Origin of the sequence: Micromonospora sp. NPDC093244 (assembly GCF_040683695.1) — a bacterium.
Classification (GTDB): domain Bacteria; phylum Actinomycetota; class Actinomycetes; order Mycobacteriales; family Micromonosporaceae; genus Micromonospora.
Genome location: NZ_JBFBEO010000001.1, coordinates 2,066,652 through 2,122,776 on the forward strand (window position 1 = coordinate 2,066,652; position 56,125 = coordinate 2,122,776).

The window sequence follows — 56,125 nt, forward strand, 5'->3', positions numbered from 1 at the left end:
ACCAGCGCTCGGCGGCGTCGAACCGCAGCGGCACCGGCCAGCCGGTCGGGTCGGCCCACCGGGCGGCGACGGCGAGCAGGTCACGCTCCGGGCTGTGGTGGATCATGGCGGTCCTCGCGGGGTCGTTCGGTGGGGTGCCCCCGTACTCTAGCCGGCAAAGCCTATAGGTTTAGTAGGTAATTCCGTCTGGTGGGACGGCGTCCGTCGGCCTCAGCGCAGCACCGGAGGGTCCGCCCGGTAGCCGGGCACCGACGGCCACCGGACGGTCAGCACCACCGACGCGCGTTCGGCGTACCACGAGTGGTCCACCCCGCGGCCCCACACCACGTAGTCGCCAGGCTCGGCCAACCGCACCGTCCGGTCCGGCAACTCCACCCGGAAACACCCCTCGACGAGCACGAGCAGAGTGGTACGCCGCTCCCCCGTCGCCCACCGCGACCGGGCCTGCCCCGGCGGGTGCACACCCCACTTCACCTCGACGTCGGTGCTGTGCCGCACCTCCCCGGGCGGCGCGAAGTGCCCCAGCAGCCAGCCGGCGTTCGTGGCGCCGTCGACACCCGCGTTGCCCACGTACACCGTCTCACCCATCGGATCCCTCTCCCCGCGCGCCGGCCGAGCAACGTATCAGGGCGCCAGGGCCTAACCTGGAGCGGTGACCGACGACCTCGACGCCGCGACGCTGGCGTTCGCCCACCGGATGTTCGACCTGGCCCGCTCGGGCTCCACCGAGGAACTGGCCGCGCAGCTCGACGCCGGCCTGCCGGTCAACCTCACCAACGACAAGGGCGACACGCTGCTGATCCTGGCCGCGTACCACTCCCACCCGGACACGGTGGCCGCCCTGCTCAGCCGCGGCGCCGACCACAGCCGGGTCAACGACCGGGGCCAGACGGCCCTGGCCGCCGCCGTCTTCCGCAGCAGCACCGACGCCGTCCGCGCGCTGCTCGCGGCCGGAGCCGACCCGGCGCACGGCAGCCCGTCCGCGGCGGAGACCGCCCAGTTCTTCGACCTGCCGGAGATGACCGAACTGCTGCGCGCCGGCTGACGCCGACCCCGACCGACAGGTATACAGGGTCGGTGGAAGATCCTCTGCCCGAGCAGATGCGCACCGCCGGCACGGCTCTGCTGGCCGCGCTCGATCCGGCGGCCCGCGACCAGGCCGTCCACCAGTTCGACGACGAGCCCGCCCGACGCTGGCTGGAGTACCGGCCCCGACCCCGACCCGGGGTCAGCCTCGCCGAGCTGGACGTCGTCGGGCGCAAGGCCGCACACCGACTGCTCGCCACGGCGCTCAGCCCGTCCGCGTACGCGCAGGCGATGGCGATCATCGCGCTGGAGGAGGTCCTCGACCGCGCCGAGGGATGGCGTCGCGGGCGACACAGCGGCGACTACTGGGTCGCCGTGTTCGGTGATCCGGCGCGCGACGACCGCTGGTCGTGGCGGCTGGAGGGGCACCACCTGTCGGTGACCATGACCGTCGTGGACGACCAGGTCTCCCCCGCGCCGATCTTCTTCGGCGCCAACCCGGCGGCCGTGCGGTACGCCGGCCGCCCGGTCTCCCGCCCACTCGGTGTCGAGGAGGACCTCGCCCGCACCCTGCTCGACGCGCTCGACCCGGCCGGACGATCCGCCGCGATCATCGCCGACGAGGCGCCGGCGGACATCATCAGCGCCACCCGCGCCCACGTCGACACCCCGCTGGAGCCACTCGGCGTGCCGGCCGGCCGGCTGGGACCGACCGGCCGGGCACTGCTGGACCAGGTGGTCGCGCTCTACCTGGACCGGCTACCACCGGAGCTGGCCGTCCGCGAGGCGAGGCGTCTCGACGGGGGCGAGTTGCACTTCGCCTGGGCCGGCCCGACCCGCCCGGGGCAGCGCCACTACTACCGGATCCAGGGCGACGACCTGTTGATCGAGTACGACAACACCACCGAGGACGGCAACCACGCGCACACCGTCCTGCGCCGCCCCGCCAGCGACTTCGGCGCCGACGTCCTGGCGGACCACCACGAGTCCCACCCCCACTGACGACCCTCCGGGCAGGCGGTCAGGGGCGGACGGCGTCGATGAGGAAGCGGGTGGACCGGGCCTCGAACGGGCTCAGCGATCAACTCGTCGGCTTCCCGCTCGGTGCCCACGGCGGTCGGCTTCGCCGGCAGCCCGCGCCGGGGGCAACACATTTGCCGGCGTACGCGCCCCGTCAGGGACGTGGGCGGGCGACCTCGACTGTGGAGCCGGCGAGCGCGTCGAGGCTGCCGGTCTCGGCGCGGCCGGCGTCGAACTGGCGCATGAGCCGGGCGCCCAGGCGTACGCCGACGCCGCCGGCGACGAGCGCGACAAGCTCGGTGAGCAGGATTGCGACCGTCGCGCCGCGCTGCGGCGACTGCGCGCGCACCAGGCAGGTGACCAGGAACAGGCCGGCCATCGCCGCGTTCACCAGGTTGAAGGCGACGGCGGTGCGGCGGGTACGGTCGACAGGCACGTCCCACAGGTCGACCATGCCGGCGACCGCGGTCATCGCGGCGGCGAACAGGGCGGCGACGCCGGTCCAGTAGCCGACCTCGCCCAGGAACGCCGGCCCGCCGATGACATCGCTCAGGTCGAAGACGGTGGCGCTGACGAACAGCCCGAGCGGAAACGTCACGAGCATCGGTTGGATGGGGTGCCCCTGCACCCGCAGCCGGCTCTGCATTCGTCCTCCCCAGGGTCGGCGCAGCTCACCAGTACCAGAGTGCTACCCGTGCCCCGTCTTCACGAAACGACGCCGCCCGAATCGCCGCCGCGCGCCAGAGCGGGCGGTGGTGCCCTCTGTCCGGTACGGCGAGGAGCGGCGCGTCCGGTCAGCTCTCGCGCTGGCGGGAGACCGTCCGCACCAGACGCTCGGCCACCTCGCGCAGCGGGATGTCCAGCGAGGACGCGGCGGTGCGCAGCACGTCCAGGGCCTCGGCCGGCGGGCAGCCCCGCTGCGTCATGATCACGCCGACGGCCTGGCCGACCACGCCGTCGAGCAGCAGCTCGGCGTCGCGCTCGCCGGCCATCTCGGCCTGCCGGCCCCGGTCCCGTACGGCGGCCAGCAGCAGGCCGGCGTGCTCGGCGAGCAGCATCGCGGTCAGTTGGTGTTGCGGGGTGAGCAGGTTCGGTCCGGCGGCGTACAGGTTGATGGCACCGATCACCTGGTCGTCGATGTCCACCGGGGCGGAGATCACCCCGCGCACGCCGAGGTCGCGGGCGCGGGCCGTCCAGGCGGGCCAGCGTGGCTCACCGGCCAGGTCCACGGCGAGGATCATCTCGCGGCGCTGGATCGCGCTCATCGCCGGCGAGTCCGGGCCGTGGCGCAGATCGTCAAGGCCTGCCAGCCGGTCGTCGGAGGCGGCCACACCGGCCGGCTCGCCGGCTCGCAGCGCCGTGAATCCGCACCAGCGCACGCCTGCCACCGCGTCCCGGGTGACCCGGACCAGCGCCAGCAGCGCCTCATCGAAATCGGTCAGCGCGATCAGGCCGGCGGTCAACTCCCGCAGCAGGGCGGCGGTCTCCAGTACGCCCAGGTTGTGCACCACGGGTTCCCGCGTGTCCAGGTTCACTGGTCCGCAGCTCCCGTACGCCTCGGTGCCTGCCCAGCTGGCATCGTCACCTGTGTCATCGTCTGCTCTCTTCCGACTTGACCGACCCGCCCTACTACCCTGCGAAACCCGGGTCGAAACGGCGTAAAACGGGGCTCCTGCCGCACCGGGTGGCGGGCCGGCAGGAGCCCCGCGAAAGCCTCAGCGCGAGGCGCCGCTGAGCCGCCGGCCGATCGACGCGATCAGGCGGTCGAGCTCGGAGCCGAAGGGGTTGTCGTGCACCAGGTACGTCCAGGTGGCGGTCGGGCGCACCAGGGTGCTGTCGTCGGGCTCCCAGTCCTCGTCGAATTCGGTCTCGGTGAACGTGGCGATGGTGCGGGCCTCGATCTCCGGGATCAGGTTGTTGAAGGCCGGCACGGCGGCCCGGTGGAACTCGTCGAGCGGGTCGAGCCGGCCCAGCGCCCGCAGGTGCACGCCCTCGCGGACCTCCGACAGCTCGGACAGGTGCTCGGCCCAGAGCCGGTCCAGGTGGTAGAGGGCAATCGACCGGGCGGCCCGGGCGAGCAGGTCCTCGTCCATCTCGCCGGCCTTCTCGGGCACCTTGTCCAGCAGCATGAGCGCTGCCACGTCACTGGTCAGCAGCCGCTCCCGGCGCTGCGCAAGGGCCTTGCGCTGCTGCTCGATCACCACGCTGTAGCGCCAGGTGTTGCGGTGGATCTCGTGGTTGACGCCCTCGGCGACCCGCTGGGCGTGCTCCACCGCGTAGTCGACCTGCTCGTCGGTGACCAGGCCGTCGGCGTTCATCCGCGGCGACGCGGGCACCGAGTCGGCGGCGTGGCGGACGACCAGGTCGTCCTCCAGGCTCACGAAGAAGACCGAGCCACCGGGGTCGCCCTGCCGGCCGGCCCGGCCGCGCAGCTGGTCGTCGACCCGCCGGCTGTCGTGCCGGCCGCTGCCGATCACGTAGAGCCCACCCAGCTCGGCCACCCGCTCCTGGTCGGCCTGGTCGCTGCCGCCGAGCCGGATGTCCACGCCCCGGCCGGCCATCTGCGTGGAGACGGTCACCGCGCCGTACGCGCCAGCCTCGGCGATGATCGCCGCTTCCTCGTCGTCGTTCTTGGCGTTGAGGACCACGCAGGGCACCCCGGCCGTGTTGAGGCCGGCGGCCAGCGCCTCGGACTCCTTGACGTCGAGCGTGCCGACAAGCACCGGCCGTCCCTTGGCGTGCCAGCGCTGGATCTCGTCGATCAGCGCCTCGTCCTTCTCCGCCCGGGTGGCGTAGATGCGGTCCGGCTCGTCCTCGCGCACGCACGGCGTGTTCGGTGGGATCACCGCCACCTCGAGGCCGAAGAACTCCCGCAGCTGGTCCCCGACCAGCACCGCGGTGGCGGTCATGCCGCACACCTTCGGGTAGAGGGCGATGAACGCCTGCACGGCGATGGTGCCCAGCACCTCGCCCTCGGCGGTGGCGTCCAGGCCCTCCTTGGCCTCGACCGCCGCCTGGAGTCCGTCGGGCCAACGGCGGCGCTGGGCCACCCGACCGCGCATCTCGTCGATCAGCTCGACCGAGCCGTCGCGGACGATGTAGTCCACGTCGCGGTGCAGCAGCGCGTGCGCGTGCAACGCCACGTTGACGGCGGAGAGCTGCGCGACGTGCTCCTCGTCGTACAGGTCGATGCCCAGCTTGGCCTCGACGGCGGCCAGGCCGGCGGAGGTGAACGCCACGCTGCGCCCGTCCTCGGCGACGGTGAAGTGCCGGTCCTTGCGCAGCCCGCGCACCAGCGCGGCGGCGGCGTGCACCGGGTCCTGCTCGCCCGGCACCGCGCCGGCGAGGACCATCGGCACCCGGGCCTCGTCGATCATGATCGAGTCGGCCTCGTCGACGATGGCGGTGGTCAGCGGCGGCTGCACCCGGTCGGCGATGTCGGTGACCAGCTGGTCGCGCAGGTAGTCGAAACCCGCCTCGCTGACCGACACGTAGGTGACGTCGCAGCCGTACGCGTCGCGCCGCTCCTGCGGGCTGGAGGCCTCGTTGACCCAGCCCACGGTCAGGCCGAGCAGGGTGTAGACCGGCTCCATCCACTGGGCGTCGCGGCGGGCCAGGTAGTCGTTGACGGTGAGCACGTGCACCGGCCCGTTTCCGAGCCGAACGTGCCCGTACGCGGCGATCGCGGCGGTCAGGGTCTTACCCTCACCGGTGGCCATCTCGGCGACCTTGCCGGACAGCAGCGCCATCGCGCCGAGCAGCTGCACGTCGTACGGCCGCTGGTCGAGGCCCCGACGGGCGGCCTCGCGGCCGACGGCGCAGATCTCCTCGTAACCGGTGGCGGCGCCGGCGGCCTCGGTCAGCTCGGCGTCGTCGAGCGCGGCGAGGTCGGCCTCGCGCGCCTCGATCGCCGGCAGCATCTTCTCCAGAGGAGCGAGTTCGACGGTCGAGCCCGGGCGCTGGAGGAACCGCCGGAACTTGCTCTTGAACCGTTGCGAGACACCCATGAGCGGCAACGGTACGCGATCCGCGGCGGCTTGCGCGGCCCGGCCGCCGGCATGTCCGCCCCGGGCTGGCGGCTCAGGCGACCAGTAGCTGGTGGGCGGCCAACTCCCGGTAGAGCGGGTCGGTGGCACTCAGCTCGGCGTGGGTGCCCACGGCCACCACCCGGCCGCCGTCGAGGACGACGATCTGGTCGGCGTCGACGACTGTGGCGAGCCGGTGCGCCACGATCAACAACGTCCGGCGGACGGCCACCGCGTCGATGGCGCGGCGCAGGGCGGCCTCGTTGCGCGAGTCGAGGTTGCTCGTCGGTTCGTCGAGCAGCAGCACCGGCGGACCGGCCAGGAGCGCGCGGGCGATGGCCAGGCGCTGCCGTTCGCCACCGGAGAGCAGCACGCCACCCTCGCCGACCTGGACGTCCAGGCCCTGCGGGGTGCGGTCGGCGAGGTGCGCGAGGTTGACCTCGTCGAGGACTGTGCGCAACCGGTCGTCGGAGGCGTCCGGGGTGGTGATCAGGAGGTTCTCGCGCAGCGTGCCGGCGAGTACGGGGGCCTCCTGCTCGACGTAGCCCAGCCGGGCGCGCAGCGCGTCGCGGGGCAGGTCCCGCACGTCGGTGCCGTCCAGGCGGACCGCGCCGGCGCTCACCTCGTAGAAGCGTTCGACAAGGGCCAGCAGTGTCGACTTGCCGGCGCCGGACGGGCCGACCAGGGCGGTCCGGGTGCCGGCCGGCACCGCGAAGCTCACCTCGTGCAGCACCGACGCCCCGCCGGGGTAGCCGAACCCCACCCGGTCGAACTCGATCATCGGGGCGGGTCGGCGCGCGGTCGCCGTGGCGCCCCCGGCCGCCGGCCGGTCCGCCGCGCCCTCCGCCGGCACGGTCAGGATCTCCTCGATCCGCTGCAACGCGCCCAGGCCGGACTGCAACTGGGTGTACGCGCGCAGCACCTGACCCAGCGGCAGGGCCAGGAAGAACAGGTACATGACGAAGGCGACCAGATCGCCGACGGTGATCGCGCCAGCGGCCACCCGGGCGCCGCCGACGCCCAGCACCAGCAGGAAGGCACCCTGCACGGTGACCGAGCCCACCGGCCCGACCACCGCCTGCACCCGGGCCACCCGCAGTCCCGCCGTGTACGCCTCGCGGGCGCTGCCGGTGACCGTCTCGGCCTCCCGTGCCTCGGCGCGGCTGGCCCGGATGGTCCGGGCCGCGGAGATGGCCCGCTCGACCGCGGAGGTCATCTCGCCGATCCGTTCCTGGGCGGCGCGGGCGAGGGCGCGGACCCGGCGGGCGAACGTGAGCGCGAAGCCCAGACCGAGGCCCACCCCGAGCAGGGTGACACCGAACAGCAGCGGGTCGAGCAGCACCATCGCGGTGCCGGCCCCGAGCACCATCACCGCCCCGGTGACCGTCTCGAACAGGCCGGAGGTGACGACCGCCCGCAGCAGCGTGGTGTCGGAGCCCAGCCGGGAGAGCAGGTCGCCGGTGCGCCGGCTGTCGTACTCGGCGATGGGCAGCCGCAGCAGGTGCCCGGCGAGCCGCCGCCGGGTGCCCAGCACGAGCCCCTCGGCGGTGCGTTGCAGCAGGTAGTCGCGCAGCCCGCCGATCGCCGCGCCGAGCAGCACGAGGGCCACCAGCGCCGCGACGAGGTCGGACACCCCGAGACCACCGCTGACCCGGTCGAGCACCGACCGGGTCAGCAGCGGCTGGGCGAGGGACGCCGCCGCGCCGACCAGCGACAACACGCCCACCACGGCGAGGGTGCCGCGGTGGTCCCGCAGGTACGGCAGCAGCGCGGCCAGGCCGGGAGGCCGGCGCTCGGAAGCGGTCATGCCGGGAACGGTAGTCCGCCCGGTCACGCCCGGACGCCAGGTCAGGCGGCCAGTACCACCTGTAGTTCCTGCCGTCGGCGTTCGGCCAGGTCGGTGAGCAGGGTGGCCGCCTCGTCGAACGGCACCACCGCCGAGACCAGGTGCTTGCGGATCCCGTCGCCGTACGCCCGCAGCAGCTCGATCGTCTCGGCGGACAGCCGTTCCCGGTCCCAGGTGGGGGCGAGCCCGCGCGGCACCCGGCCGATCTGGGCGCAGCGCAGCGCCAGCCCGTTGTGGTGGAACTCCTCGCCGAGGCGGACGGCGTCCGCGCCGCCCTGGTAGAAGGCGAGGTCGATGACCGTGCCCTGCGGTCGGAGCAGCCGCAGGGCGAGCTGCAACGCCCACGCCTGCCCCCGGCACTGGAACACCACGTCGGCGCCCCGGTCGCCGGCGGTGTGCGCCCAGCGGGTCTTGAGCACGGCCGCCGGGTCGTCCGCCTCGGGGTCGAGGGTCTCCAGGCCGAGCGCCTCGGCGACCTGCCGGCGCTGTGCGGTGGGGTCGAGCACCACCACGGAGGCGGCGCCGTGCCGCCTCGCGAACAGGGCGGTCAGCAGGGCCACCACACCGGCGCCGACCACCGCGACGCGCCTGCCGCGGACGCCGTCGCCGAGCGAACGCACATCCGTGCCGTGCAGGTCGGCGGCGGCGTGCAGCAGACCGTTGGCGCAGATCGGCCCCATGTGCGCGACGTAGACGCCGAGCAGCGGGTCCAGGTCGTCGGGCAGCGGCACGAACCGTTCGGCTACCGGGTCGGCCAGCCAGCCGGTGCGGTGCCCGTACGTCATCGCGCCGACCGTGCCCACCGCGACGGCCGGGGTCTCGCTCTCCACCACCCGGCCCACCTGCATGTAGCCCAGCCGGTTCACCGGGTACGGGGTGCTCGCCTCGCCCGGCTGGAACAGCCCCAGATCGGCGTTCCAGGTGACGTTCAGGTACGGGTTCGTGCCCTTGACGTAGCTCAACTCGGTGCCTGCGGAGACGCCGCTGAAAAGCGTCTCGACCCGGAAGGTGCCGGGGCGCAGCGGCGCGGCGTCCTGCTCCACCACCTCGACGCGGCCCGGCCCGGTGACCACCACTACCTTGTCACGCATCGACCGTCACCCCGGAGGTGAGCGCCGCGGGGCTGCCGGCGGCGAGCCGCACGGTCGCGCCGGTGCGGGCCGAGTCGGAGACCGCGAGGGCCAGTCGCTGGGTGGCAAGCGCCTCGGCGTACGGGACGCGTACGTCGTCGCCGACACCGCGCACCGCGTCGACGAAGGCGCGGTCGACGGCCACCCGGGCGGCCTCGGGGTCGGCCGGGACATGCCGTTCGCCGTCGGCGTCGCGGATGGTCAGGCCCTCCTCGGTCAGCGACAGCGCCAACCCGTCGGCGAGGATCTCCAGCCCGGCGCGGTGCTTCCAACCGAGCACACAGGCGGCGCTGAGGGTGCCGACCGCGCCGTTGGTGAAGCGCAGCACGGCGGTGGTCACCGAGTCGATGTCCGCGCCGTCGACAGGCGGGGGCGTTCCGTTGCCGTACGCGGTGACCTCGCTCACCTCGCCGACCAGTGCCCTGACCAGGTCCAGCACGTGGGCGGCCTGTTCGACCACCGGGCCGCCGGAGCGGTCGCGCCGCGCCCACCACGCCACCGGTGGGACCTTGTCCAGCCAGGCGCCGCTGACCATCCGCACCGGCCGGTCGGCGAGCAGCTCGCGGGCCTCGTCCAGGACGCTCAGGTAACGCCAGTGGTGGCCGACGGCGGTCAGCAGCCCCCGCCGGTTCACCTCGGTGGCGACGCGTTCGGCGGTGGCCAGGTCGACCGCCACCGGCTTCTCCACGAACATCGGCAGCCCGGCGTCGAGCACCGCCTGCTCGGCCGGGCCGTGCGCGAACGGCGGCACACACACGTACACCGCGTCCGGGCCGGCGGCCAGCAGCTCGGCCACGTCGGCGTAGGCGCGCGTCCCGTGCTCCGCGGCCAACGCGGCCGCGGCGTCGGGCACCACGTCGGTCACCCCGATCAGCTCGACGTCATCGAACCCGCCCAGCACCCGGGCGTGGCGTTGTGCCACTCCCCCGGCGCCGATCAGACCCACCCGGCATGCACGCATTCGACAACCCCTTCGAGAACTTTTCATGAGCGTGTCAGCAGTCCCCTGGGGTGTGCGCAATCAAACGTTCATCCCCCGGGAACGCGTCATCGTCACCTGCGTGATCAAGCTGTTGCCTTGGAAGCGGTTAGCGCGTGGTGGGGAGTGGGAACTACCAAACCCGGTTCTTTCCGCCCACGATTCTTAAGGGGTGCCAGTGCGGGATACGACATCGAGCGTGTCACCGGTGGTGGAGGCGTGGGCCACGTACCGGACCACTTCGGCGGCGGACTGGCCGGCACGCCGCCTGCTGCGCGCCAAGGGCGACAGCCGGGTCAGCGTGGTGCTGCCGGCACGCAACGAGGAGGCCACCGTCGGCGCCATCGTGTCGACCATCCGGGAACACCTGATGGACCGGGTGGCCCTGGTCGACGAGCTGATCGTGGTGGATTCCCGGTCGACCGACCGCACCGCGCAGGTGGCCCGGGCGGCCGGCGCGGAGGTCGTCAGCCAGGACGACATGACCCGGGGTCTGCCCCAGCTCACCGGCAAGGGCGACGCGCTCTGGGCCGGCCTGGCCGCGGCCGAGGGCGACGTGGTCGCGTTCATCGACGCCGACCTGCGCGAGTTCCGGCCGCACTTCGTCAGCGGGCTGCTCGGCCCGCTGCTGACCGACCCGTCCGTCGACTTCGTGAAGGGCTTCTACCACCGGCCCCTGGTCGGTACGGCGACTGTCGAGCAGGACGGCGGCGGCCGGGTGACCGAACTCATGGCCCGACCGCTGCTCAACCTGTTCTGGCCGGAGCTGGCCGGCTTCGTGCAGCCGCTCGCCGGCGAGTACGCCGCCCGGCGGGACGTGCTCTCCCGGGTGCCGTTCGTCTCCGGGTACGGCGTGGAGACGGCGATGCTCATCGACCTGCTGGAGCTGGTCGGTCTGGACGCGTTGGCGCAGGTCGACCTCGGTGAGCGCAAGCACCGTCACCAGGACACGGCGGCGCTCGGGCGGATGTCCGCGCAGATCATGTTGACGGCGTGGTCCCGGTTGCAGCGGCGCGGCTGGGCGAGCCCCGGAATGTCGCCGGAGGCGCTGCTGACCCAGTTCCGTCGGGGCGGCTCGGACGCGCTGCCGAACCTCGACCGGGAGATCGTGGTCAGCGACGTGTCCGTCGAGGAGCGTCCGCCGCTGGCCGAGCTGCGTCACCGGGTTCCCCGCCGACGGGTGGCCGCGGCATGAGTGGCCGGGAGGTCCTCCGATGAGTCTCACCGTCCTGATGAACGCCGGTCCGTGGCTGTCCGTGCCACCCCCCGGCTACGGCGGCATCGAGAACGTGATCGCCACGTTGGTGCCGGAGCTGCGGCGACTCGGCGTACGGGTGGTGCTCGCCTCGGTGGGCAGCAGCACCCTGCCGGTGGACGACCGGATGTCGGTCTTCGACGACGGGCAGTTCGCCGCGTTGCAGCGCCCGTACAACCAGGTCTGCGGGATCGCCCAGGCGCACCTCGCCGGGGTGGTCCGCGAGCTGCACTCCCGCGACGACATCGACCTGGTGCACGACCACGTGGAGGCCGTCGGGCTGGCCACCCTGGCGGCGATGGGCCCGTCCGGGCCGCCGACCCTGCACACCCTGCACTGGGATCTGGCCAAGCACCCGGCGCTGTACGGCAGCCTGGACGGCGGCGACCGGGTCCGGGTCAACGGCGTCTCCGCGTCCCAGCTGGCCCGGGCGCCGCTGGCGTTGCGGGAGCACTCGGTGGGGCACGTTCACCTGTCCACCCCGCTGGCCGTGGACGCCGACCGCCGGCCCCGCCCGGACAAGGGTGAGCATCTGCTGATCCTCGGCCGGATCAACCCGGGCAAGGGGCAGGACGTCGGCGCGCGGCTGGCGCACCGGGTCGGGATCCCGCTGGTGCTGGCCGGTCCGGTCGGCCCGTACCACCGTCCGGCCGACCTGGCGGCGGCGGGCGACGAGGCCCGGCAGAACCCGGACGTGCGGTTCTTCCTCGACGAGGTGGCGCCGCACGTCGACGGTGACCTGGTCCGCTGGATCGGGACGGTGGCCGGTCAGGAGCGCGACGACCTGCTGGCCAGCGCCCGTGCCTCGCTGTTCCCGCTGCGGTGGGAGGAGCCCGGGGGTACGGCGGTGGTCGAGTCGCTGGCCCTGGGCACGCCTGTGGTGGCGACCGCCCGTGGCTGCCTGCCCGAGCTGATCGAGCACGGCCGCACCGGACTGTTGACGGCAGACGAGGACGAGCTGGCCGACCTCGTGCTGGCCGCCGACCTGCTCGACCCCGACGAGTGCCGGCGGGTGGCCGCGCGTCGGTTCACCCCGGAGGTGATGGCGCAGCGTTACGTCGAGCTGTACCAGCGGGTCCGCGAGCTGGCCGGTACGACCCGGCTGCAACCGGTCTGACCTGCCCCGGTGCCGCCGTCGGTTTGCCGGCGGCGGCACCGGGTATGCGCGGCGCCCACGCCCGCGCGCAGCGAGGAGCCGGTGATGGTCGGACCGATGGCGCACTCCCGGGCCCGGGCCAACCCGGCCGAGGGCAAGCCGCCGGTACGCCGCGCGGCCGCGACTGTGGCGGTGGTGTTCCTGCTGGTCGGGGTGCTCGGCTTCGTGCCGGGGATCACCAGCGGCACGGGTGACCTGCGCTTCGCCGGGCACGGCTCGGGTGCGTTCCTGTTCGGCGTCTTCCAGGTGTCGGTGCTGCACAACCTCGTCCACCTGCTGTTCGGGGTGGCCGGCCTGGCGCTGGCGCGGACGGTCGGCGGCGCGCGGACGTTCCTGATCGGCGGCGGCGCCGTCTACCTGGTGCTCTGGCTGTACGGGCTGGCGGTGGATCACGACACCGGCGCGAACGTGCTGCCGGTCAACGACGCCGACGGCTGGCTGCACCTCGGCCTGGGCGTCGGCATGATCGCGCTGGGCCTGCTGACCGGGAGAGCCCGACGGTGACGTGCGCGCGCGATCCGGTTGGTCCGGTTTGACGCCGGGTGGCCTCGGGTAGTTGGCAGATCCCGACCCACAAAGCGAATCGAGGGAGCCCGGATGCCCAGCCGGATCACCTGCGAGGTGCGCGAAACGGCACCGGTGGCGGTCGTCCAGCTCACCGGGGCCCTCGACCTGGGCACCATGCGCTCGGTGCACCAGGCCCTCGACGGGGCGTTGGCCGCCCAGCCGGACGCGCTGGTGATCGATCTCACCGACGTCACCGTGAAAGACCGGCTGGCGCTGTCGGTGTTCGCGGCCACGGCCCGGCGGGCCGAGGAGTGGCCGGCCGTGCCCGTGGTGCTGTGCGCTCCCCCGCCGGCCGCCGCGCGCTGGCTGGCGGAGTCGACGACGTGCCGGGTGGTCCCGGTGTCGCCGGACTGCGCGGAGGCGACCCGGATGGCCGGCGAAGCCAGTTCGCCCCGGCTGCGGGCCCGCCTGGAGCCGGTGGCCGGCGCCTGCCGGCGGGCGCGGGAGTTGGTCGGGGACGCGTGCACCCGGTGGAATCTGCCCGAGGCGGCCGGTCCGGCCGCGCTGGTGCTCAGCGAACTGGTCGGCAACGTGGTCCGCCACGCGGGCACGCCGATGCAGGTGACGCTGACCCTGCGCCGGCCGTACCTGCACGTGGCAGTGGTGGACGGCAGCCGGGCGGCGGCCGAGCCGGCCGGGCTGGACCTGCGCGCCGAGGGTGGCCGGGGCCTGCTGCTGGTGCGGGAGTTGGCGCAGCGGTGGGGCAGCGTGCCGACCGGTCGGGGCAAGGCCGTCTGGGCGCTGGTGCCGGTCGGCTGAACGTTCGCGGTGGTACTGGCGATCTGACCGAAATTACCCCTCTGGCCTGGTTTCATGGTGAGAGGGTCGGGTAGGCACGCCCGTCCCTTTGCCGTCACGACGGGGTGAGCAGCCATGCCCAAGCGGGTAACCACCGAACCCGGTCGCGACCGGGGCCCGGCGATCCTGGCACCGGCACGTTTCGGGGGCTTCCCCGGACCGGTACGGTCGCCGGTCCCCGGCAACTCGTTGATCAAGTTCCTGGCCACGACCGACCACAAGCAGATCGGCATCCTGTACCTGCTGACCTCCTTCGCCTTCTTCCTGGTGGCGGGCCTGGAGGCGATGCTGATCCGGGCGGAGCTGGCCCGCCCCGGCATGCAGTTCCTCTCCTCCGAGCAGTACAACCAGCTCTTCACCTCGCACGGCGCGGTGATGCTGCTGCTGTTCGCCACCCCCGCCGCCTTCGGGTTCGGCAACTTCATCGTGCCGATCCAGATCGGCGCCCCGGACGTGTCGTTCCCCCGGCTCAACGCGCTGGCGTACTGGCTGTACCTGTTCGGCGGCCTCCTGGTGATCGGCGGGTTCCTCACCCCACAGGGGTCCGCCGACTTCGGCTGGACGGCGTACACCCCGCTGAGCAGTGTGGAGAACAGCCCGGGCGTGGGCGCGAACATGTGGGTGGTCGGCCTGGTCGTCTCCGGCCTCGGCACCATTCTCGGCGCGGTCAACCTGATCACCACGATCCTGACCCTGCGCGCGCCCGGGATGACCATGTTCCGGATGCCGATCTTCACCTGGAACATGCTGTTCACCAGCGTGCTGGTGATCCTGGTGTTCCCGCTTCTGGCCGCGGCACTGCTGGCCCTCTCGGCCGACCGGCTGCTCAACGCGCACGTCTTCGACGCGGCCACCGGCGGGCCGATGCTCTGGCAGCACCTGTTCTGGTTCTTCGGCCACCCCGAGGTGTACATCATCGCGTTGCCGTTCTTCGGCATCATCACCGAGATCATCCCGGTCTTCTCCCGCAAGCCGCTGTTCGGCTACACGGGCATGGTGCTGGCCACCGTCGCGATCACCGTGCTGTCGATGACGGTGTGGGCGCACCACATGTTCGCCACCGGTCAGGTGCTGCTGCCGTTCTTCAGCATCCTGAGTTACCTGATCGCGGTGCCCACCGGCGTGAAGTTCTTCAACTGGATCGGCACCATGTGGAAGGGGCAGTTGACCTTCGAGACACCGATGCTCTTCTCCATCGGGTTCCTGGTCACCTTCCTGCTCGGTGGGCTCACCGGGGTGCTGCTGGCCAGCCCGCCGGCGGACTGGCACACCCACGACAGCTACTTCGTCGTGGCGCACTTCCACTACGTGGTCTTCGGAACCGTGGTCTTCGCCCTCTTCGCCGGCTACTACTTCTGGTGGCCGAAGATGACCGGACGGCTGCTCGACGAGCGGCTCGGCAAGGCCCACTTCTGGACCATGTTCATCGGCTTCCACGGCACGTTCCTGGTGCACCACTGGCTGGGCAACGAGGGCATGCCCCGGAGGTACGCCGACTACCTGCCCAGCGACGGCTTCACCACGCTGAACATGATCTCCAGCATCTTCGCCTTCGTCCTCGGCCTGTCCACGCTGTTCTTCATCTACAACGCCTGGAAGTCCTGGCGGTACGGGGCGATGGTGACTGTGGACGACCCGTGGGGCTTCGGCAACTCGCTGGAGTGGGCCACGAGCTGCCCACCGCCGCTGCGCAACTTCGACCGGATGCCCCGGATCCGCTCCGAACGGCCCGCGTTCGACCTCAAGTACGGCCCGCTCGTCTCCGACCTGGGCCGGGACCTGCCGCAGCGCACCACCAAGCCGCCGCAGCAGTTCGCCGAGGAGCTGCACATGGAGCACCACGCGCCGGAGTCGCCGGCCGCCGAGGGCGCGCACGGCGCCCGCGACGCCGCCGAGTACCAGCCGGCACCCCGCTCCGGCGCGCGCCCGGTGGACGTGCCGGAACCCGAGGGGATACGGCGTCCGAGCTTCGAGCAGAGCGACCCGCCCCAGGACGCCGAGGACGCGCCCAAGCCGCACGAGCGGTGGCGGCACCCGCACAGCGACGGCAACCCCGAGGACCGCTGACCGGCGTACGACGCACGAGGGCCGACACCCACGGGGTGTCGGCCCTCTCGTCGTTTGTCGGCGCTGGGTCAGTCCCGGGCCGGTGCCAGGCCGGCGGCGGTGAGCGAACGGCGTACCGCTGGCTGGACCCGGGTGAGCCGCAGCGGCACACCGGTACGCTCCGCGGCGTCCCGTCCGGCCATCAGCGCGGCGATCCCGCCGGCGTCGAAGCCGCCCGCGCCGACCAGGTCGACGACCACCTCGCTGGGCTGACCGGTGACCGCCTCCAGCATGGCCCGGCGCAGCTGGTCCGCGCCGTCGCGGTCGACCTCGCCGCCGACCTCCACCACCACCCGGTCGCCGTTCTGCTTCACCGAGATCCGGGTCTTGCCCGGGTCCGGTTCGGCGGCGCCGTTCTGCCACGGCGGCGGCGCGTCGGCGAGCATCGCCTGACGCAGCCAGGTCAGCGCCCGCGACAGCAGCCGGGACACGTGCATCTGCGAGATGCCGAACCGGGCGGCGATCTCCGCCTGGGTCTGGTTGCCGTAGAAGCGCATGGCCAGGATGCGCCGTTCCCGCCAGGGCAGCCGGTGCAGCAGGCCACTGACCGTCACCCGGTCGTCGACCGATTCCAGCGCGTTGTCGGACTCCCCGACCAGGTCGCCGAACTCGGCGGAACTCTCCCCGCCGACCGGCGCGTTGAGCGACGCCGGGCTGTAGCCGGCCGCCGACTCCAGCGCGGCGAGGATCTCCTCCTCCGGCGTCTCCAGCCGGGCCGACAGCTCGGCCACCGTGGGCGCCCGGGACAGCTCACTCGTCAGCGCGGCGGTGGCCTGACCGACCTCGAGGATCAGGTCGCGCAGCCGCCGGGGCACGTGCACACCCCAGGTGCGGTCCCGGAAGTGCCGCTTGATCTCGCCGACGATGGTGATCGCGGCGTACGCGGTGAAGGAGCCCCGTTCCGGGTCGTACCTGTCGACCGCGTTGACCAGCCCCAGGCGGGCCACCTGCTCCAGATCCTCCAGCGGCTCTCCGCGCCCCCGGTAGCGGCGGGCCAGCCGGCCGGCGAACGGCAGCGCGAAGCGGACCAGGTCGTCCCGTGCCTCCTGCCGACGCTCCGGCGGCAGCCCCTCGATCCGGGCCGCGTACGCCAACGCCGCAGCGTCGAGGTCTTCCAGACCCCGTTCGGTGGGTGGTGGTGTGGTCGTGGTCGTGCTGGTCTGTCCGAACATCCGCGCCTCCCTCAGGAAGGTCCCCCGCCCGGATCGGGAAACCGGTCGTGCGCGTGGTCGAGCCACGCACCGGGCCGGAAAGTGGGTCAGTGACTGGGATGCCAGCGGGCGACAACGCCGTGCACGCAACGCGATGAAGGCGTCGCAGCCAGCGATGTTCCCGCTCCGTAGGTACTCAATCACGGGACCCCGGGTTCGCGAGGATGTTTCGGCGTCCTCCTTCTCAGGAGACCAGCAACCCCTGGTGGCGGCCGCTGTCGCGGAGCGTGGACAGGGCCTCGACGGCCCCCAGAGGGGGCGGCGCGGGCAGGTCGTACGGCTGGGAGCGGAGCACCTCGGTGGCCCGGCGGGTGGGCACCGACGTGACCGGGTAGCCCCGGGCCGAGGTGCGGTCCAACGCCCGACGGCGGCGACCGAACCCGGCGACCGCCAGCCACTGCGGCAGGCCGGCCAGGGCGGGCGAGCGCACGCCTGGCGGCTCGGGCAGCACGTCCACCGAGGTGAACGCCTCGCTGCCGGCCAGCCACCACTCGGCCTCGTCGACGCTGCGCCTGGTGGCGTTCTCGCACCAGTACGGCACCAGCCCCGCCCGCACCACCTGCCACGGATCGAGCAGCCGGCCGCACTCCACCACCAACCGGTCACCGGTCTTGCCGGCGCCCCGCAGCCACCGCCGGTACAGGTCGGCAACCCCCGCGCTGAGCGCCGCCGGACGGGGTACGAGCACCCGGTGCAGCGGGTGCTCGCGGCGGGCCGCCCAGTCCCGCGCGGACAGCTCGAAGCCCGACTCGACGCCGTGCTCGGCGTAACCGGACGGCGCGGACACCTGCGGCGGTTCCCACCGGGTGGCGTCGCCGCCGACGGAGCGCAGCACCTGGCGCAGGGCGTGGCTGTCCGGGTGGAAGTCGACCGGGTCCAGCCCGCTGGCCGGGCAGCCGACCTGGAAGCTGTGCCGGGGCGCGTGCTCCAGCACCGGCCAGGTCCGCACGTCACGGACCAGCACGACCGGGGCGCCCGGGGCGAGCCGGTCGGTCAGGAACTGCCCGTACGCGGCCGGTAGGGCCTGCCATGCGGCGGTCAGCGACACGGTCGCCCCGGTCAGGGATCCCCGGCTGGCCGGGCAGTGCACCTGGCGCAGGTGCAGGTCGGGGTTCGCGGCGAGCAGCCGGGTGGCCAGTGCCGCGCCGTGCTCCAGCGCGTCCGCCGGGCGGTCCACCGCGCCGTCGGACCAGTGCGCGGTCATCTCGAAACCGGCCGGGAGCCACGGAACGCCGAGGGCCACCGCGAGGTGTGCCACCGCGCCGTGCGGCGAGCCGATCAGCACGCCGGGGTAGCGCCGCCGGGGGTACTGGTCGACGAACCAGCGGGCCACGCGGGCGGCGTCCACCTCGTCGACCTGGGTGGCGGTGAGGGCGACCCGCCCCGCGGCCCGGCTGACGGCGGCCCGGCGGACCGGCTCGGGTGTGCCGGGGAACCGCGACATCGGCCCGGGGTGGCCCAGGTCGGCGCAGTCCGTGCCGTTCAGCGCGCGGGCGGTGGCGGCGACCAGCACCCGGGCGGCGCTGCCCACGGCCACGACCCGGTCGCCGGCCAGACCGGCGCCGTCGGCCGTGAGCCCCTTGCGCACCTTGTGCACCGGCCCCACCTTGCCTCGTTCGCTCACCACGCGGCCCGGCTTCCCGTCCCGATGGGGTTCAAACGGGGCATCACCCTCCCGGCGGCACAATCCGCTGGTCGGGGGGGTGCGCCGGTCATCACCGGCGTTCGGTCCCTCGGGTTTCGGGCCGGCCAGGGCGGGCACTTCCGGGGCCATGCGCACCGACGACACCAGCGAGCCCGCCGCCGCCACGATCACCCCGTACGAGGACGGACCGCTTCTGGTCCGCGGCGACTTCGCCCTCGTCACGCCCGACGGCGAGCGGATCGACGCGCGCCGGGGCACGGTTGCGCTGTGCCGCTGCGGCAAGTCGGCGCTCAAGCCGTTCTGCGACGGCACCCACAAGGCGATCAACTTCCGGGCGGGCACCACCCGCGAGGGGTGACAGTGGGTCGTCGCCGCCCGGGTCACACCGCGCAGGGGCGGGGCAGCCCGCACCTGACACGGCGAATCCAGCGTGGTGAGCCCTCCGGGCTCAGACGAGCGCGGTAGGGGCCGGCGGAGCCATCGGGGTCGCCGCCACCAGCGGGACGGTCGGCGGCAGGGTGGGCGGGGTGGATGGCACGGTCGGACGCAGGGAGCTGCGCCCGGCGGCCCAGCTGTCCAGCAGGTGCGCGGCGAACAGCCGGTCCACCGCGAGGCCGGCCGCCGCGCCGAACAGCACGTCCGGCCCCAGGGCCGGTTCGGCGCGGACCAGGCCACCGCACATGTCGTGCGCGGCGATCTGCTCGTGCACCGCGTCGGCCTCGACGTGCTCGTCGTAGAAGCCGGTGGCCACCTCGTCGAAGCCGAGCCGGCGCAACCCGTTGCCGTAGCGGCGGTTGGGCAGCGAAGAGGTCATCTCGAAGGCCGCCAGGTGCCCGAGCACCGCGCCGCGCAGGCGCCGGTGCAGGCCGAACAGCGACATGAGGTTGTTCGTCGCCAACGTCACCGCGGGCACCGCGTCCACGTGGGCGCCGTACCCGGTGTCCAGGTCCAGCCGGTCCAGGGTGCGCCGGAACAGCTCGGAGTGCATCCGGTCCAGCCGGCCGTTGCCGTACTCGTCGGTCTGGATCTCCACGAGGGCGGCCTTGGCCTCGCCACCGAGGCGGGGCAGGGCCCAGCTGTGCGGGTCCGCCTCGCGCAGGTGGTAGACGGAACGGTGCACGACGAACTCGCGGAACTGGGCGAGGTCGGCACGCCGTTGGAGCGTCGCGGCCAGCGACGGCCCGTCGTCGGATGCGACCAGCTCGGCCAGCCCGGCGGCCACTCCGGCGGCCGGCACCCGCGGGGAACCGACCAGCCGGCGCAGCGCCGCCTCGAAGGGCCGTTCGGCGCGGGCACGCAGGCCCAGCAGTGTCGGCTGCCACTCCCAGTCGTCGTCCACGCCCCGCCAGCCCCGGTAGTGCAGCTCGTAGCAGAGGAACAGGGTCAGTTGCAGGTCCTCGTCCGTGAGCGGGTCCTCCGGGTCGAGGTCGGCGCCGAGGCTGGCCGGCAGGTCGTGCGGGGCACGCCGCAGGGCATCGGTCACCGCCGCGGACAGCGGACCGCGCGGCTGCGGTAGTGGTGCGGGACCGTAGCGGCGGTCGGCGGGCTCCGGCATGGGACCTCCAGCGTCGTCGGGCCGCTTCTGATGCCCCTGATCAGGGCCGCTAAACGACATCCTGCGCGGCGACAGTGCGTTCGGTCTGTTCCCGTACCTTCCGGGCCGCCGCCCCGTCGGCGTACAGGCCGCGCAGGTCGGCGAACGCCGGGTCCGGCGGCGCCAGCGACACCGCCGGGTCCACGACCGCCTCCAGTACGCAGGGACGGTCCGCGGCGAGGGCCTCGTCCCAGGCCGCGCCGACCAGTTCGGGCCGGTCCACCCGGACGCCGTGCATACCGAGCAGCCGGGCCCAGCCGGCGTACGGCACGTCGGGTCGACGTCGGGTCTGATCGTTCGACGGCTGCCGCCCGCCGCCCATGCCGTTCTGGTCCCGGTTGTTGAGCACCAGCACCACCAGTCGAGGGTCGCGCCACCGCTGCCAGTGGTGCGACACGGTGATCAGCTCGGCGAGCCCGTTGAGCTGCATGGCGCCGTCGCCGGCAAGTGCGACCACCGGCTGGTCGGGTGCGGCCAGTTTGGCGGCCACCGCGTACGGCAGGGCGCAGCCCATCGAGCCGAGGGTGCCGCACAGTTGCGCGTTGACACCGGGCGGCAGGACGAGGTGCCGGGCGTACCAGTAGAGGACCGAGCCGACGTCGACGGCGACCGAGCCGACTCCCGGCAGCCGGCTGGACAGCTCCTGGAGCACCAGCTGCGGGTTGATCGGTTCGGCTGGCGCGGCGGCCCGCTCGGCGGCGTCGGCCCGCCAGCGGTCCACCGAGTTCTCCACCGTGGCGCGCCACTGCGGGTTGGGCCGGTCGGGCACCCGGGCCAGCAACGCCCGCAGGGTTTCGGCGGCGTCGCCGACGAGCGGCACGTCGGCCGGGTAGCGGGTGCCGATGCGCCGCCCGTCGATGTCGATCTGCACCGTGCGGGCCTGTCCCGGCATCGGGAAGTAGTCGGTCCACGGGTCGTTGGTGCCGACCAGCAGCAGCGTGTCGCAGCCGCCCATCAGTTCGGCAGCGGCCGGGGTGCCGACCTCCCCCAGCACCCCGGCGTGGAAGGGCAGCCGTTCGTCGAGGACCGGCTTGCCCAGCAGCGAGGTGGCCACCCCGGCGCCGAGGCGGTCGGCCAGCTCGACGATCTCCGCGGCCGCGCCCCGTCCGCCCTGGCCCACGAGGATCGCGGTGCGCCGGCCACCGCCGAGCAGCTGCGCGGCGGCCTCCAGGTCCACCTCGTGCGGCAGGACCCGGGCCAGCGGCTCACCTGGCGTCGCCGAGATCACCCCGACGGCGCTGGTGTGCAGGTCGGGCACCAGGGCCTCCTGCAACTGCCGGGGCAGCACCACGCAGGTCGGGCTGCGGGTCGCCGCCGCCGTACGGAATGCCTGGTCCAGCAGCCCCGGCACCTCCTGCGGGCTGCGACCGTAGCGGACGAACTGGTTGCACACGTCCGCGAAGAGCCGACTCAGCCCGATCTCCTGGTGGGCGCCGCCGAGCGGTCCGGAAATGTCCTCGCCGACGATCGCGACCACCGGTTTGCTGTCCAGCTTGGCGTCGTACAGGCCGTTGAGCAGTTGGACCGCGCTCGGCCCCTGGGTGGCCAGGCACACGCCGATGCCGCCGGTGAACTTGGCGTGCCCGGTCGCCATGAACGAGGCGGTCTCCTCGTGCCGGGCCGGGATGAACGCCGGGTCCCCGCCGGTCCGCTCCAACGCCTCCACGAGGGGGGCGATCGCCTCGCCCGGATAGCCGAACACGCGGGGCACCCGCCAGGCCAGCAGCCGCTGCACCACGAGGTCGGCCACGAACCGCTCAGCCATTGCCGCGCCCGGGAGTGCCGGGATCGACGTAGCGCAGGACCGCCCCGACGCCGTCGGCGAGTTCGGGCGCCTCGTCCGGGCCCAGCACGGTCAGCGCCGCGTCGGTGCCGACGAGGGCGCGGACCAGCGCCGCGTCGGCGCGTACCCGCTGCGGGTCGGTCACCGACATGGCGGCCAACTGCCCCGGGTCGACGGCGATCTCGGTGGGTTCCGGACCGATCCACAGCTCACCGTTCGCCGACGGGTCGTCCACGATGAGCATGGTGTCCACCTGGTTGCGTTGCAGCGCCGAGACGACCGCGTCGAGGCCGCCGCCGACGTCCTCCTGCACACCGAACTTGTCGAGCGTGGCGGCGATGCGCTGGTCGGCGACCTCCGCGATGGTCTGCACGGTGAGGTCGTCCAGCAGCGTCTGGTCGGCACCGCCGGCGCGGGAGCCCGCGTCGGTACGCACCATCAGGTCCTGCCAGCGCTCGGGCATCTGCGCGGCGATCACCCCGGTGGCCCGGACGTCGCCGGCCACCACCACGACCTCCGCGCCGACCTTCTCGGCCAGTTCCACGGTCGCCGCGGTGACGTCGCCGGCGTTGTGGTGCCACGCCTCCATGGCGGCCTTCTGGTGGTGCGACTGGGACCAGCCGCCGGGCTGCACCCGCCGCAGCGGGAAGGTCTCCCGGCCGACGACGTGCGCCCGTCGGGGCACCCCGCCCGCGCTGATGGCGACCGCGTCCGCGCCGGTGCGGTCGGCGAGCACCCGGACCCAGGCCACCTGCTCGCCGCGCTGGGCGAGCAGCGGCATCACGTGCGGCAGCGGGCCGTAGTGGGCCAGATCGCGAAGTGGCGGCGCGGACAGGTACTCGGAGAGCACCACCCGGCCGTGACTGGCGAAGACCGCGATTCCGTAGTCCCCGACCATCGGGTCGTGGCCACGGACCACGCGGTCCAACGCGGCGATGCTCGCCTCGTCGGCGCCCTGGTCGGCCAGGCTGCGTTCGAGGGCACGCCAGCGCAGGGCCAGCGCCTCGTGGGCGTCCTCCGTGTCGGCGGAGGCGTCCACGTACACCGAGCACCACGGCCCGGGACGGTCGTAGAGCGGGCGCAGGAAGGACAGCTGCATGCTCGACCCCTTTCCAGCTCGGCCCCCCGCTTACCCTGCTCGCCCGGGATGTCACCTCGCCGCCGTGAGCCCGTGACCAGGTTTCATTCACGTCGTTCAACCGAGGACATCGATACGATGAGTGAACGGACGCGGACTCTCGGTGGTGGAAATGGACAGCGGACTCGATACCCGACGCATCGTGCACCCGACGGAGCGGATCGTCACCGGACGGTTGATCCGCCTGCTGGACGGCTACACCCGGGAGATACGCGTCGGGCAACCGGTGCTGGTGGCAGTACTCGCCGCGGCGGCGATCGCCAGGCTGCCCGCCCTGCTGCTGCGCACGCTGTTCTCCTTCGGCGGGGGCGGCACCCGGCGACGGTGGAAGGAGCTGAAGCAGGGTCCGGAATACCTGGTCACCCCCGTACGGCTGCGCAACACCGCAGGTCAGCTGTGCGAGGTGGAGCTGCACGGCCACCTGCCGCAGAGCGCGCTGCACCCGGCGGACCACGTGCAGCTCACCCTGCGCCCGCAACGCGACCCGGATCTGCCGCCGCGCATCGAGCGGATCGTCAACCTCACCACCGGGCAGCTGCTGACCCCGCGTACCGCGACGCTCTGGTCGCACCTCGGCCCACCGCTGCTGTTGCAGGCGGTGCTGGGCGCGCTGCTGCTCACCGGCATCGTGGCGTGTTCGGCGCTGACCTGACCGGCCCACCGGGTTTCCGGGCCCGCCCCGGCGGGCACCGGCCTCGGCATGTTCCCCGGTTTCACGCTTGAGGAGATCGACGTCGGTCCGGTGCGCCTGCGGGTGCGCCACGGCGGGTCCGGCTCACCGGTCGTGCTGCTGCACGGCCATCCCCGTACCCACACCACCTGGCACCGTGTCGCGCCGCTGCTCGCCGAGCGGCACACAGTGATCTGCCCGGACCTGCGCGGCTATGGGGGTTCGACGAAGCCGGCGGAGACCGCCGACCATTCCGGGTACGCCAAGCGGGCGATGGCGCGCGACGTGGTCGCGCTGCTCGACAAGCTCGGCCACGAACGGGCCGCAATGGTCGGTCACGACCGCGGCTCGTACGCGGCGATGCGCACCGCGCTGGACCACCCGGACCGGGTGAGCCGGCTGGGCGTGCTCGACGGGATCCCGATCGGCGTCGCGCTGGACACCTGCGACGCCCGGTTCGCCGCCCGATGGTGGCACTGGTTCTTCCTGGGCCAGACCGACAAGCCGGCGGAACGGGTGATCAACGCGGACCCGGACGCCTGGTACGGCGGCTCCCCCGCCGAGATGGGCGAGGAGGCGTACGCGGACTACTCGCGGGCCATCCACGACCCCGCGACGGTGCACGCCATGTGCGAGGACTACCGCGCCGGCCTGGGGCCGGACCGGGCCGCCGACGACGCGGACCGGGCCGCCGGGCGGAAGATCGGCTGCCCGGTGCTGTTCGTGTGGTCCGAGCGCGACGACATGGTGGAGCTGCACGGCGACCCGGCGGCCATCTGGCGGGAGTGGGCCGACGACGTGCGGGCCGCCTCGGTCGACTCGGGTCACCACATGGCCGAGGAGGCGCCGGAGGCCCTCGCCGCCGTACTCGCCGACTTCCTGGGCGACTGAGCGTTCAGCGCGACCGACCGCTCCGCTCAGGCGCGCCGCTCAACCGACCGGGGCGGGCTCGCGCTCCGGCACACGCTCGGTGCCGAGCATTCCCCGGCGGCGGGCCCAGCGTTCGAAGATCACTGTGGCGAACGGCGGCACCGCGCTGGCCAGCGCCACGAACGTGACGGGCAGGCTCCACCGGCGCAGCCGGGCCACGGCCAGCACCAGCAGGCCGTACGCGACGAACAGGCCGCCGTGGATCGGGCCGAAGATCTTGACGCCCAGCTCGTTGTCCGGCGGGCCGTACTTGACCGCCATCCCGACCAGCAGGGCCAGCCAGGAGCACGCCTCGGCGATCGCCGCCGCGACGAACAGTCGGGTCACCTTCTCGCGCATCCCCACGCCACCACCTTTCGGGGCGCAATGCTATCGGGGCGCTCCGGCTGGGCTATCGGGGCGGGCAGCTGGGTAGGAAGAGACCATCGGGTCTTCCCCCGCCCGCCGGGCCGTGCGAGGTTGGGAGGAACCAGCGGTGACAGGGTGGTGACCATGGGCGAGGACGTCGGCGTACGAACCTTCAGTCGGGAGGACCGGGCCCGCTACCGCGAGAAGGTCCGCCTCTGCCTCGACGTCTTCGCCGAGATGCTGCGCGAGTCGCGCTTCGACATCGACCGGCCGATGACCGGGCTGGAGATCGAGCTGAACCTGGTCGACGACGCCTCGATGCCGGCGATGCGCAACGCGGACGTCCTGGCCGCCGTGTCCGACCCGCTGTTCCAGACCGAGCTGGGCCAGTTCAACGTCGAGATCAACGTGCCGCCGAGGCGGTTGACCGGCACCGGCACCGCGGCCTTCGAGCAGGACGTGCGGGCGAGCCTCAACGCCGCCGAGGAGAAGGCCCGGTCGATCGGTGCGCACATGGTGATGATCGGCATCCTTCCGACGCTGCGCCCGGAGCACCTGACCGCCGAGACGCTCTCCGCGAACCCCAGGTACGCGCTGCTCAACGAGCAGATCTTCGCGGCCCGTGGGGAGGACCTGCCGATCGCGATCAGCGGGGTGGAGCGGCTGGCGGTGACCGCCGACACGATCACCCCGGAGGCGGCCTGCACCAGCACCCAGTTCCACCTCCAGGTCAGCCCGGCGCAGTTCGCCGACTACTGGAACGCCGCCCAGACGATCGCCGGCATCCAGGTCGCGGTCGGCGCGAACTCGCCGCTGCTCTTCGGCCGCGAGCTGTGGCGCGAAACCCGCATCCCGCTGTTCCAGCAGGCCACCGACACCCGGTCGGAGGAGATCAAGGCCCAGGGGGTACGCCCCAGAGTCTGGTTCGGCGAACGGTGGATCACCAACGTGTTCGACCTGTTCGAGGAGAACGTCCGCTACTTCCCGGCGCTGCTCCCGGTCTGCGACCCGGAGGACCCGGCGCAGGCCCTCGCCGCCGGTGAGGTGCCGAACCTCGCGGAACTGCGGCTGCACAACGGCACCGTCTACCGGTGGAACCGCCCGGTGTACGACGTGTCGCGGGGCCGGCCGCACCTGCGGGTGGAGAACCGGGTGCTTCCGGCCGGCCCCACCGTGCTGGACACCATCGCCAACGGCGCCTTCTACTTCGGGTTGGTGCGCGCCCTGGCCGAGTCGGACCGGCCACTGTGGTCGCAGATGTCGTTCAGCGCCGCGGAGGAGAACTTCACCAGCTGCGCCCGGTACGGCATCGACGCGCAGGTGTTCTGGCCCGGCCTCGGCTACCTGCCGGTGACCGAGCTGGTGCTGCGTCGGCTGCTGCCGATGGCGCATCACGGCCTGGACCGGTGGGGGCTCGACCCGGCTGAACGGGACCGGCTGCTCGGCATCGTCGAGCAGCGCTGCCTGACCGGCCGCAACGGCGCGACCTGGCAGGTGGAGACCCTGCACCGGTTGGAGTCGGCCGACCACCTGGACCGTCCGGCGGCGCTGCGCGAGGTGGTCCGGCACTACGTGGACCTGATGCACAGCAACCGGCCGGTGCACGAGTGGCCGATCCCCTAGGCGCCCAGCGTCCTCTGTGGACCCCCTGACGAATCGAACATCGTCGTAGGCTGTGGCAACTCGGACATCGCTCTGCTGACGATGAAAGGGACGCCTGTGGCCACTTCCGGAACAGACCCCACCCCGACAGAGATTCCCGCGCGAGCACCCCTGTCCCGTCGACACGTACTGCGGATGGGAGCTGCGGCCGGCGGCGCCGCCGTGCTCGTCGGCAGCGCCCAGGCCGCGCCCGCCCAGGCCGCTCCCCGTGGCGCGAGGCGCGTCCTGCGGGCACCGGCGCTGGCCCCCGGCGACCGGGTGCGGGTCGTGTCGCCCGGCAGCACCCCCGACCCCACGAACATGGCCCGCGGCATCGAGATCCTGCGCAGCTGGGGCCTGGAGGTCGAGCTGGGCAGGCACGTCTTCACCAGGTACGGCTATCTGGCCGGCACTGACGCGGAGCGGCTCGCCGACCTGAACGCCGCGCTCAACGACCCCGGAGTCCATGCTGTCTTCGCCGCTCGCGGCGGTTACGGCACGCAGCGGATCGTGGATCGGATCGACCTCTCCGGTCTCCGCCGGGATCCCCGGGTGGTCGTCGGCTTCAGCGACATCACAAGCATCCACGGCAAGCTGTGGCGTGAGACCGGGCTGGCCACCTTCTACGGCCCGATGGTCAACTGGAACGACAGTCGCACCGGCCCCGAGTCGGCCGAGGCGCTACGCAGGGCGGTGATGACCACCGCACCCGTCACGATCACCAGGGATCCGGCCGAGACCGCCGCCTCCGTCGTGGTGCCGGGACGGGCGTCGGGGCTGCTGCTCGGCGGCTGCCTGACGTTGATCTCCACGTCGCTCGGTGCGGGAGACGCGCCGGACTTCGACGACGCGATCCTGTTCTTCGAGGACGTGGACGAGGCTCCGTACAGCATCGACATGATGCTCACCGAGTTGCGCCGGATGGGCGTGCTGCGCAGGGTCGCCGGGGTGGTCATCGGGCAGATCACCAACAGCGTCGGTGAACCAGGCGAGTGGGACGCGGCGTCGGTGCTGAAGGACCGCCTGTACGACCTTGGTGTGCCGGTCCTGGGCGGGCTACGACTGGGGCACGGCGACGGGCAGCTCACCGTTCCCCTCGGCGCGAGGGCCACGATCGACGCCGAAGCCGGGACCCTGACGGTGGAGGCCGGCGTCCGCCCCCGCTGACCGTGCGGCTCGACCGGCGCGCCAGCGGGGACCGACCCGTCATCCGCGCCGGTCGTGGCGTGGCGGTGCTCAGCCGCGTGGGGTGGGCACGCCGAAGAGGTCGATGATGCCGGCGGGCAGCTGGGCGAGCAGGTCGTGCCGCTCGTCGTCGTCGAGCGCCTCGGCGACGGTCCGCAGCACCGCCTGGGCGTGTTGACGCACCTGGTCCGCGTTCGCGACCTGCTCGCGGTCGCCTACGTGTTTGAGGAACTCGCCGACGTCCCACCGGCGGCCCTGCGGGTTGCGGGTGACGGATCCGTCCAGCGGATCCGGCAGCTGTGCCGCCAGGTGGTCGGCCTCCTGCCCGGCGAGTCGTTCGCCGAGCACCGACAGGACGGCCTGTACGGACCGTACGGCCTCGTTCTCCCCCAGGCCGGCGCGCTGCCGGACCGTGGCGATCATCTGCTCGTACTCCATGATCCGCTCCCTTCCGTCTCCGCGACCGGCGGTCGGCCTGCCGGCGGACGAACAGGGCGGGTTCCCCGGCTCCCTGAGCACAAACGGGGTCACGCGCCGACCCGGACGGTCCGGCCGGGAGCCGGCAGGGCGTCAGATCTCGTCGCGTACCAGTCGGATCAGCCGGTCGAGGACGCGGCCTCCGCTGACCCGCAGACCGTCATGCTCGTACTCGTTGGTGATCCAGGGGCGCAGGCCGCGCACCGCCCGCGCGGTGGTCTCCGAGTCGGCGGTGTCCACGTACATGTCGTCGTGGTAGATCGCGGCGGCGACCGGCACCTCGTTGCGGGCCAGCTGGTCCGGGTCGTACAGGTCAGGCCAGTCGGTACGGCGGGCCAGCAGCTCCGCCGTCTCGCCCAGCGGGGCCAGCGCCGGATCGGTGGCGACGGTCCACGGGTAGATCATTTCGCCGGTCAGCAGCACCGGTCGGTCCGCCGCCAACGCCCGGTCGGCGTCGAACTGCGGGAACTCGGCCCGCACCGTCTCGGCCGCCCAGCCCGTGGCGCGCGGCGTCACCGAACGCTGGCCGTAGATCGACTCGTGCAGCAGGGCGTAGAGCGGGCGGCTCGCGTACGACAGGTGGCCCTGGATCTCGGCGAGGAAACTGTCGGAGAGCTGCCGGCCGGGCATCCCGGGCAGGAAGGCGTCTTCGAGGAGGTAGTGCAGGGTGTGCGAGCCGTTGCCGGTGCCCAGCAGGATGCCGATGGCCTGGAACGCCTCGACGGTCAGCAGTCCACCGCCGGGCAGGCGCACCTCCCGCTCCCGCAGGTACCGCGCGACGTCCCGGATGATCTCGACGTCCTGCGGGTAGCGGGCGTAGTGCGCCTCGACCTTGCGCCGCACCCGCGGGTAGGCGGCCCGGTAGACGTCTTCGACGGTGCTGCGCAGACCGGGCAGGCCGCCGGTCACGAAGGCCTCGCGGACGCCGTGCGGCGCGTACGACAGGTAGGTGAGGGTGCAGAAGCCGCCGTAGCTCTGGCCGAGCAGACTCCACCGGCCGTCGTCGCCGAGAAGGTCCCGCCGGATCAGTTCGCAGTCCCGCACGATCGAGTCGGCTCGAAAGTGCGCCAGGTACCGGGCCTGGGCGGCCGCGTCGCCGCGCGGCGGCAGGGTGTGCCGGTCGGCGGGGGTCGAGCGGCCGGTGCCCCGCTGGTCCAGCAACAGCACCCGGTAGTCGTCCAACGCCCGGTCCAGCCAGCCGTCCCGGCCCACCGGACGGGGTGAGCGGCCACCGGGGCCGCCCTGGAGGAAGAGCAGCCACGGCAGCGACTCGTGTTGCTTCGCGGTGGCCACGACCTCGCGGGCGTACACCTCGATCCGCTCTCCGGCCGGGTCGCCGTGGTCGAGCGGCACCGGGAAACGGTGGTCGGTGATGACGGTGCCTGGGTGGCGGTAGACCGGCACTGGTGTCCCCTTCCCGGGGATCACGTCCCGGCGAGCGCTTCGGGCGGCGGATCGTCGCGCAGCCGGCTGTAAAGATACCCGTCGCGCCACCGGCCGGCCCGGAACTCGCAGGCCCGCACCACACTGGCAGGGCTCGGCAATGGTAGTGAGTGCCCTCTGGAACTGACGCGCCGCACCGCACCGATCAGACCGAGAGCAGCACCTTCGTACAGTCGTCCTGCTTCTTCTGGAAGATCTTGTAGCCCTTCGGGGCGTCGCGCAGCGGCATCCGGTGGCTGACGATGAAGCTCGGGTCGATCTCGCCGCGCCGGATCCGGTCCAGCAGCGGCCGGGTGTAGCGCTGCACGTGGCACTGACCGGTTCGCATGATCAGGGACCTGTTCATGAAGGCGCCCATCGGGAACTTGTCGACGAAGCCGCCGTACGCGCCGACGACCGAGACCACCCCTCCGGATCGGCAGGCCAGGATCGCCTGACGCAGCGCGAACGGCCGCTCGGTCTCGGTCCGGGTGGCCTGCTTGGCCCGGTCGTACGCGTACATCGCGGCGTTGCCGTGGTGGCCCTCCAGGCCGACGGCGTCGATGCAGGCGTCCGGCCCCCGGCCGGCGGTCAGCTCGTTGAGCGTGTCGAGCACGTCGTCCTCTTCGTAGTTGATCGTCTCGGCGCCGGCGTGCTGTTCGGCCAGCCGCAGCCGGTACGGGTACCGGTCGATGACGATCACCCGCTCGGCACCGAGCAGCCGGGCGCTGGCGGCGGCGAGCAGCCCGACCGGCCCGGCGCCCCACACGGCGATCACCTGGCCGGGTTTGATGTCGCACATCTCGGCGCCCATGTAGCCGGTCGGGAACACGTCGGCGAGCATGACCGCCTGCTCGTCGGGGACCTCGTCGGGCACCTTGAGCGGGCCGACGTCGGCGAACGGCACCCGCGCGTACTCGGCCTGGCCGCCGGCGTACCCGCCGAGCAGGTGGGAGTAGCCGAAGATGCCGGCCGGCGAGTGGCCCATGATCTTCTCGGCGATGCCGGCGTTGGGGTTCGAGTTCTCGCAGACCGAGTAGAGGCCACGCTGACACGAGGAGCAGTGCCCGCAGGCGATCGGGAAGGGTACGACCACCCGGTCGCCGGGTTTGAGATTGCGTACCTGCGGGCCGACCTCCACCACCTCGCCCATGAACTCGTGGCCGAGGATGTCGCCCTTGCGCATGGCGGGGATGTACCCGTGGTAGAGGTGCAGGTCGGAGCCGCAGATCGCGGTGGTGCTGATCCGGACGATGGCGTCCCGCGCGTTCATGATCGTCGGGTCGGGCACGTCGATCACCTTGACGCTGTCGGTGCCCATCCAGGCGGTGGCCTTCATCGTGGTCCCTTTCGACGGTCGGGCGGGTCAGCGACGGGACGCCGGCAACGGCTGCGCGGGACGCTGCATGGCCTGCTGGCGTACGGAGATGCCGTTGGGGCTGCCCTCGGAGCGGACCACCTCGCCGGCCTCCAGGACCTGCTTGAACCGGCGCAGGTCGTCGCGGACCTGCTGCGCGGGCTCCTCGCCGAACATCTTCGCCACAGTCCGACCGAGCGCCCCGGCGGGCGGCGCGTAGCGCAGGTGCACCCGCACCTCGGTGCCCCGGTCGCCGGGGGCGGGCACGAACGCGACCCGCCCGGCGTTGGGCACCCGGCTGCCCGGCAGCGAACGCCAGGTGATCGACTTGTTCGGCTGGTCGTCGATGATCTCGGCGTCCCACTCGACGCGGTGGCCGGCCGGGCCTCGGGCGATCCAGTGCGAGCGGCGCAGGTCGTCGGCGTGCACCGACTCCAGGTGCGCCATGAACCGGGGCAGGTTCTCCATGTCCCGCCAGAACCGGTACGCCTCGGCGGGCGACCGGTTCACCGTCACCGCGATCCCCACCCGGATCATCCGGGACCGGGCCCGCAGGGCCCGCCCGAGGCGTACGGCCGCCAGCATGTCGACGGCGGTGATGCCAGCGATGGCGACGGTGGTCAGCGCGACCCGGCGGCGACGTTCACCACCGCGGTCGGCGAGTGCTCGTCCGAGCAGCGTGAGGTCCATGGCGTCACCGGCCACCCTGCTCCAGGCCCAGCCGGCGGGGCGACGGCGGCTGAGCAGCCCGGCGGCGCTGCCCAGTTCACGCAGGCCGACGGCTGGGAGCACGGCCCGCGCGGCCGGGGAGTCGTCCACCCCGGTCAGGCGCGCGAGGGGTCCGGGGGCGACCAGGGCGCCGACGCCCAGGGCCAGGCTCAGCAGGCCGAGCGTCCTGGGCAGCGTCGTCGACACCGGCCCGTCCAGCTCCGGCAGGAGAACAGTGTCGGTACGGCTCATGCCCGGTCCCTCCCGGTGGACGTGCCCGCCGGCCAACCGGCGGAGCGGCGGCGGTCCGCCGCCCCCGTGACGCTATGTCGTACACGGGACGTGTGTGCCCGGTTCGGGGCAGAACAGCCGATGTGGGCAGGTTCCGCGGGTTGATCCGCACATTCGGCGAGGGCCGGGAGGCACCGGTCGCCGGGACGAGTTAACAGTGACCGCCGCCGGGTAGCCGACAGGCGCTTCTGCCGTCGCCGGGAGGTCGGGATGACTGCGACAAGCATGTTCTTCGAGCGGCTGACCGATGCCGGCGAGGATCCACGCTTCAGCAAGGTGTGTGGGAGCGTCCGCTTCGACATCCGGGACGGAGACCACCTCGACCAATGGTTCCTGAGTATTGATCACGGCCGGATGCGGGTGACGAGGAGCCCGGATCCCGCCACCACCGTCATCCGGGTGTCCGCGCAGGTCGCGGACGCGATGGCCCGCGGCGAGGTGAACGGCCTGGCGGCGATCACCCGGGGGGAGATCCTGGTCGACGGCGACCTCGGCCTGGCGTTGCGGATCGGGCGGTTGTTCCCGCGAGCGCCGGAGGCGCCGGCGCCGAGCGGTCCCAATCCGGGAAGACCACGATGAGGGACATCCCGGGCACGGTGTCGTGTATCGACGGGAACACGTTCATCGTGTCCGACGCCAGCGGCGACGTCGAGGCGTCGGCCTCCACGCCGGTCGGCCTGTTCTCCGCCGACACGCGCTTTCTGTCCCGCTGGGTGCTGACCGTCAACGGGGAGCGGTTGACCGCGCTGTCCGTGGACGACAGCCAGTACTACGAGGTGACGTTCTTCGTCGTGCCGGGCGGGGCTGTCGACTACGTGCAGGCCGACGTGTCGGCGATCCGCCGCCGGCGCATCGGTCCGGACCTGACCGAGTCCCTGACCTTCTTCAACTACGGCGACCATGATCTGGACCTCGACGTACGGCTCGAGGTGGTGGCCGACTTCGCCGACATCTTCGAGATTAAATTCGACATCGAGGACAAGGTCGGCAGCTACTACAGCGAGGTCGAGCCGGACGAGTTGCGGCTCGGCTACCGGCGCGGCACGTACCACCGCCAGGTTTCTCTGACGGCGAGCGAGCCGGCCACCTTCGACCCTCGCGGCCTGCGGTTCACCACCCGACTCGGCTCCGGTCAGCAGTGGTCGACCCGCTTGCACGTGGTCATGCGGGCGCTGCGCCCGGACGGCGTCGACCTGCGCACACCCCTGCGGCTGCTGCGCCCGGACGAGTCCACACTGCCCGACAGCGTCCGCGAATGGGTCGCCCAGGCCCCGACGCTGGACACCGACAGCAGCAGCCTCCAGCAGGTGTACCAGCGCAGCCTGGTGGACCTGGCGGCGCTGCGCTTCTCCCCGCTCTCGCTCAGCGGCGCCGCGGTGCCCGCCGCCGGCCTGCCCTGGTTCATGACCCTGTTCGGCCGCGACAGCCTGCTGACCTGCCTCCAGACCCTCGCCGTCACCCCGTCGCTGGCCCCGCCGACCCTGCGGATCCTGGCCTCCCTGCAGGGCGCCCGCACCGACGACGTCCTGGAGGAGGACCCGGGCCGGATCCTGCACGAGCTGCGCTACGGCGAGTCGGCAGCGTTCGAGGAGCAGCCCCACTCCCCCTACTACGGCACCGTCGACGCCTCACCGCTGTTCGTGGTGCTGCTCGACGAGTACGAACGCTGGAGCGGCGACCGGGCGCTCGTCGTCGAGTTGGAGCAGGAGGCCCGCGCCGCCCTGGAGTGGATCGACAGGTACGCGGACCTCAACGCGACGGGCTACGTCTGGTACGAGCGGCGCAACCGCGCCACCGGCCTGGACAACCAGTGCTGGAAGGACTCCTGGGACAGCATCTCGTACGCCGACGGACGGCTGCCGGGCTTCCCCCGGGCCACCTGCGAAACCCAGGGGTACGCGTACGACGCCAAGATCCGAGGCGCGCGGCTGGCACGTACCGTCTGGGGCGATCCCGACTACGCCAACCGGCTGGAACGTCAGGCGGCGGCCCTGTACGAACGCTTCAACGAGGACTTCTGGCTCGACGACCGGGGCTACTACGCGCTGGCCCTGGACCACGACGGCACTCCCGTCGACAGCCTCTCGTCGAACATCGGGCACCTGCTGTGGAGCGGCATCGTGCCGCGCGAGCGGGCCGCGCAGATCGCCGAACACCTGATGGGCCCGGCGCTGTTCTCCGGCTGGGGTGTGCGGACGTTCGCCGAGGGGCAGGGCCGCTACAACCCGCTCGGCTACCACACCGGCACGGTCTGGCCGTTCGACAACTCGTTCATCGCGTGGGGCCTGCGCCGGTACGGGTTCAGCGCCGAGGCGGCCCGGATCGCCGAGGGCATCCTGTCGGCCGCCACCTACTTCCAGGGCCGACTGCCGGAGGCGTTCGGTGGCTTCGACAGGCACACCACCCGCTACCCGGTGCGGTACCCGACCGCCGGCAGCCCACAGGCCTGGTCCAGCGGCGCGTGCATGCTGCTCATCCGCACGATGCTCGGCATCAACCCGCACGAGGACCACCTCGCCGTCGACCCGGCGCTGCCGTCCGCCTTCAATCGGATCGCCCTGCTGGACATCCCGGGCCGCTGGGGGCTCACGGACGCCTTCGCCCGCCAGCGCCCCGACCAGCCCGGCGGTCGGGCGACGTAGACGGGCCCAGAAACTTTTCCGGTCGGATGGCAACGTTTCCGGTCCGGGAGGCCTGTCACCAGGTATGAGCCTCTCCTTCGGACGCCGCGTTCTCGTACCCGCCGCCCTCGTCGCGGTCACCGCCGCCGGCTGCGCCACCGGTCAACCCGCCGCCGGATCATCCCCGGCGTCGCCCGGCACGGTCGCCGCGCCGACCACCGTCAGCCCACCGCCGGCCACCGTGACCTCCCGACCATCGGCACCGGCGGCGACGACAGCCTCGGCGACAGGCTGCCCGGTCACGGCCGCGACGCTGAACCGGGTGCCCGGCCTGCCCGAGGGCTACCGCATCAACCCCGACCGGGTGCAGTGCTGGAAAGGCTGGGCCACCGGATGGGACCCCGACCAGCAGGGCGACGGCGCCTACCTCTTCCGCCACACCCCCACCCACGGCTGGCGCATCCACAGCCAAGGCAGCTCCTTCTCCTGCACCGACCTCGGCATCACCATCGACCCCAACGACCCACCCGGCATCTGCTCCTAGACTCGCAGCCCACGGGGCATCCTGGATCTCGTTGATCCGTGAAGGTGGATGGCTTGGGTTGATCGCGACTGACACAATCGTGCAGTGGCTGAGGAAGCATATCTGCAGATGATCCAGTCCGTGATCACCCGGTTGTCGACCCAGTCAACTGCGGTGAAGACCTGGTGCGTGACCGTGACCGCGGCACTGCTCGGGTTCGGCGCAAAGGCAGACACCATCGTCGTGGTGTTCATCGCGTTCTACGTCATTGTCGCCTTCGCGGTCCTCGATGCCTACTATCTCTGCCTCGAACGCGCGTACCGTGCCCTCTACCGCGATGCTGTCGGCCAGACGACAGCCAGTTGGATATTGACCATTGAGAGGACGCGAATTGCCGATGTGGCCGGCGCACTCCGCAGTCCGTCTATCGTTCTGATCTACGGATCGTCCGTCCTGGCGATTCTTGGCGTCGGCCTCTACCTCGCGTTCACCAGATGAGCCGAACCTGTTCGCCGACCGGTTGAAGTCTCTCGCTCCCGCTGCACGGTACCGATACCGTTGCCCTCACACTTCCCCGAATGCGCGACGGAAACGGGGTGCCAGCCATGGAACAGCAGCCGACCGGTCTGCATAATTTCGGCACAGAGCTGCGTCAGCGCCGCCTGGCGGCGCAACGCTCGCTGAGCGATCTCGCCCGAGGGATCAATTACACCAAGGGTTACCTCTCGAAGCTCGAGTCCGGACACAAGAGGCCGAGCCATGAGGTGGCTCGTCTCTGCGACGCGTTCCTCGCCGCCGACGGCGCCCTGCTCCGGCTCGTCTCGCCACGCCGCACACCCGCGACCGGTGACGACGACTCCGGACCGGATGGGAGGGACGAGGGATTGACCATTCACACACGCCCGGACGGATCAGGCGAGTTCCAGGCGATCAGCCGACGCACGTTGCTCGCCTCCGGGACGGTCGCGATGATGTCCTGGACCGCCGGGCCCATGCCCGTCACGGCGCGTACCGAGATCGTCCACGATGGCCTCGACCCGTACCGACGACAGTTGGCCAATCTCCGTGCGCTCGGCCAGAGCAGCGCTCCGGCGGAGGTCTTCCCGCAGGTCGCCGCCGCGGCGAGCGCTCTGCGGGGACGCGGCGCGCGGGCATCTGGGCCCGATCGGGCTCGCGCGTTCCTGCTGGCCTCCCGCTTCGCCGAGTACGCCGGCTGGATGGCCCAGGAGAACGGCGACGATCGGACCTCCACGTGGTGGACGACGCTCGCTGTCGACCTCGCCGAGGCCGGCGACGACGCCGACATGAGCGGGTACGCCTCCGTGCGTGCCGCCGAGATCGCGCTCTACCGGCAGGATGCGGTAGGGGTACTCGCCTCTGGTCACGAGGCGCTGGCCCGGGCGACCGGCAGGCGGGTCCGCGCCTTCGCGTGGCAGCGCATCGCGCAGGGGCATGCCCTCGCCGGCGACGAGAACGCCTGCCTGCGCGCGCTCGACCAGGCCGAGGAACTGACCGATCCCACAGGCGAACAGGCGGCCGGGGAAACCCCGCCCCTGGGGTCGAGCACCGTCCGCAGTCCCCTGCCGTTCGTCCGGGGATGGTGCCTCCTGGACCTGGGTAAGCCGGCCAGAGCGGCCGAGGCGCTCATGCCGGAGTTCGAAGCGATCCCATCTGAGGCGTTCCGGGCTCAGGCCCGGTACGGTGCCCGACTCGCGCTGGCGTTGGCCAGCGTGCGACAGCTGGATCACGCCTGCGCGGTGGCTGAGCGGACGATCGCCGCGGCCCATCCGGTCGACTCGGCGACCGTCCGGGTCGATCTGCGCCTGTTGAAAAGGACCCTCGGTCGCTGGCGCGACGTCGCGGAGGTCCGCCGGGTGAACGACGACCTGACCCTCGTCCTGCACTCTGGCGGAAAGTAACCCCCGGCGTAACCCTCGGTGTCCCGTTGTCCGACCAAACGGTGGAGGGAAACGCCATTGCTTTGCCGCGGCGTTCGATGAAACTCTGATTCGCAACCAGCGACATTCGCTTGAGTGACGAACCTGCCGCTTTTTCCGCACCCCTCGCGCCGCTGCTTCCACGACGATGGCGTCGCATACGCAGCGCCGAATACGTGCGGTCCCAGCCGAGAGGCGGACTGAATGACTGGCGTATTCATCAACTATCGGACCGGCGACGGACAGGACATGGCCGCCCTGCTCAACGAGCGACTGCGGGACGTGTTCGGCAAGGAACGGGTCTTTCTCGACTCCACGGGGTTGCCGGCGGGGCAGCAGTTTCCGCGCGAGTTGAAGGACCGCCTGCGAGACAGTCGCGTCCTGCTCGTCCTCATCGGTCGGCAATGGCTCGACCTTCAGGACTCCGAAGGAAACCGCAGGATCGACAACCGGAAAGACTACGTACGCTACGAGATCCGTAAATCCATCAAGTGGAAGAAGATCGTGCTGCCGGTGCTGCTCGACGGCGCCTCCCTGCCGAAGGCGCAGGACCTTCCCTCGGACATCGCCGACCTGACGGAGTTCCAGTTCCGACACCTCCGGTCCCGGGAGGCGGACAACGACCTCGCGGAGATCGTCGCGGTCCTCCGCGAGCACATCCCGGTTCGGCAGCGGCCGGACCAGGGGGGCACCAGCACGAACACGACGAACTCCGCGAAAACCAATCGAGGCGCCGCAGCCGCCGGAGACAACGCTTCGGCCACCTACAACGACAACCGTTCGAGCCCTCGCGGCAGGCGACCGGCGCAGCCCTGGGAGGACGAGTGAGCGACGTGCCTGACACTCCCGACCAGGCCGCCAACGGCCACGTGACGGGCACTGCGCCGGAGAGCCCGGAGCAGCCTGCGGCGGAGCCCGCCGCCCCGAGCGCCGCCGAAGGGCCACGGGTGCCCGTCCAGCGTCTTCCCGAACTGCCGCCCGGCCCGACTCCGAACGGTTCCACAGGCGGTGACAACCGCACCGATGCCCGGGCCGACAAGACTGACGTGGCGGTGGTCGGTAGGCGCGCGGACGAACAGGTGGCCGAGCGGATCCGGGAGGGCTTCGACGCCGGGTCGACCGAGGGAAAGAAGCCGAGCGCCCCGGGTGCCGCGGACGATGGCGACCGGGCCGACTACGACCCCGAGGAGCAGAAGCAGCGCGAGTGGTTCCAGCGGAACCAGAGCAAGACCGGTCGGGGAGCCTCCGCCTCCGGTACGAATGCCCGCGCCTCCTACTACGACCGGAGGGTCTACCACGTCTCCTACGGCGGACGGAACTTCACCGTCCAGTACGGATTCTTCGGCGCCCGGTACGTCACCGCCCAGGTGCACACCTACGTGCCGGTACCCGGCTTCGCCGCGATGCGGGAAACGCTCAACGAGGAGCATCTGGTGCGGCTCTGCGGCGACGTCGGCAGCGGGCGCAGGACCACCGCGGTCAAGCTCCTCGGCGAGGTCGGCTGCCAGCCCGACCGGATCGGCACGGTCGAGGTCGACGACGACCTGATCTTCTCGGTGCTGGCGGAGGACTGCGAGATGCAGGCCGGCGACGGTCTCATCATCGACCGTGCCGGCCGCCCGATGCGCGACGGGGCGGTCGATGCCCTGCGGCGGCAGGCCCGGGACGCCGGCGCCTTCGTCGTGATCCTCGACGACCGCAAGAGCGCGGTCGCCGAGGCGACCTTCACCCACGAGCACCCCGACTACCAGCAGGTGTTGGCACGCCATCTCCAGGCGCGGCTCGACACGAACCGGGCCGCCGAGCGCCCGAAGGGCGCGGAGCGTCCCGACCGGACCCGACAGGCCGCTGTCGTCGAGCATCCGGCGGTGGCCCGCCGGATCCGACTGGCCACGTCGGTCTTCCACGTCGTCCGACTGGCCGAATTCCTGGAGGGCTACCTCGTTCATCCTCCCGGCGGCGATGAGAACGACGATCTGGAACGGGCGCTTACCGAGTGGGACAACCAGTCCCGCGAGCTCGCCAAGAAGATCCTGGCTGCCGCCGACGACTCCGACGAGACACAGCCGGCCCCGCGGCGTCAGGCGTTCCGGATCGCCTACGCGGTCTTCGCCGGTCACCCGTTGTCCAACGTCTTCCTCGCCGGTGAGCTGCTCAGCAAGCAGATCATGCCGCTCTACGAGACCCGTGAAACCCCACCGGACCGGCTCATCTTCGACGGGAACGTGGATCAGCTGATCCACCCGTCGATGGTGGCGTCGGTGCGGGACGACAACCACCGGTCCGGCCCACGCTGCGCGGAGCTGACCGACGACACGCTGATTACCGCGATCCTCGATGTCGCCTGGCACGACTACGACGCGTTGCGCGAGCCCCTGATGACCTGGTTGACGGTGCTCGCCGGAAACCCGTCCTGGAAGGTGCGGCTACGCGCCGCGCAGATCACCGGGATTCTCGCCGGGTTCGACTTCGAGCAGGTCTACCGCTCACTGATCCTGCTCTGGGCACGGTGGCAGGCGAGGTACCGACGTTCGGCGGCGTTCGCGATGGACATGGCGTATGTCGACCGGAACCTGAGCAAACGCGTCCGCGGGCGGGTGCACGACTGGACGCGCAGCCCGGATCCGTTGCTCCAGGACACGGCCGCCCGGGTCTACGGGATGCGGTTGGGGCAGGAGGACGTTCCCGCGGCCATCCGAGAGCTGACCCGGATGGGTCGCCAGCCCGAGCTGGCCGCCAGCAGCTCGGTCGCCGCCGCCATGAGCACGCTGTTCCTCCTCGGCGCCACCGACCAGGTCATGGACGAGCTGGCGAGCTGGATCGCCTCCTCGAACGAGTACCTGCCGCAGCACGCCGTACGGAGCCTGGTGATTCTCGCTCAGCAGCCGGGCAGCGCGGAACGGCAGGGCTGGCCGGCCCTGCCGGAGCTGGCCGAGCATCGGCGGGGATGGCAGCGGGCGTTGGTCAGCCTGTGGCGCAACGCGCTCACCAACGCCGAGACGTCCCGCCGCGCCTGGAATCCGATGCGGCGGTGGCTGCTCGCCGCCGATCAGGACAAGGACCTCCGTGCCCTGGTCGAGGCACTGGCGATGCAGATCTTCGCCGACCCGCTCGACAGCCGGGCCCGCTTCAATCTCCGGATCTGGCGCAACCGCCATCCGGACGCCGTTCTCATCACCGCGCTGCTGGACCGACTTACCCCCGACCCCGACGCAGGGAGCAACTGATGGCGAGGACTGACGGCTTCTTCAGCCGTATCTGGAAGGCGCTCACAGGAGACGATGTCGAGGTGTCGACCCCTCGCGGGCCCGGGGAGGTCTACGAGCCACCGGCGATCGACACCCCCGTCGTCGTGCCGGCGCGGGGCGACGTCTACGACTTCCACGTCTTCGTGCAGTTGCGCTGGGACAGCCCGTCCCGCCACTTCGACCTCGACGAGATCGAGGATGAGTCGGCCGCCTACCAGGACATCGCACGGCAGCGGACAACGCAGGCGGTGTGGCGTCACGCGCGGTCACTCGACCCTCTCGACCCGGCGGGTGCCGAGAAGCTGCTCAACGAGGTGCTCGCCGGGGGGTTCTGCTGGCCCAAGGCGAACCCTGACCTGCGCTGCCGCCCGTCGATCCGGGTGACGATCGACCCGCGGCTGCGGGAGCAGAAGGCCCCGCTCGAGCTGCGACGTATCGAACAGCAACTGGCGATGGCGCGTGACGAGATCGTCCGCGAGCGCACCGAGCGGTGGCTGCACGGATTCCAGGAGCTGGAGCAGTTCCGTGACCTCGGTAAGGACGAGCGCCAGTTCCTGGTCCCGTTCGCGGCGAGTCTGGTCGACGCGGATCTGGCGAGGGTGACGAGCGCGCTGGCCGACGAACGACGGTCCCGCTACGACGAGCTGGTCGGCGTACTCGCCCAGGCGGTCCGCGATCACGAGCGCGTCGGTCTGTTCGAGTTCGCGAACGCGTACGACAAGGCCCTTCGCGCGTTCTGTCGGCAGATGGGCATCGACCTGGGCAAGTGGCACCTCGCCGACTTCGGTGAACCGGTCGAGCCGCAGGAAGCGGGGACGGCCCGATGAGCGGCGCCAGACGGAGCGCCTTGCTGTGCGCCGTGACCCTCCTCGCCGCTCTGCCCGTCACGACCGGTTGCCCGCCGCCTCCGAAGAAGCCGACGTGCGGCTGGCTGGCGGAGTCGCCGGAGCCCGGGGCCGGGCGGCTGGCCGTTCTCGTCGATGTCTCGACGTCGACCCGGTCCGCGTCCGGTCTCGGTTCCCCGGACTACCCGACCGCGCTTCGCGGCAGGCTCGAGCAGGCGGTCGGGGCTCAGCGGACGGTCGCCATCTCCCCGTTCAGTGGCCCGTCCGGCAACCTCAGCCTGACCACCCGGGTGACCAACTGGAAGGAACAGGCGACCAACCCGAAGAACCTGGAGGGCAAGCGGGACGACGCCGCCGACTGCCTGACCGATGATGTCCGTCAGGCCCGGCAGACGACGCCCGGCCCCGGCGGCACCGATGTCCTGCGCGCGATCACTCAGGCCGCCGCCTGGCTGCGTGCCGACCCGAAGGCTCCCACCCGCGAGTTGGTGGTGGCGACCGATGGCCTGGTGACCCACGGCTGCGCTGATCTGGCCCGCTCGACGTCCCGGGGCGAGCAGGAGATCGACGCGATCGTGACGGAGTGCCTGAAGGGTGAACTCGGCGGCAATGACCTGGATGGCATCACCGTCACCATGGTCGGCGTCGGTCATCCCAGCGCCGACCAGCCGATGCCCAGCACCGCTCAGGCCCGCTGGCTGAGCGACCTGTGGGCCGCGCTCTGCGGGGCGGCGGGTGCGACCGGCACGCCGGAGGCGGTCGCGGTGCCTGACACCGACACGGCCGGCACCGTTCCCGCCCCCAACGAGAGCGTTCAGGACCCGCCGGTGCGGCTCGGCACCGACGCGGTGGCCTTCTCTTTGTCCGCCGCCCTCTTCGACACCGGCGGGTGGACGTTGCGCCCCGAGGCGGCTCCGCTGCTGACCGCGATCGCGGTGCAGATCAGATCACGTCCCTACACACGAGTCGTGGTCCAGGGGTACGCCGATCCACGGGGTGGGGACGTGGACAACCAGACTCTGTCCGAGAACCGGGCGCGGGCCGTCGCCGACGCGCTCGCCGCCGACGGGGTGCGGTCACCGCAGCCCAGGGGCATGGGGGCGACCAGGACCTGCTTCAACGGCACGCCGGTCCCGGCGACCGAGACCTCCGACGCGGGTCTGCAGTGCCTGCGCCGTGTCGACATCACCGCGAGCTGACGACTCTGTGAGGGATCCCATGACGGACGGCAGCATTCAGACAAACGGCCGCACGCCCAGATGGGTCGCTCCCGCATCGTGTGCCGGGGCACCCGCCGACCCGATCGGGCTCGGCCCGACCCGCTACGAGGAGAACCCGGACGACCTGGAGGCGGCCGCGCTGCTGCGGGCGTTCACCGCCGGCAACGCCTCCATGCGGCAGTCCCAGGAGCCGGTCAACTCCGCTAGCGCGGAGGTGGTCGCCCGCTACCACGCGGCCCGGACCCGGATCGATCAGGTCGACCGGTTCCGAGCCCGGGGCAGCGTCGTCGAGGCCCTGGACGACAACGACCGGGTGGTACGGAGGCACGCCGACGACGGCCCCGAGGATCGCCGCCGGCGGGCCATGCATCCGCGCCTGCTCTGGTTCGTTCTCGGCCTCTCCGCCCTCTTCGACGCCTCCTTCATCGGCAGCCTCATGCAGCAGATCTTCGACGTGGACTGGAAGCATCCGCTCTTCTACTTCGCGTACCTGCCGGGTGTCGGCATCGCGGTCTGCCTCTACGCGGCGGGCGTCGAGTTGGCGACGCACCTGCTGCGGCGGCGGCAGCGGCTGAGCCGGCGGCGGGAGCTGCCGCCGCTGAACCCCGCCGTGGCGCTGCGCCGGCTCTTCTGGGACTGGCGGCCGGAGAAGCTGGAACGCCGTGACGACGACCTGCCGTGGTCCCGGCTGCCGGGACCGGTCCTGTTCGGCGCGCTGGTTCTCGGTCTGCTCGGCGTGGCCGCGCTGGTCCGGGCCCAGTCCGAGGCCGCGGAGTTCGAGTGGCTGGCGGTCTACCAGCCCGCCTTCGTGGTGCTGCTCATCCTGCTGAGCATCGGCGCCATCGCGGTGAAGGTGCAGTCGCACAACCCGTACGCGGACAGCAGCGAGCACGCCGAGCGCCGGATCGCCGACGCGGAGAGTCGCGCCGACCGGCTGGTCCAGGAGGCACGCGATGCGGTAGCCGCACACGGACAATCCTGGGATGCGCTCCAGTCCGCGATCTCCGCGGCGACGGCGACGGCCCGTGAGGTCGTCGAGGAAGCCTGCGCCGTGCTGCTGGAGAGCCGATCGCGCCGCAGGAGCCGGGAGGACCTCAAGCTCGCTCTGCCGCTCGTCCGTCTCTCGTGGCCCGCGGAGGACGGGTCCGTACCCCGCGGCGACACCCAGTTGCCCGGCCTCGACCTCGGCCTTCTCGACTACGCGACGAAGGCCGCGGAACGATACCGGCCGGAGGGCCTGGAGGGCCGCCTGCAAACGGCTGTCGACAAACTGAACAACCAGTTCGAGTCGACCCCCGTCACCACCGACGATCCAGCTCCCGGGTGACCGCTCTGCGCGGCAGCGGCCCGTTCGGCCTCCTTGTACGCGTCCCGTCGGCTCTGGTCGGCGTTGCGCCAGTCGTCGATGCCGTCGAACGGCCAGTCCGGGAAGGGACGCGGTGTCGCCTGGTAGGTCATGCCGGCGCGCCGCATCAGTTCGCGGCAGAGCCCCATGCCGGCGATGTTGAGGGCGAACTGATGGGCGGCGGCCAGCGATTCGTACTCGTCGCGGCACCGTGGCCAACTGCCGCACGCTCCGCCGAGGTCGAGGCACTCCTCGGCGTGGGCGCGCGCGGTGGCGGCGGATTCGGGCAGGTCGACATGCTCGAAGCGGTAACCCATCGGGCGCCTCCCCCCGCCGGCATTGGCACGAGCGTGTCATTGTGCCGGACTAGGGTGCAGACATGGTCGATCGTCACCAGGTGATGAACTTCCGCGTCCGTGCCCAGCAGCTCGACCGGAGCGAGGGCACGCTCGCCGACACCGCGATCCTGGACATCGGTGTGCAGAACACCGGACCGGACGGCGCACGGTGGGCACTCGCCGTGCGCGGGGTCGACGTGACCGCGTTGTCCGACAAGGACGTGGTCCTGCTGTGGACAGTGCGGGGTGCTCCCCACCTCTACCGTCGGGCCGACGTGGGCGCGGTGGCGGCAGCGGTCGAGCCCTTCTCCGACGCCGACGCGGGCAAGCGCATCTACGACGCTTCCAAGCCGTTGAAGGCCGCCGGCATCGGCAACCTCGCCGCCCTCGACGAGGTGGCCAACCGCATGCGGGCCATTGTCACCGCGCCGACGGTCAAGGGTACGGTGTCCGGCCGGCTGGCCACGATGCTTCCCGAGCCGTACCTGCGGTTCTGCCGGCCGTGCGACGCCACGCACGTCTACGAGATGCCGTTCCGGCTCGCCGCCGTGCGGGCCGGGCTGGAGCTGGATCTCGACACCTCACCTCCGGTCCTGCGGCGTATCACCGGCTTCAGGAAGGCGACGGCGGTGGACGACCGCTTGGACCTCATCCGCGCGTACCTTCGCCTGCTCGGTCCGGCCACCCCGAAACAGGTGGCCGACTACCTGGACGCGCCGTCGAAGGACGTCAAGGCGCTCTGGCCCGAGGACGTGATCGAGGTGCGGGTCGACGGCGAGGTGCGTTCCCTGTTGGCCGCCGACGAGGAGGCACTGGAGTCGGCCGAGCGCACCGGGACGCGCCTGCTCGGCCCGTACGACCTGTTCTTGCAGGCCAAGGACCGGGCGACCCTGGTGTCGGACGCCGCCCGCGGCAAGGAGTTGTGGCCGGTGCTGGGTCGACCCGGCGCCGTCCTGGTCGACGGCGAGCTGGTCGGCACCTGGCGTCCCCGCAAGTCGGGCAGGGCGTTCACGGTCGCCGTCCAGCCCTGGCAGAGGCTGTCGGGCGCCACCCGCAAGGCCGTCACGGCGCAGGCCGAGCTTCTCGCCGCGCACCGCTCGGTCACCCTCACCGGCGTCGACTTCGCCAGCTAGTCACGCGGGCAGGGGCATGCGGCCGTGACGTCTGGTCAGAAGTTCACCCGGACGCCGGCGGCCTTGCACGCGGCGGTGATGGTCGCCCCGGCCTTCTCGAAGGTCGGGTTGTCGGCGGCGCTCGCCGGGTCGGGCGCGGCCGCCGCCTTGGCCGCCTCGTCACCGAAGCGGCGCAGGGCGGCGGCCACCTTGCTGTTGCCCGCGCCGGCCGAGGCCACCCGGGTCAGCTCCTGGTCCAGTCCGGTCAGGATCTTCCGGTAGTCCGCAGCCGAGGGCTCACCCGTCCTCACCATGTCGATGAGGGCCGCCTTCATCTCGTCGCCGGCCTTCTGCGCCGACTCGCACAGCTTCTTGTCGCTCGTCCCGCCCGTCGTCGCACCCGACGTGGCCGGAGCGACCGAGGCCGGGGTGGCAGGCGTGGAGGGCGCCGCCGAGGACGGGGCGGCGGAGGTGGGCGTCGCCGGGGTGGAGCCGGCCGTCGGCGCCGCGTCCTCTCCCCCACAGGCGGCAAGGACCGTCGTAGCGGTAAGGATCAGCAGGACGAAGGCGACGCGAGTGGGCTTCACAGACGCGCACGGTAATCGAAGCCCTCGTGATGATCAATCCGCCCGGACGACCTGGTTCGCCGGTCAGTCGGTGGTCAAGCCTCGGGTCGTCAGTTCGCTGAGTGAGGCGTCGCCGCCGCCGAGAGCCGCGCGGGCCACCTCCGGCCTACGCACCTCGAAATCCTCAATCAGGATGGTCGGGGAGGCGGATCGTTTGCCGATCCCCTCGACCTCCTGCTGGTCCGGGTTGAAGGGCAGCGTCCGCCACTGGGCGGCGGCCTGCGGCCAGCCGCCGGAGATGGCGGCGACCAAGCCGTCGAGCAGGCTCGTGTAGTCCGTCGTGCTGATCCGACGGCCGAGCCCGTACCGCTCGCGCAGGGCGAGGATGTCCGCGCCGGGTGTGCCCGAGTAGCTGGTGTCCAACCCGAGCCACCAGTGCGCGAAGTACGTGCCCTGGTAGCCCTGGGCGAGGTAGCGGGACCCGTCGTGGTGCACCTCGATCATGAAGTTGTGCACCTGGGGGAACTGGCAGTCGAGCAACAGGACGCTCTGGGCGCTCGCCGGCAGCACCAGCAGGGCCTTTCGGAGAGCATCGCCCTGACCGGCCCCGTAGGTCTGCGCCGACCGGCGGAGCGGTTCGCCGCCCCGGATGCGCAACTGCTCGCGGATCTGGAACGCGGCCAGGCCACAGTTGGCCCACTTGCGGCTCTTGTCGCGCGCCGCGATCCGCGGGTCGTCGGTCCGTCCGGTGCTGACCACGGCCGCGTCGAGCTTGGCGAGGTCGTTGGCGTCCAGGGCCTGCTCACGCCGCCGCTGGTCGGTGCCGCCGGCGAACTCCTCCCGCGCGTACTTCGTGGCGGCGGTGATGGCGTCGGCCCAGGTGGGGAAGCTCTGGCTGCTCAGGCCGCTCGCCGACCAGGTGATCAGGCGGGCGAAGACCTCGCCCTGGTAGTCGGCCGGCAGGAGCTTTTCGATACGTGTGCCGATGGCGGCGCACGCCGTCTCGTCGTCCTCCAGGTTGGGGATCCGGCCGTCCGGCGGATATGTCGTCCGGTCCTCAATGATCGTCAGCATGCCGACCTCCCACAATCCCTTGCGTACGGTTACCCAGAGTGGTGAACCGAATACAAGGGTGGGTCATCCGAGGGCGGACAGGTCCCCAACGTCGGAAGTCCGTCCCTGCCCCGCACCCGGGTCGTCCGCCGCCCCCCGTGCGCGGCGCGCAGGTCGCTGCCGTCGGTCCGGCTCCGCATGTCTGCGACTCCAGGTCGCGCTCATCACCGGTGCCGGGCACACCGCGTCTCACCTCGACTGGTCCCGGTGCACCGGCCGTTCGGTGCTCCGATGTCCGTCGCCACGCACTGGTAGAGGGGGACGAATCCGTTGACCCCTGCGGCGAGTTGGCGGCCAGGCCCCGGGGGTGCGATCGACGATCGGGCGGAACCGACTCCCGCAACGCCGATGGCCGCCGGCATCACGGCTGTCGGGTGAGAGGACGGCCGCAGGGCGCGAACCTGGCCTTCCGGCCCCGGGCCTGCCGCAAGGGGATCATCCGTTTGGAAGTCGACGGCGTTCGTTCCTCGGTGCCGGGCACACACCGCCTCACCTCGGTTGGTCCCGGTGCACCGGCCGTTCGGCGCTCCCGCAACCTTCGCGCGGCACTGCAAGAGGGGGCCGGACCCGCCAGCTGGTGAGATGCTCCGATAGCCGGGCCGCGAGGGCACGACGGGGGGCTGGACCCGGAACAGTTTCTGTGCTTCCGGTGCCCTCTCCAGTGCGGTCACGTGAGCGTGACTGGGCGCCAGCCCTGGGACGGCGATGGTGGGGCGATCCCCGATCACCAACTCCCTGAGCGGGACTTCGCCGACTGCCAGGAGGTCCGGCACCATGCGCGGGTGAACGTGCGCCGCGATGTACAGGGCGGCGACCGCGTACGTTCCCGGCGGGACGTGGAACAGATACCGGCCACCGAGTCGGACGCGCGTGGACCACGTAGGCGCGTCGTCGACGAGACCTCGTGGACCTCCGCGCATCAGGACCAGCACGCTTGGCCTGCGACTCCGGTCGTAGGCGACTGTGGTGTCGAGGCGAAGCCTGAAGACAGCCCTGCTGCCATCCCAGGCCCCCTGGGCGGAGCCGAGCATGCCGAGCGTCACCTCTGTCGGCCTGAACAACCCCATGCGATCGACGATCTCTGCCGCGGACGTCGCCAACTGCGCACCTGCGGCCAACGCATCCAGGACCACCTGCGCCTCCCCGAACCCTCGGTCGGCTTTCGCCGTCCATTGTGGCAGCTCAGCACTACGACACACGAGCAGATCCCACCCGGTTGTGGTCGCTCGTCCACCCTGCCCAGGCCTGTTGGCTCGACCAGCCAACCGAAGGCCACGGCCGTACGACCGAACGAGCCCCGCTGGGTAGCGTCACGGGCATGACTGCGCAGATCACGGCGAAGCAGTTCCACGCGGCCGACGGTGTCGAGGACTGGCGCTGCCTCTACCACCTGGTCTCGGCCCATTTCCCTACCGGTTCGCTGGCCGAGGGCTCCACCCTCGTCGACGAGATCGGCCGGGTGGTCGACGAGGTCCAGCAGCGGTACGTGGCCGTCGACCTTCGCGGCTCCGGCGTCACGGTGAGCCTGAGTCGGCGCGACATCTCGCTGGCCCGGCGGATCTCGGCCGCCGCCAGGGACCTGAACATCACCGCCGACCCGACTGCGGTGCAGCTCGTCAACGTCACCCTCGACGCACATGTCGGCGCGGACGTGCTGCCGTTCTGGCGGGCGCTGCTCGGCTACCGCCAGATAGCTGACGACTACCTGTCCGACCCGGCGCGCCGGGGGCCGGGCTTCGGGTTGCAGCCGATGGCCGCGCCGCGCCCGCAGCGCAACCGGCTGCACCTCGATGTCGCTGTCCCGCACGACCAGGCGGAGGCACGCGTCGCCGCGGCCCTGGCCGCCGGCGGTCACCTGGTCTCGGACGCGCACGCGCCCCGGTGGTGGGTTCTGGCTGACGCCGAGGGCAACGAGGCATGCGTGGCCACCTGGGTGGGCCGCGAGTAGCGGCCCGGTTGGTGACGTCCGGGCCGTGGGCCGTACCGCGCCGCCTCAGCGGTGGCCGTGGGGCGGACGGTGTGGCAGCGTCCAGAGGGTCAGCGAGTTCCGACAGTCCACTCCGGTCGCTGCCGAGGTGACCGACCGGACCGACGTGACCGGGGGCCGATGATCGGCCAGCTGAAAGGAGTCCCCATCGTGAACGTGGGCGACCGAACCCTTCCGCGCATCCTCTCCGTCCTGCTGGCCGCCGTGCTCGCCGCCGGCCTGTCCGCTGCCGGCGCCGGGCCGGCGGCGGCCGGGCAGACAGGTCTGCGGGCCGCCGACCCGAGCGTGATCCGCGTGGGCAGCACCTACATCTCCGTGCAGTCACTCAACGGCGGGATCGCCGTGCGGCAGGCCTCGTCGACCGACGGGCTGGCCGCGGCACCGGCGCGGCAGGTGTGGACGGACAGCCGCAACCTCGGTGAGGTCTGGGCCCCGGAGATCGTCACCGACGGCGGCCGGTACTACATCTACTTCTCGGCCGGGCGCGCAGCCGCACACCGGATGTACGTGATCCACTCGGCGTCGCCGGCGAGCGGCTACACGGCCGAGAGGCAGCTCGCGCTGCCCGGCGGCAAGTGGGCCATCGACGGCAGCCTGTTCACGTTCAACGGTCAGCGGTGGTTCGTCTGGTCGGGTTGGGCCGGCGACACGAACGTCGAACAGAACATCTACCTCAGCCGGATGAGCGACCCGCTCACCCCGACCGGCAACCGGTTCGTCATTTCCCAGCCGAGGGAGAGTTGGGAACGCGTCGTCGGCAATCCGTTCATCAACGAGTCCCCCGAGGCGATCAGGGACCCGAACGGGCAACTGCACATCGTCTACTCCGCGAACGGCAGTTGGAGTGACCAGTACTGCCTCGCCGACCTGCGGCTACGCGCCGGCGGTGACCCGACGTACGTGTGGGACTGGTACAAGTCCAACGGCTGCCTGTTCGGCTCGAACCGGGCCACCATGATGGCCGGTTGGGATCCCACGCTGTACGTGAACGGGCCCGGCCACCACAGCTTCGTCCTGCTCAACGGCGACATCGCCACGAGCCCGCCCGCCGGGCCGAGGTTCCCGCTGATGTTCCACGCCGTACCGAAGGGCACCGCGTACTCGTGGGCGAACCGGTACTGGTACACAGGCACCTTCTGCTGGTGGGGCAACACCACCTACCGCCGCGCCAACGTGCCCGGCCCGACATCCGACACCGGGTTCAGCATCAAGTTCTTCGAGTGATCAGCGCGCCGCACAGCACACCCACCGGGGAAAGGTCACCCGCCGAGGCGGTGCGACGCCGCTGGCTCACCCGGCCCCACAACTGACGGTCGCGGCGGGACCCGTGCGGGTCTCGCCGCGACCGATCATCTGCGACGTGGCGCGGTCACGCCGCGAGGGCCGCCTGGCCGACCGGGAACCGGACGCCGGTGAGGTCTTCCGAGACGGCCCAGAGGCGCTCTTGCACGGTCAGGTCGTAGGACTCGGGGCTGGACGTGACGAGCTTCGGGTAGCCGCGCGTCTCACCCCGGCCGTCGGGGCCGTAATACTGCCCGCCGAGGACTGACGGGTCGGTGGCGGCCCGCAGGGTGGGCAGCGCGCCCGCCGCCGCCGGCTGGGTGATCACCGGGGCGAGCCAGGTGATCGGTGCGCGGACGGCCGCCGGGGCGTTGCGGACGAGTTCGGTGTTGGAGATGCCGGGGTGTGCGGCCACCGCGACTGTGGTGCGGTGCGGGGCGAGCCGGCGCTGCAACTCGTAGGTGAACATCAGGTTGGCGAGCTTCGACTGGCCGTAGGCGCCGACCCGGCTGTACGAACGCTCCCACTGCAGGTCGTCGAAGTGGATGGCGGCGCGGATGCGGTGCCCGACGCTGCTGACTGTGACCACTCGCGAGCCGGGCACGGGCAGCAGCCGGTCGAGCAGCAGGCCGGTGAGCGCGAAGTGGCCCAGGTGGTTGGTGCCGAACTGCATCTCGAAGCCGTCGCGGGTGGTCTGCTTCGGGGTGTACATCACGCCGGCGTTGTTGATCAGCAGGTCGATCCGGGGGTGGGCGGCACGCAGGTCGGCCGCGGCGGCGCGCACGGACTCCAGCGAGGTCAGATCCAGTTCCTGTACGGAGACGTCGCCGCTCATCCGGGCGGCGGCCTGCTTGCCCTTCTCGGTGTCGCGGACGGCCAGCACGACCGACGCCCCGCGCTCGGCGAGTCGGCGGGCAGTCTCGAAGCCCAACCCGGTGTTGGCCCCGGTGACCACGGCGACGCGGCCGTCCTGACGCGGAATCTGCTGCTCGGTCCAGTTCATCTCAGGCTCCCAATGTACCGCCGGTAAGTTATGCCTGAACGGTAAAGTACCGACGGTACACTGTCAAGAGACCAGCGGTACCTAAGTTAGGGTTGGCGTCATGACGTTCCAGCGGGCACGCAGCGAGGAGCAGCGTGCGGTCCGGCGCCAGGCAATCCTGGACACGACCTCAGCGATGCTCGACGAGATGTCGGTGGCCGAGGTGACCCTGAACGAGCTGAGCCGGCGGGTGGGCCTGGCCAAGACGGCTGTGCTGCGGTATTTCGAGTCCCGCGAAGCGGTGCTGCTCGACCTGTTGGACGACCGGACGGCGACCTGGCTGGCCGAGCTGGAGCAGGAGCTGGCCCGGGGCGTCGACCCGAGCCGGTCCGCGCTGGAACGGGCCCAGCAGGTGGCGGACGTGCTCAGCCGGTCGCTCGCCGCCCAGACGGTGCTGTGTGATCTCTTCGGCGCGCAGGGCGGAGTGCTTGAGCACAACGTCTCGGTCGAGGTGGTCCGCCGACACAAGCGGGCCTCGCTGGCCAACCTCGCGGTGATGGCCGACCTCATCCGGCGGCACCTGCCCGAAGTCGGCGAGCGCGCTGAGCTGTTCTGCCTGCAAGCCCTGCTCGTCGCGGGCGCGCTGTCCGCCTACACCGCACCGCCGCCGAGCCTGCTCGCCGTGTACGAGTCCGAGCCGGCGCTCGCGGTCTACCAGATCGACCTGCAATCGGCCCTGCGGCTCGCGATCATCACGTCGCTGGTGGGCTTCCTGCCGCGCTCCTGACTCCGACGCGCCCCGGATCGTCGAACCCGGGCCCCTGCAAATTCGATGGTCATGACGCGGCCTGCGGTCTACCATGGCCCGCCGTGCTCTCCAACGAACAGATAATCCGACAGGCCCTGGACCGGATCAAGGCAGGGTACGTCTTTCCCGCGAAGGTCGCCGACATCGACGCCGCGATCCGACGTCGTCTCGCGGCGGGCGAGTACGACGACCTGGACGGGCCGGTGCTCTGCGAGACGGTGACCGCCCACCTTCAGCAGGTGCGCCCGGACAAGCATCTGCGGCTGCTCTGGGCGGACCAGCCGCAGTCCCTCGATCCGGCGGACGAGGACGGGGGGCAGGCCGCGTTCCGCGCGCTGCTCAGGGCGGAGAACCAGGGGATCCGCCGGGTCGAGCAGGTGGACGGGAACGTCGGGCTCATCGACGTGCGGCGCATCGCGTACGCCGACGAAGGCGCCGCCGCGATCGGCGCGGCCATGCACCTGGTCGCCCTCAGCTCCGCGCTCATCCTCGACCTGCGCGCGTGCAGCGGCGGAACACCGGAGGGAGCCGCGATGTGGTGCAGCTACTTCTTCCGCGACGACCAGGTGCATCTCAACGACTTCTACGAGCGGTCCACCGGCGCCACGCGTCAGTTCTGGACCACCGCGCACCTTCCCGCACCGCGCTATGTGGACCGTCCGGTCTATGTGCTCACCAGCGCGGCAACGTTCTCCGGGGGCGAGGACGTGGCGTACACCCTCCAGGCGCACGGCCGGGCCGTCGTCGTCGGTGAGACGACCCGTGGCGGCGCGCACCCCACGGCCCGCCACCCGGTCACCGAGCACATCCTCGTGACCGTGCCGACTGCCCGGACGATCAACAGCGTCACCGGCACCAACTGGGAGGGCGTCGGTGTGGTCCCCGACGTACCAGTCCCGGCGGACCAGGCACTCGACACGGCTCTCCAGGCCATCCGGTGCGGATAGGCGCGGCGGCGTACCACGAGCATGAAATTAAGAAAGTTAAGACCCGCCTCTGGAAAGTTGAGGATTCTTAAGCTACAAATTTAGGTATGACAGATCAGGCGATGGACTGGCAGGAACTCACCGGCCTGACGCGGGGGCAGCCGTTCGTCGTCGAGCGGGTGCGCATGGCGGGCAACGGCGTCGCGATCGAGGGCGCGTTCGAGCTACCGCAGCTGGCTCAGCTCAACGTCGAGGATCAGGTCTTCGTCACGGCGTTCGTGCGCTGCCACGGTTCGATCAAGGAGATGGAACGCATCTTCGGGGTGAGCTACCCGACGATCAAGTCACGACTCAACCGGATCACGCAGATGCTCGACTTCGTCGAGACCGATCCGGCCCCGTCGCGGGCCGACGTCATCGACCGGTTGCGACGCGGTGAGATCAACGCCCAGCAGGCGTTGGCCGAGCTGGAAGGCCGGCCATGATGCCGCAGTTGGTGACCGTCAAGGTGAACCGCCCGGACCGCCGGCCCATCCGCTTCTGGGTTCCGGTGCTCCCGGTGGTGATCCTGCTCTTCCCACTCGTGGTCCTGGTCGCGCTCGCGGCGACCGTGGCCTGCCTGGTGTTCCGCATCGGTGCGGTGCGGGCACTCGGCGCCGGCTGGCGCGTCATCTCCGCGCTGCCCGGCGCCCGCTTCGACATCGAGCAGGGCCGCACGGCCGTGCTCGTGGCCATCAGATAGGAGAGGGTCAAATGACCGAACAACGCAAGGACATCCTCGACATGCTGGCCTCCGGCATGATCACCGCAGAGGAGGCGGAGCAGCTCATCGCCGCGCTCGAACGGGGCCAGGCGCCGGCGGCGGGTCCCGACGCCCGACCGAAGGGCAAGGTGAAGTACCTGCGGGTGGTGGTGGACGCCACCGACAACGGCGAGCCGTCGCGGGTCAACGTGCGGGTGCCACTGCAACTGCTGCGGGCCGGCGTACGACTGGCGGCGCTGGTCCCCCCGCAGGCGCTGGCCAAGGCCAACGCCTCACTCAGCGACTCGGGCGTGCCGATCGACCTGGCGCAGCTCAAGCCCGAGCAGTTGGAGGCGCTCGTGGAGCACCTCGACGACGTGACAGTGGAGGTGGACTCCCCCGATGCCACGGTGCGGGTCTTTTGCGAGTAGGCGCCGTCTGATCGGACGGCCCCTCGAGAGGGTGCGGGAACACCCTCCCGAGGTCTGCGCCCGCCGCAGCAGAGCGCAGGTGAACTGCCAACCTGAAGTTTAGCCACTCACCGTCAACCAGCGCAGGGACCACTCGTCGGGTGGTCCCTGCGCTGCGTCCCCGCTCGTCGTGAACAGGACTGCCGGGATCTGCGGTCACCTGGGTGACCCGCCCGCCGAGCGACTCGTCAGCCCTTGGCCTGACTGCGGCGGGGCCGCCGACGAGGGTGTCGTCGCCGCCGGCAAGTCGGGTGAAGGTCTCACGTTTCCGGAAACCCCGGCCCTGGCCGTCACCCTGAGGTGATCGAGGGCGGCGGGTGGGTAGCGTTCCACAATGGGATCCGCGTCGCCGCACCGACAGCTGGTCACGGCCACCTACCTCGCGTCGGTCGTCTTCGGCGCCTTCTGGGGCACCTGGGGCTCGGCCGTGCCCCGCGTCCGCGACCAGGCCGGTCTGGACGACGCCCAACTGGGGGCCGCGCTGCTGTTCATCAGCGCGGGCGCGCTGCCGGCGATGCCCCTGACCGGTCGGGCACTGGACCGTTGGGGGTTGCGGTGCACGGCCCTGACGGTGGTCGCCCTGGGCGTTGCGGGGCTCGCCGCTTCCGTCACGGCCGGCGGGCTCGTCGGGCTGTGCGCCGGGCTGACCGCTGTGGGTGTCGCCAGCGGCGCGGTCGACGTCGCCATGCACTCCGTCGGCGGACGCGCCGAGCAACGCTCCGGCCAACCGATCATCACCCGGACCGGCGCGGTGTTCTCCACCACGGTCGTCGTGTCCAGCCTCGGCACCGGCGCCGCGTTCGCCCTCGGGGCCCCCACCTGGGTTCCGTTCGCTGCCGTACTGCTGGTGTCGCTGTTGGCCGGTGCCGCCATCGGCCGCACGCTGCCCGCGGACCTGTCCGGCCCGGAGCCTGTCGCGCCGAGCAGCGGGAGCGGCCTGCGGATGCCGCTCGCACCCCTATTCCTGGTGGGTGTGCTCGGTGCGCTCGCATTCGCCAGCGAGAACGCCCACCAGAGCTGGGGTGCCGTCTTCATGCAGGACGTCCTGGCCACCGGGCCCGGCCTCAGCGCGATAGCACCCGCGGCGTTCGCCGCCGTCGTGGCGACGACCCGTTTCGCGGTCAGCACGCTGAATCCCGCGCACGCCCGGACGGTCCTCGTCCTCGGATCGGTCGTCGCGGCCGCCGGCGCGGCGCTGCTGGCACGCGCCCCGTCGGTCCCCGTCGCCCTGGCCGGGCTGGTCCTCGCCGCAGCGGGGACCGCCGCCCTGTTCCCCACGCTGTTGAGCATCGTCTCGCGCAACGTCGTCGAGTCCTCGCGCGGGCGGGCGACCTCGATCGTGACGGCCGTGGCGTACCTCGGATTCCTGTTGGGGCCGGTCTACGTCGGACTGTGGGCGGCCGCGACCGGCCTGCGGGGCGCCATGATCGCGGTGGCGGCGCTCGGCCTCACCCTCGCCGCGTTGGCCCTTCCGCTGCTGGCCCTGAGCCGATACGCGGTGACGCCTCGGCCGGCGGCGCAGCAGCAGGACGAGGCCCGCGTCAGGTCCGCCCACCGCGTCTGACAGGCCCCCACGGTCGGGTTCGCCCGTGACATCATCGGCGGATGGACGTTCGTCGACTGGCGGCCATCGACATACGGCACCCGGGGCACCGCCCGTCGACGGCACATCATTCTGGCCGAATTCCTCGGCGGCGTGCTGGTCATGGTGGCGTTGGGTAGCTGGCTACTGGCGCCGACGAACAGTTCCGGC

The 56,125-nt window shown here is 71.8% G+C and carries 53 protein-coding genes (2 of these 53 only partly in view); 32 read left to right on the forward strand and 21 right to left on the reverse strand.

Annotated features, from left to right (window positions below; genetic code table 11):
* A protein-coding gene (locus AB0N27_RS09375; RefSeq protein WP_364365591.1) for a cysteine dioxygenase family protein crosses the window boundary here: on the reverse strand, nt 1-106 show its start. 350 nt of this gene lie to the left of the window's left edge; 106 of the gene's 456 nt are visible here — the first part of the coding sequence; it begins with the start codon at nt 104-106; the stop codon falls past the left edge of the window.
* A 104-nt stretch (nt 107-210) separates the two neighbouring features.
* Nucleotides 211-588: a signal peptidase I gene (locus AB0N27_RS09380; protein WP_364365593.1), complete on the reverse strand. Its 378-nt coding sequence runs from the start codon at nt 586-588 to the stop codon at nt 211-213.
* Between the two features lie 64 nt (nt 589-652).
* On the opposite strand from AB0N27_RS09380, the gene AB0N27_RS09385 reads away from it, so the two are divergent.
* A complete protein-coding gene (locus AB0N27_RS09385) occupies nt 653-1,045 on the forward strand; it encodes an ankyrin repeat domain-containing protein (RefSeq protein ID WP_364365596.1) in 393 nt (130 codons plus the stop codon).
* 32 nt (nt 1,046-1,077) lie between these two features.
* Nucleotides 1,078-2,028, forward strand: coding sequence for a DUF3500 domain-containing protein (locus tag AB0N27_RS09390; protein WP_364365598.1), 951 nt, complete (start codon nt 1,078-1,080; stop codon nt 2,026-2,028).
* A 172-nt stretch (nt 2,029-2,200) separates the two neighbouring features.
* Here the strand turns inward: AB0N27_RS09390 and AB0N27_RS09395 are convergent, their stop codons facing one another.
* From AB0N27_RS09395 to AB0N27_RS09420, 6 genes are all read right to left on the reverse strand, one after another.
* The gene (locus AB0N27_RS09395) at nt 2,201-2,692 is read right to left on the reverse strand and encodes a DUF2231 domain-containing protein (RefSeq protein WP_364365601.1); all 492 of its coding nucleotides are present in this window, start codon (nt 2,690-2,692) and stop codon (nt 2,201-2,203) included.
* Nucleotides 2,693-2,840: 148 nt separating this feature from the next.
* Nucleotides 2,841-3,581, reverse strand: coding sequence for a GAF and ANTAR domain-containing protein (locus tag AB0N27_RS09400; protein ID WP_364365604.1), 741 nt, complete (start codon nt 3,579-3,581; stop codon nt 2,841-2,843).
* Between the two features lie 180 nt (nt 3,582-3,761).
* Nucleotides 3,762-6,053 carry an accessory Sec system translocase SecA2 gene (gene secA2, locus AB0N27_RS09405; RefSeq protein ID WP_364365607.1) on the reverse strand — a complete coding sequence of 764 codons (2,292 nt, stop codon included), beginning with the start codon at nt 6,051-6,053 and terminating at the stop codon, nt 3,762-3,764.
* A gap of 73 nt (nt 6,054-6,126) precedes the next feature.
* The gene (locus AB0N27_RS09410) at nt 6,127-7,878 is read right to left on the reverse strand and encodes an ABC transporter ATP-binding protein (protein ID WP_364365610.1); all 1,752 of its coding nucleotides are present in this window, start codon (nt 7,876-7,878) and stop codon (nt 6,127-6,129) included.
* Nucleotides 7,879-7,919: 41 nt separating this feature from the next.
* Nucleotides 7,920-9,008 (reverse strand): zinc-binding dehydrogenase, encoded by a 1,089-nt coding sequence (locus AB0N27_RS09415; protein WP_364365613.1) that lies wholly within the window; start codon nt 9,006-9,008, stop codon nt 7,920-7,922.
* A complete protein-coding gene (locus tag AB0N27_RS09420) occupies nt 9,001-10,008 on the reverse strand; it encodes a Gfo/Idh/MocA family oxidoreductase (RefSeq protein WP_364365616.1) in 1,008 nt (335 codons plus the stop codon). Before AB0N27_RS09420 ends, AB0N27_RS09415 begins: the two co-directional genes overlap by 8 nt.
* Nucleotides 10,009-10,237: 229 nt before the next feature.
* Here AB0N27_RS09420 and AB0N27_RS09425 point away from each other — a divergent pair, with 229 nt between their 5' ends.
* From AB0N27_RS09425 to ctaD, 5 genes are all read left to right on the forward strand, one after another.
* Complete coding sequence (locus AB0N27_RS09425; RefSeq protein WP_364366169.1) at nt 10,238-11,221, forward strand: glucosyl-3-phosphoglycerate synthase; 984 nt, start codon at nt 10,238-10,240, stop codon at nt 11,219-11,221.
* Between the two features lie 19 nt (nt 11,222-11,240).
* On the forward strand, nt 11,241-12,398 hold the full coding sequence (locus AB0N27_RS09430; protein WP_364365619.1) for a glycosyltransferase: 1,158 nt from the start codon (nt 11,241-11,243) through the stop codon (nt 12,396-12,398).
* A gap of 84 nt (nt 12,399-12,482) precedes the next feature.
* A complete protein-coding gene (locus tag AB0N27_RS09435; RefSeq protein ID WP_364365622.1) occupies nt 12,483-12,941 on the forward strand; it encodes a DUF4383 domain-containing protein in 459 nt (152 codons plus the stop codon).
* A gap of 93 nt (nt 12,942-13,034) precedes the next feature.
* Entirely contained in the window at nt 13,035-13,763 is a 729-nt protein-coding gene (locus tag AB0N27_RS09440) for an STAS domain-containing protein (protein WP_364365625.1), read from the forward strand.
* Nucleotides 13,764-13,877: 114 nt separating this feature from the next.
* A complete protein-coding gene (gene ctaD / locus AB0N27_RS09445) occupies nt 13,878-15,869 on the forward strand; it encodes a cytochrome c oxidase subunit I (protein WP_364365628.1) in 1,992 nt (663 codons plus the stop codon).
* A gap of 68 nt (nt 15,870-15,937) precedes the next feature.
* Here the strand turns inward: ctaD and AB0N27_RS09450 are convergent, their stop codons facing one another.
* Both AB0N27_RS09450 and AB0N27_RS09455 read right to left on the reverse strand, forming a co-directional pair.
* Nucleotides 15,938-17,080 carry a SigB/SigF/SigG family RNA polymerase sigma factor gene (locus AB0N27_RS09450; RefSeq protein WP_364365631.1) on the reverse strand — a complete coding sequence of 381 codons (1,143 nt, stop codon included), beginning with the start codon at nt 17,078-17,080 and terminating at the stop codon, nt 15,938-15,940.
* Between the two features lie 223 nt (nt 17,081-17,303).
* Nucleotides 17,304-18,707, reverse strand: coding sequence for a hypothetical protein (locus tag AB0N27_RS09455; RefSeq protein ID WP_364366172.1), 1,404 nt, complete (start codon nt 18,705-18,707; stop codon nt 17,304-17,306).
* 184 nt (nt 18,708-18,891) lie between these two features.
* Between AB0N27_RS09455 and AB0N27_RS09460 the strand changes: the two genes are divergently transcribed.
* On the forward strand, nt 18,892-19,122 hold the full coding sequence (locus AB0N27_RS09460) for a CDGSH iron-sulfur domain-containing protein (RefSeq protein ID WP_112587484.1): 231 nt from the start codon (nt 18,892-18,894) through the stop codon (nt 19,120-19,122).
* A gap of 90 nt (nt 19,123-19,212) precedes the next feature.
* Here AB0N27_RS09460 and AB0N27_RS09465 read toward each other — a convergent pair whose 3' ends face one another.
* The 3 genes from AB0N27_RS09465 to AB0N27_RS09475 are packed head-to-tail and all read right to left on the reverse strand — an operon-like array spanning nt 19,213 to nt 23,240.
* Nucleotides 19,213-20,319: an iron-containing redox enzyme family protein gene (locus AB0N27_RS09465; RefSeq protein WP_364365635.1), complete on the reverse strand. Its 1,107-nt coding sequence runs from the start codon at nt 20,317-20,319 to the stop codon at nt 19,213-19,215.
* Between the two features lie 49 nt (nt 20,320-20,368).
* A complete protein-coding gene (locus tag AB0N27_RS09470; RefSeq protein WP_364365638.1) occupies nt 20,369-22,123 on the reverse strand; it encodes a thiamine pyrophosphate-binding protein in 1,755 nt (584 codons plus the stop codon).
* A complete protein-coding gene (locus tag AB0N27_RS09475) occupies nt 22,116-23,240 on the reverse strand; it encodes a Vms1/Ankzf1 family peptidyl-tRNA hydrolase (RefSeq protein ID WP_364365641.1) in 1,125 nt (374 codons plus the stop codon). Before AB0N27_RS09475 ends, AB0N27_RS09470 begins: the two co-directional genes overlap by 8 nt.
* Nucleotides 23,241-23,382: 142 nt before the next feature.
* Between AB0N27_RS09475 and AB0N27_RS09480 the strand changes: the two genes are divergently transcribed.
* Together AB0N27_RS09480 and AB0N27_RS09485 are read left to right on the forward strand one after the other, a co-directional pair.
* Complete coding sequence (locus AB0N27_RS09480) at nt 23,383-23,931, forward strand: hypothetical protein (protein WP_357986956.1); 549 nt, start codon at nt 23,383-23,385, stop codon at nt 23,929-23,931.
* 48 nt (nt 23,932-23,979) lie between these two features.
* A complete protein-coding gene (locus tag AB0N27_RS09485) occupies nt 23,980-24,840 on the forward strand; it encodes an alpha/beta hydrolase (RefSeq protein WP_364365645.1) in 861 nt (286 codons plus the stop codon).
* Between the two features lie 39 nt (nt 24,841-24,879).
* Here the strand turns inward: AB0N27_RS09485 and AB0N27_RS09490 are convergent, their stop codons facing one another.
* The gene (locus AB0N27_RS09490; protein ID WP_364366175.1) at nt 24,880-25,218 is read right to left on the reverse strand and encodes a DUF3817 domain-containing protein; all 339 of its coding nucleotides are present in this window, start codon (nt 25,216-25,218) and stop codon (nt 24,880-24,882) included.
* A gap of 153 nt (nt 25,219-25,371) precedes the next feature.
* Between AB0N27_RS09490 and AB0N27_RS09495 the strand changes: the two genes are divergently transcribed.
* Nucleotides 25,372-26,850: a glutamate--cysteine ligase gene (locus AB0N27_RS09495; protein WP_364365648.1), complete on the forward strand. Its 1,479-nt coding sequence runs from the start codon at nt 25,372-25,374 to the stop codon at nt 26,848-26,850.
* Nucleotides 26,851-27,024: 174 nt separating this feature from the next.
* Entirely contained in the window at nt 27,025-28,035 is a 1,011-nt protein-coding gene (locus tag AB0N27_RS09500; RefSeq protein WP_364365651.1) for an LD-carboxypeptidase, read from the forward strand.
* A gap of 69 nt (nt 28,036-28,104) precedes the next feature.
* On the opposite strand, the gene AB0N27_RS09505 is transcribed toward AB0N27_RS09500, so the two are convergent.
* From AB0N27_RS09505 to AB0N27_RS09520, 4 genes are all read right to left on the reverse strand, one after another.
* Entirely contained in the window at nt 28,105-28,491 is a 387-nt protein-coding gene (locus tag AB0N27_RS09505) for a DUF2267 domain-containing protein (protein WP_357986947.1), read from the reverse strand.
* A gap of 132 nt (nt 28,492-28,623) precedes the next feature.
* Nucleotides 28,624-29,934: an alpha/beta fold hydrolase gene (locus tag AB0N27_RS09510; protein ID WP_364365655.1), complete on the reverse strand. Its 1,311-nt coding sequence runs from the start codon at nt 29,932-29,934 to the stop codon at nt 28,624-28,626.
* 184 nt (nt 29,935-30,118) lie between these two features.
* Nucleotides 30,119-31,291, reverse strand: coding sequence for a zinc-dependent alcohol dehydrogenase (locus tag AB0N27_RS09515; RefSeq protein ID WP_364365658.1), 1,173 nt, complete (start codon nt 31,289-31,291; stop codon nt 30,119-30,121).
* Nucleotides 31,292-31,318: 27 nt separating this feature from the next.
* Complete coding sequence (locus AB0N27_RS09520) at nt 31,319-32,269, reverse strand: SRPBCC family protein (protein WP_364365661.1); 951 nt, start codon at nt 32,267-32,269, stop codon at nt 31,319-31,321.
* Between the two features lie 249 nt (nt 32,270-32,518).
* Here AB0N27_RS09520 and AB0N27_RS09525 point away from each other — a divergent pair, with 249 nt between their 5' ends.
* The 11 genes from AB0N27_RS09525 to AB0N27_RS09575 all read left to right on the forward strand — a co-directional run bounded on the left by AB0N27_RS09525 (nt 32,519) and on the right by AB0N27_RS09575 (nt 45,518).
* On the forward strand, nt 32,519-32,887 hold the full coding sequence (locus tag AB0N27_RS09525; RefSeq protein ID WP_364365664.1) for an SCP2 sterol-binding domain-containing protein: 369 nt from the start codon (nt 32,519-32,521) through the stop codon (nt 32,885-32,887).
* Between the two features lie 5 nt (nt 32,888-32,892).
* The gene (locus AB0N27_RS09530) at nt 32,893-34,950 is read left to right on the forward strand and encodes a glycogen debranching N-terminal domain-containing protein (protein WP_364366178.1); all 2,058 of its coding nucleotides are present in this window, start codon (nt 32,893-32,895) and stop codon (nt 34,948-34,950) included.
* Between the two features lie 64 nt (nt 34,951-35,014).
* Nucleotides 35,015-35,473, forward strand: a complete 459-nt coding sequence (locus AB0N27_RS09535) for a hypothetical protein (protein ID WP_364365667.1) — start codon at nt 35,015-35,017, stop codon at nt 35,471-35,473.
* Between the two features lie 84 nt (nt 35,474-35,557).
* Nucleotides 35,558-35,950 carry a hypothetical protein gene (locus AB0N27_RS09540; RefSeq protein WP_364365670.1) on the forward strand — a complete coding sequence of 131 codons (393 nt, stop codon included), beginning with the start codon at nt 35,558-35,560 and terminating at the stop codon, nt 35,948-35,950.
* Nucleotides 35,951-36,057: 107 nt separating this feature from the next.
* A complete protein-coding gene (locus AB0N27_RS09545; protein WP_364365673.1) occupies nt 36,058-37,371 on the forward strand; it encodes a helix-turn-helix transcriptional regulator in 1,314 nt (437 codons plus the stop codon).
* A gap of 222 nt (nt 37,372-37,593) precedes the next feature.
* A complete protein-coding gene (locus AB0N27_RS09550) occupies nt 37,594-38,217 on the forward strand; it encodes a TIR domain-containing protein (protein ID WP_364365676.1) in 624 nt (207 codons plus the stop codon).
* On the forward strand, nt 38,214-40,616 hold the full coding sequence (locus AB0N27_RS09555) for a hypothetical protein (protein ID WP_364365679.1): 2,403 nt from the start codon (nt 38,214-38,216) through the stop codon (nt 40,614-40,616). The genes AB0N27_RS09550 and AB0N27_RS09555 overlap by 4 nt, the downstream gene beginning before the upstream one ends.
* Nucleotides 40,616-41,464 carry a hypothetical protein gene (locus AB0N27_RS09560; RefSeq protein ID WP_364365682.1) on the forward strand — a complete coding sequence of 283 codons (849 nt, stop codon included), beginning with the start codon at nt 40,616-40,618 and terminating at the stop codon, nt 41,462-41,464. The genes AB0N27_RS09555 and AB0N27_RS09560 overlap by 1 nt, the downstream gene beginning before the upstream one ends.
* Nucleotides 41,461-42,681: an OmpA family protein gene (locus AB0N27_RS09565; RefSeq protein WP_364365685.1), complete on the forward strand. Its 1,221-nt coding sequence runs from the start codon at nt 41,461-41,463 to the stop codon at nt 42,679-42,681. Before AB0N27_RS09560 ends, AB0N27_RS09565 begins: the two co-directional genes overlap by 4 nt.
* A gap of 19 nt (nt 42,682-42,700) precedes the next feature.
* Nucleotides 42,701-44,029, forward strand: a complete 1,329-nt coding sequence (locus tag AB0N27_RS09570; protein ID WP_364365688.1) for a hypothetical protein — start codon at nt 42,701-42,703, stop codon at nt 44,027-44,029.
* 397 nt (nt 44,030-44,426) lie between these two features.
* Nucleotides 44,427-45,518: a winged helix DNA-binding domain-containing protein gene (locus AB0N27_RS09575; protein WP_364365691.1), complete on the forward strand. Its 1,092-nt coding sequence runs from the start codon at nt 44,427-44,429 to the stop codon at nt 45,516-45,518.
* A gap of 35 nt (nt 45,519-45,553) precedes the next feature.
* Here AB0N27_RS09575 and AB0N27_RS09580 read toward each other — a convergent pair whose 3' ends face one another.
* Nucleotides 45,554-46,084 carry a hypothetical protein gene (locus AB0N27_RS09580; RefSeq protein ID WP_364365694.1) on the reverse strand — a complete coding sequence of 177 codons (531 nt, stop codon included), beginning with the start codon at nt 46,082-46,084 and terminating at the stop codon, nt 45,554-45,556.
* 63 nt (nt 46,085-46,147) lie between these two features.
* Entirely contained in the window at nt 46,148-47,137 is a 990-nt protein-coding gene (locus AB0N27_RS09585) for a hypothetical protein (RefSeq protein WP_364365697.1), read from the reverse strand.
* Between the two features lie 1,357 nt (nt 47,138-48,494).
* Here AB0N27_RS09585 and AB0N27_RS09590 point away from each other — a divergent pair.
* Together AB0N27_RS09590 and AB0N27_RS09595 are read left to right on the forward strand one after the other, a co-directional pair.
* Nucleotides 48,495-49,124 (forward strand): VOC family protein, encoded by a 630-nt coding sequence (locus AB0N27_RS09590; protein ID WP_364365700.1) that lies wholly within the window; start codon nt 48,495-48,497, stop codon nt 49,122-49,124.
* Between the two features lie 195 nt (nt 49,125-49,319).
* The gene (locus AB0N27_RS09595; RefSeq protein WP_364365703.1) at nt 49,320-50,387 is read left to right on the forward strand and encodes a glycoside hydrolase family 43 protein; all 1,068 of its coding nucleotides are present in this window, start codon (nt 49,320-49,322) and stop codon (nt 50,385-50,387) included.
* Between the two features lie 145 nt (nt 50,388-50,532).
* On the opposite strand, the gene AB0N27_RS09600 is transcribed toward AB0N27_RS09595, so the two are convergent.
* On the reverse strand, nt 50,533-51,447 hold the full coding sequence (locus AB0N27_RS09600) for an SDR family NAD(P)-dependent oxidoreductase (RefSeq protein ID WP_364365705.1): 915 nt from the start codon (nt 51,445-51,447) through the stop codon (nt 50,533-50,535).
* Nucleotides 51,448-51,547: 100 nt separating this feature from the next.
* On the opposite strand from AB0N27_RS09600, the gene AB0N27_RS09605 reads away from it, so the two are divergent.
* From AB0N27_RS09605 to AB0N27_RS09635, 7 genes are all read left to right on the forward strand, one after another.
* Nucleotides 51,548-52,213, forward strand: a complete 666-nt coding sequence (locus AB0N27_RS09605; protein ID WP_364365708.1) for a TetR family transcriptional regulator — start codon at nt 51,548-51,550, stop codon at nt 52,211-52,213.
* Nucleotides 52,214-52,296: 83 nt separating this feature from the next.
* A complete protein-coding gene (locus AB0N27_RS09610; RefSeq protein ID WP_364365711.1) occupies nt 52,297-53,181 on the forward strand; it encodes a S41 family peptidase in 885 nt (294 codons plus the stop codon).
* Nucleotides 53,182-53,267: 86 nt separating this feature from the next.
* Nucleotides 53,268-53,645, forward strand: coding sequence for a DUF2089 domain-containing protein (locus AB0N27_RS09615; RefSeq protein ID WP_364365713.1), 378 nt, complete (start codon nt 53,268-53,270; stop codon nt 53,643-53,645).
* Nucleotides 53,642-53,902, forward strand: coding sequence for a hypothetical protein (locus AB0N27_RS09620; RefSeq protein WP_364365716.1), 261 nt, complete (start codon nt 53,642-53,644; stop codon nt 53,900-53,902). Before AB0N27_RS09615 ends, AB0N27_RS09620 begins: the two co-directional genes overlap by 4 nt.
* Before the next feature lie 11 nt (nt 53,903-53,913).
* Nucleotides 53,914-54,333, forward strand: a complete 420-nt coding sequence (locus tag AB0N27_RS09625) for a hypothetical protein (RefSeq protein ID WP_364365719.1) — start codon at nt 53,914-53,916, stop codon at nt 54,331-54,333.
* 373 nt (nt 54,334-54,706) lie between these two features.
* Nucleotides 54,707-55,936, forward strand: coding sequence for an MFS transporter (locus tag AB0N27_RS09630; RefSeq protein ID WP_364365722.1), 1,230 nt, complete (start codon nt 54,707-54,709; stop codon nt 55,934-55,936).
* Nucleotides 55,937-56,068: 132 nt separating this feature from the next.
* Nucleotides 56,069-56,125, forward strand: the beginning of a protein-coding gene (locus AB0N27_RS09635) for a hypothetical protein (protein WP_364365725.1). The gene runs 231 nt beyond the window's last position; 57 of the gene's 288 nt are visible here — the first part of the coding sequence; its start codon is at nt 56,069-56,071; its stop codon lies off the right edge, out of view.

What these genes read in the sequence shown, in the direction of transcription:
- secA2 (WP_364365607.1), bottom strand. Translation starts at nt 6,053, where the DNA reads ATGGGTGTCTCGCAACGGTTCAAGAGCAAGTTCCGGCGGTTCCTCCAG.
- AB0N27_RS09615 (WP_364365713.1), top strand. Translation starts at nt 53,268, where the DNA reads ATGACAGATCAGGCGATGGACTGGCAGGAACTCACCGGCCTGACGCGG.
- AB0N27_RS09590 (WP_364365700.1), top strand. Translation starts at nt 48,495, where the DNA reads ATGACTGCGCAGATCACGGCGAAGCAGTTCCACGCGGCCGACGGTGTC.
- AB0N27_RS09435 (WP_364365622.1), top strand. Translation starts at nt 12,483, where the DNA reads ATGGTCGGACCGATGGCGCACTCCCGGGCCCGGGCCAACCCGGCCGAG.
- AB0N27_RS09565 (WP_364365685.1), top strand. Translation starts at nt 41,461, where the DNA reads ATGAGCGGCGCCAGACGGAGCGCCTTGCTGTGCGCCGTGACCCTCCTC.
- AB0N27_RS09440 (WP_364365625.1), top strand. Translation starts at nt 13,035, where the DNA reads ATGCCCAGCCGGATCACCTGCGAGGTGCGCGAAACGGCACCGGTGGCG.
- AB0N27_RS09600 (WP_364365705.1), bottom strand. Translation starts at nt 51,447, where the DNA reads ATGAACTGGACCGAGCAGCAGATTCCGCGTCAGGACGGCCGCGTCGCC.
- AB0N27_RS09630 (WP_364365722.1), top strand. Translation starts at nt 54,707, where the DNA reads ATGGGATCCGCGTCGCCGCACCGACAGCTGGTCACGGCCACCTACCTC.
- AB0N27_RS09485 (WP_364365645.1), top strand. Translation starts at nt 23,980, where the DNA reads ATGTTCCCCGGTTTCACGCTTGAGGAGATCGACGTCGGTCCGGTGCGC.
- AB0N27_RS09410 (WP_364365610.1), bottom strand. Translation starts at nt 7,878, where the DNA reads ATGACCGCTTCCGAGCGCCGGCCTCCCGGCCTGGCCGCGCTGCTGCCG.
- ctaD (WP_364365628.1), top strand. Translation starts at nt 13,878, where the DNA reads ATGCCCAAGCGGGTAACCACCGAACCCGGTCGCGACCGGGGCCCGGCG.
- AB0N27_RS09450 (WP_364365631.1), bottom strand. Translation starts at nt 17,080, where the DNA reads ATGTTCGGACAGACCAGCACGACCACGACCACACCACCACCCACCGAA.
- AB0N27_RS09380 (WP_364365593.1), bottom strand. Translation starts at nt 588, where the DNA reads ATGGGTGAGACGGTGTACGTGGGCAACGCGGGTGTCGACGGCGCCACG.
- AB0N27_RS09500 (WP_364365651.1), top strand. Translation starts at nt 27,025, where the DNA reads ATGGGAGCTGCGGCCGGCGGCGCCGCCGTGCTCGTCGGCAGCGCCCAG.
- AB0N27_RS09465 (WP_364365635.1), bottom strand. Translation starts at nt 20,319, where the DNA reads ATGCCGGAGCCCGCCGACCGCCGCTACGGTCCCGCACCACTACCGCAG.
- AB0N27_RS09460 (WP_112587484.1), top strand. Translation starts at nt 18,892, where the DNA reads ATGCGCACCGACGACACCAGCGAGCCCGCCGCCGCCACGATCACCCCG.
- AB0N27_RS09470 (WP_364365638.1), bottom strand. Translation starts at nt 22,123, where the DNA reads ATGGCTGAGCGGTTCGTGGCCGACCTCGTGGTGCAGCGGCTGCTGGCC.
- AB0N27_RS09475 (WP_364365641.1), bottom strand. Translation starts at nt 23,240, where the DNA reads ATGCAGCTGTCCTTCCTGCGCCCGCTCTACGACCGTCCCGGGCCGTGG.
- AB0N27_RS09560 (WP_364365682.1), top strand. Translation starts at nt 40,616, where the DNA reads ATGGCGAGGACTGACGGCTTCTTCAGCCGTATCTGGAAGGCGCTCACA.
- AB0N27_RS09585 (WP_364365697.1), bottom strand. Translation starts at nt 47,137, where the DNA reads ATGCTGACGATCATTGAGGACCGGACGACATATCCGCCGGACGGCCGG.
- AB0N27_RS09605 (WP_364365708.1), top strand. Translation starts at nt 51,548, where the DNA reads ATGACGTTCCAGCGGGCACGCAGCGAGGAGCAGCGTGCGGTCCGGCGC.
- AB0N27_RS09525 (WP_364365664.1), top strand. Translation starts at nt 32,519, where the DNA reads ATGACTGCGACAAGCATGTTCTTCGAGCGGCTGACCGATGCCGGCGAG.
- AB0N27_RS09570 (WP_364365688.1), top strand. Translation starts at nt 42,701, where the DNA reads ATGACGGACGGCAGCATTCAGACAAACGGCCGCACGCCCAGATGGGTC.
- AB0N27_RS09550 (WP_364365676.1), top strand. Translation starts at nt 37,594, where the DNA reads ATGACTGGCGTATTCATCAACTATCGGACCGGCGACGGACAGGACATG.
- AB0N27_RS09545 (WP_364365673.1), top strand. Translation starts at nt 36,058, where the DNA reads ATGGAACAGCAGCCGACCGGTCTGCATAATTTCGGCACAGAGCTGCGT.
- AB0N27_RS09430 (WP_364365619.1), top strand. Translation starts at nt 11,241, where the DNA reads ATGAGTCTCACCGTCCTGATGAACGCCGGTCCGTGGCTGTCCGTGCCA.
- AB0N27_RS09395 (WP_364365601.1), bottom strand. Translation starts at nt 2,692, where the DNA reads ATGCAGAGCCGGCTGCGGGTGCAGGGGCACCCCATCCAACCGATGCTC.
- AB0N27_RS09625 (WP_364365719.1), top strand. Translation starts at nt 53,914, where the DNA reads ATGACCGAACAACGCAAGGACATCCTCGACATGCTGGCCTCCGGCATG.
- AB0N27_RS09575 (WP_364365691.1), top strand. Translation starts at nt 44,427, where the DNA reads ATGGTCGATCGTCACCAGGTGATGAACTTCCGCGTCCGTGCCCAGCAG.
- AB0N27_RS09515 (WP_364365658.1), bottom strand. Translation starts at nt 31,291, where the DNA reads ATGAAGGCCACCGCCTGGATGGGCACCGACAGCGTCAAGGTGATCGAC.
- AB0N27_RS09420 (WP_364365616.1), bottom strand. Translation starts at nt 10,008, where the DNA reads ATGCGTGCATGCCGGGTGGGTCTGATCGGCGCCGGGGGAGTGGCACAA.
- AB0N27_RS09490 (WP_364366175.1), bottom strand. Translation starts at nt 25,218, where the DNA reads ATGCGCGAGAAGGTGACCCGACTGTTCGTCGCGGCGGCGATCGCCGAG.
- AB0N27_RS09535 (WP_364365667.1), top strand. Translation starts at nt 35,015, where the DNA reads ATGAGCCTCTCCTTCGGACGCCGCGTTCTCGTACCCGCCGCCCTCGTC.
- AB0N27_RS09415 (WP_364365613.1), bottom strand. Translation starts at nt 9,008, where the DNA reads ATGCGTGACAAGGTAGTGGTGGTCACCGGGCCGGGCCGCGTCGAGGTG.
- AB0N27_RS09505 (WP_357986947.1), bottom strand. Translation starts at nt 28,491, where the DNA reads ATGGAGTACGAGCAGATGATCGCCACGGTCCGGCAGCGCGCCGGCCTG.
- AB0N27_RS09520 (WP_364365661.1), bottom strand. Translation starts at nt 32,269, where the DNA reads ATGAGCCGTACCGACACTGTTCTCCTGCCGGAGCTGGACGGGCCGGTG.
- AB0N27_RS09495 (WP_364365648.1), top strand. Translation starts at nt 25,372, where the DNA reads ATGGGCGAGGACGTCGGCGTACGAACCTTCAGTCGGGAGGACCGGGCC.
- AB0N27_RS09620 (WP_364365716.1), top strand. Translation starts at nt 53,642, where the DNA reads ATGATGCCGCAGTTGGTGACCGTCAAGGTGAACCGCCCGGACCGCCGG.